Raw genomic sequence first — 56408 nt, forward strand, 5'->3', positions numbered from 1 at the left:
CTGCGCGCCGACGGCGCCTTCGCGGGCTTCGCGGATGTCGCCGTCGCCGACGGCGTCGCGACCTTCACGCACACCGAGATCTCCCACGGCTTCCAAGGCAAGGGGCTGGCGGGCGTGCTGGCTCACGGCGCGCTGACGGACGCGACCGCGCGGGGGCTCGCGGTGCGCGCGCAGTGCCCCTACATCCGCGCGTACCTCAAGAAGCACACCGTCGAGGGCGTGCGCGTGGTGCCCAACCGGGCATGACGGTGCCGGCTGGGCCAGTGACGCGCGTCCTCGCACCACGCGAGGTGCCGCTGGGCGGCCTGCGCGCGATGAGCGTGCAGCGCTCGCTCCCCCAGCGGGGGATGCCGAGCATCGGGGCATGGTGCTTCGTGGACCGTTTCGGCCCCGAGGACTCGCTCATGCGGGTCGACCCGCATCCTCACATCGGCCTCCAGACCGTCACGTGGCCGCTGCTCGGAGAGATCCGCCACCGGGACGGGCTCGGCTCCGACGTGGTCCTGCGCCCAGGCCAGCTCAACCTGATGACAAGCGGCGCGGGGATCGCCCACTCCGAGTACGCCACCGGCGCCGTCCCGTCTCCGGCCGACGGCGTCCAGCTCTGGGTCGCGCTCCCCGACCATGCGCGCCACCGGGCTCCCGCGTTCGAGACCCACACCGAGCTGCCCCGGGTCGCGCTCCCCTCGACGGCCGGGGGCGCCGTGGCGACGGTGATGCTGGGCGAGCTGGCCGGTGCGCTCTCCCCTGCCACGGTGCACACCCCGATCGTCGGAGCCCAGATCGATCTCGCCGCGGGCACCTCCACCGAGCTCCCGTTGAACCCGAGCTGGGAGCACGGCATCCTGCTGCTGTCCGGCGACGTGAGCCTCTCGGCGGACGGGTCTCCCCTCCCCGGCCCCCCGACGAGCGGCATCCTGTTCCTGGGCGAGGGGATCTCAGCGGTGACGGCCGCGTCCGAGGCAGGCGCGACCATGATGCTGATCGGCGGGGAGCCTTTCGGCGAGGACCTCGTGATGTGGTGGAACTTCGTGGGCCGCTCGCACGAGGAGATCGTCGCCGCCCATCACGACTGGACAGCGCGGACCGGGCGCTTCGCCGAGGTCCCGGGGCACACGTCGCGCATCCCCGCACCCGGCCTCCCGACGGCTCGGCTCACGGCGCGACGCCGGGCGATCTGACGGCGGCCCACGGCTGGCCGGCGGCGAGCGCTCCTGCCCGCTCGAGCCAGTGCTCGGGTGCGGCCATCGCTGCCTCGGCGGACCCCGCGAGCGCCGTCAGCGACACCGACCAGCACCCCGGGTCCGCGGCCACCTCGCCGGCGATCACCGCGACGCGTGGGAACGCGTCGAGCGCGTGCCCGGCCACCTTGCCCGTCCTGGACTGCGCGTCGAAGCGGCCCTCGCCGGTGATCACGAGGTCGGCGGCCACGCCCGCCTGCGCGAGCCCGGTGATCCGGGCCACCGCCGCCGCGCCCGGCGTGAGCGTCGCCCCCCAGTGGAGCAGCGCGTACCCCACGCCGCCGGCGGCACCCGCGCCGGGGGCCGTCGGGTCCGACCCCAGGCGCGCGGCCACCGCCTCGAGGCGGCTCTCGAGCGCCTCGACCTGCGCGGGTGACGCGCCCTTCTGAGGCCCGAAGACCGCCGCCGCGCCGCTCGGCCCGAGCAGCGGTGCCGTCACGTCGGTGAGCACCACCGCGCCCCCGACCGGCGGGCGACGCGACCCGAGCGCCTCGAGCACCGGCATCCCGCCGTCCGTGGAGGCCGACCCGCCGATCGCGACCACCAGCCTCTCGCATCCCGCGTCGATCGCCGCGGCGATCACCTCGCCGAGCCCCCGTGAGGTCGCCGCCAGGGCGTCGAGCGCGGGCATGAGGTGCAGTCCTGCCACGACGGCGAGCTCGCACAGTGCCGTGCCGTCGCCCAGGTCGAGCCAGACTCCCGGGACGGGTGATCCCGCCGGCCCCGTCACCGTGCCGCCGGGCACCGCGCGCAGCTCAGCGCCCGGCACCGCGCGCCTCACGCAGGCGAGGGTCCCCTCCCCGCCGTCCGCCTGCGGGATCTCGGCCACCGCATCGTCCGGTCGCACGGACCGCCAGCCCCGGGCGATGGCCGCCGCCGCGCGCTCGGACGGGCACGTGCCCTTGAACGAGTCGGGCGCGATCACCACGGTGGCCATGGGATCACCCTGGCACTACGCGCGCGGACCCACCAGGGTCGCGCGCACCCGGATCGCGGTGGTGCTGAGCGGGACCTTGCCCGGCGCGTCCCACGCGGTCGAGCCACCCTCGCCCACCCAGGCGTTCAGGTTCGCGCCGAGCGTCCCGGCCAGGACGCCCTCGACGGACCCGTCGGCCGCGGCCGCTCCCCACACGACGGGGAACGACGCGGTGCCGCCGCCGTGAAGGTGCGCCTGCACGGTCGGCGGAAGGACCGCGACGGCCCCGAGGTCGGGCGTCACCGCCGCGCGCGCGTCGGCGCGCCGTAGCGCCTCGTGCTGCGCCCGGGTCAGCCCGATGACTCCGCCGTGCTTGGTGGCGGGCGGGAGGTCGAATCCGGGGCTGTCCAGGATCCTCCAGGGGCGTTCCGCGTCGAGGTCGGCGGCCACCAGCGGTCGGTAGCCGCCGTCGGGGATCACATCGACGTAGAGGTACCACCGGTCCCGGCCATGCGCGCGGAACATCAGCGGCCCCTCGACGCCGTGGCCGCGCGCGTGCTCCTCGCCGAGCCGGTCCTGCACGGGCTCCCACACCGCGTCGGCCTCCCACCAGCGCGCCGCCTCGGTGCGCTCCATGACGATGCCCCGCGCGGTCGCGCCGTTGTCCTTGGTGACGCGGTACGTGCGGCCCGCGTGCTCGATCATCGAGCAGTCGATCGCGTGGTCGCCGGTGTCGAGGAGGATGCCGCCGTACCGCCACGTCTCCTGGGTGAAGTCCGTGGTAGTGCCCCAGACGATGCGGTGGTGACCGCCGGCGACGCCGGCGGAGAAGTAGACGACGAAGCCGCCCTCGCCCGGGCCGAGCAGGTCCGGCACCCAGGTGCTCTCCGGCGCCCACATCATGTCGAGCGCGGGCACCCCGGGGGCGGGTGCGCCGTCCGCGCCCCGGCACACGTCGAGCTGGCGCAGGGGGCTCCAGACGATCAGGTCGCGCGACTCCCACACGTTCATCAGCGTCGAGGAGCCGTGCGTCCAGGCGTCCCAGCCCAGGTCGTCGCCGCCGAACACCCGCAGGTCGGTGGCGATGATGAAGTACCGGCCGGTGGCCGGGTCGAACGTCAGGTGGGGGTCGCGGACCCCGGTGGTACCCAGGTGGGAGGCGAGCACCGGCTCCCCGCCGTTGAGGCGGTCCCAGGCCTCCGCATCGTCGCCCCGCGACAGCGACAGGTGGACCTTCTCGCGGTAACCCTCGGCGTCCTCGACGAAGTGCACCATGAGGTAGCCGTAGGGCTCCTCGCCGCTCATCGCACGCGCACCGTCACGCTGACGTCGCGGAGCTCCGGGAGCAGCTCCTCCTCGGTCTCCATGTCGAGCACCGGCATGCCGTCGGCGGCCCAGTGCACCCTCCGCACGAAGGTGTCGCGACCCGTCAGGCCCTTGTGGTCCGTGCGGGCGTGGAACACGTAGAGCAGGTTGCCGTGCTCGTCCTCCGACCACATGCCGTGACCGGTGCCGAGCTGCATCTCGCCGTTGTAGGGCCCCGACTTCTGGATCGGGTGGCCCAGCCGGCGCCACGCGGCGGGGTCGGTGAGGTCGACGCCGGCCCCGGCGGGCGCGGTCGCGAGGCCCGTGGTGTAGCTGTCGCCCACCGACGAGCCGGAGTAGAGCAGGTGGAGGGTGTCACCGCGGCGATGGATGTTCGGGCCCTCCGCGATGAGGTTGTCCCACGCGAACTCCGGCGCCAGGATCCGCACGGGGTCGGAGGTCAGCCGCGTCGGATCCGCGGGGTCGAACGTCGCGATGAACACCGAACCGAGCATCTGCCAGGAATAATAGTGCGTGCCAGAGTCCTCGAGGTAGGTCATGTCGAGGGAGATGCCCTGGAGGTGGTTGAGCGCGGATCCGTCCGCGCGGACCACCTGGCGCGCCGCGGTCCAGTGGGCGGGCACCGTCGGGTCGAGGTGCCGGCCGTCGGCGGCCTTGCGCAGCTGGACGATGCTCGCGCGCCCCGTCCACATGTCCGTCGGGTCGCCGTAGCTCGGCATGAAGAGGATCGACAGGGTGCCGTCGATCAGGTGGATCTCGGGCGCCCAGAAGCATCCGGTCATCGCCTCCCCGCGGGCGTCGAGCGAGCCGTGGACCAGCAGGTCGACCTCGGCGACGCGGCCCGCCTCGAGCGCCTCGTCGGAGAGGTCCTCGATGCGCGCGGCCATCCGGATCGGCATCCCGACGGGCTCGCCCGAGTTCGCGACCGGGTCCATGTGGAGATCCTTGGTCGCGATCATGAGGAAGCGCCGCTCGCCGTCCACCTCGACGGGGACGATGCTCGGGTCGGCCCGCTCGTCGGCGAACGGCGTCGGATACACGGGCTGGATCACGGCGCCGGGCACCTCGTGGTCGCCAGCGGCCGCGGTGTCGATCGCGGCGAGCGCGTCGAGGTCCCAGGCGATCGCGAGCGAGCCGGTGGAGCCGTCGTCGTAGGTCAGGTGGAGGCGCGCGGGGAGCATCGCCGGTGCGAGCGTCGCGCCGGCCGGGACCTCGATCGCGGCCAGGGGCTCGGCGCCCGTGTTGCGGATGGGGCCGAGGCGGATCTCGAGCGCCCGCGCCACGTCAGCGGGCACGCGCAGGGTGCTCGCACGGTCGGCGGCTCCGGGGATGCCCGCGGCGTCGATCAGGCCGGGGATCGCGGCCTCGCCGGGCACGGGCGCGCCGACCGTCGACGCGTCGCCCAGGTCTCCGACCGTGCAGTGGAACGGGCTCCCCGCCTCGTCCACCCAGGTGAGGACGTACGCGCCGGCCGCGGCGTCGTAGGCGGCAGCGGGGCGGTGCACGCCCGCCGCCGTCGGCAGCTCGAGCAGCCCGACCTCGCGGAACTCGAGCAGGTCGGGCGAGACCGCCACCAGCACGCTCGACCTCTCCGTGCCGTCCGGCCCGCCGCCGCGCGCGACCCGGGTGGCGACGACCGCGTAGCCGCCGTCCGGCGTCGCGAGCAGGCACGGGTCGACGAGCGAGCGGATGATCTCATCGGAGGTACCGAGCGCGGGCGGCGTCTCCGAGGTGCGGGCGAAGAACACCCCGTAGTTGTCGAACAGCGGCTCCCAGCCCGCCTCGCGCTCGATCGCGAGGTGCAGGCTGAGCGCGATGTCCGCGTTGTTCGCCTCCGCCTCCGAGGTGGGCGCTCGGTGGTAGGCCGCGAGCCTCACGGACGTGTCGGATGCGGGTGCGTCGGGAGTGGCGCCCTCATCGGCGCCGGGCGGATTTCCGGTCACAAGGCCAGGAGTCTAGCCCCGGAAGACCCGAATTTACAACGATTACCAAAGCGCCGGCAGCCGCGAGGGGTCGACGCCGCGTGCGCGCGCGATCACCCTCCCCCGCTGCGACCGCGGGAAGCGGGCGATGATCTCCCGCAGCTCCTCCGCGCCCACGTCGGCACCGAACGTCTCCGTGCCGGGCTCGACCATCGCGCCGGCGGCGAGCGGGCCGATCGGCACGGGATCGAACCCGAGGGCGTCCACCAGCGCGCCCACGCGGGCGACGTCGTCCGGGTGGTCCCCCGCGATCGCGAGGGCGCGGCGGGCGGGATCCCCGGCGGGCCGCCCCAGGTTCTCGAGCTCCCATGCGCTCGCATGGCCGAACGCCTTCACCACCCGGGACTCCGCCAGCCACCGCTGCACGGACTCGGACGTCGAGGTGCGCGGGTCCTCGAGGTCGGGACGCGCCCCGTCGAGCTCCCACCAGTAGTTGGTCGCATCCACCACGAGCGCTCCCGCGAGGGCGTGCGGCGGCACCGTCTCCAGCCTCCCGAGCGGGAGCGCGAGGATCACGATGTCAGCCGTCGCCACCCGCGCCAACGCATCGGCGTCGCCCGACCCGGTCGAGTCGACCTCCAGGCCCGCGCGCACGCACAGGCCCGCGATCACGCCGCCGAAGCGGCCCCTGCCGAGGATGCCGACGCGTGGTGCCATGCGCGCATCGTGCCATGCACGCGCGGTCAGAGCTTGCGCACCTCGATCACGGCGTGCAACCCCTCGGGGGTCAGGCACGCCATCGCGTCGCGCACGTCGATCCCCGCCGACTCGAGCATGGCGGCCGCCTTCTCGAGCGAGCGAGGGTGCGAGCCCGCGAAGCCGATCCCGTACTCGAGCATGAGCGGCAGCGGACGGTCGGGAAGGGAGACCGAGAACATGAGGACACCCCCCGGGCGCACCGCGGCGTAGCCCCGACGCAGCAGCTCGACCGCTCGCCCGTCGGCGAGCAGGTCCGTCACGGCGACCAGGTCGACCAGATCCTGCGACTCCGGCCCGACCACGCCGTCCAGGCCCTCGCGGGACGCGATGCGCCAGTTGAGCAGGCGATGGCAGGACGGGTCCACGCCGGCGGCCGCCAGCGCGCGCCGCGCCAGCTCCCGCGCGTCGCCGCACCCGTCGAAGAAGCCGGCGGTGACGGACGCGCCCGACTCGCCGGCGTCGGCCACCGCGCCCACCATCGGCAGCGCGGCCCCGCAGCCGACTGAGGTCCACGCCTGCGGGCGGTTGACGTCGAGCAGGGTGCGCGCCGCGAGCCACTGCTGGATCCGGGCGCGTGCCCGCGCGCCGCGCGCGTCGATCGCGTGCAGGAAGAATCCCCGCTCGAAGTCGTCGAGCTCCTGGCCGGCGAACAGCGAACCGTCATCGCCCAACGCGAGCAGGCGCCGCTGATGGGGCAGGAACACGTTCGCGAGGGCCCCGCCGGAGACCAGCCTGCGCGCCCAGTGCGCGAGCGCCGGCGAGTGGTAGATCCGTGCAGCGACGCCGTTGAGCGATCCGATCACGATCCCGCCGCTGCGGATCTCGGGGCGCGCGGGCCGGCGCATCGCGCGCAGATCCGCCTCCCACTGCTCGAACATGGCGGCGTAGGCGGCGCCGCCGGCCGGATCATCGTCCGACTCGTCGGCGACGCTCATCCGCAGCACACGCAGCCCGCTGGGCTCGATCGACGCGCTCCCGACGTGCACCGCGAGCGCGCTCATGCGCTCGTCCTGCCCGATCCTGTCCCGGAGAGCCCCCTCAGGCATCCGTGCCACGATCCACCTCCGCATTCTCCCGGCCCGTAGGCCGCCCCCATTTGAGACGCGAGATCCGGAGGCTCCTCAGCGTGTCGCTCCCCCGGCGTGTCGAGAACGATGCTATGCATGGTCACCCGCCCAGGACAACCCCCTACTTTCGGGGGGCGCCAGGGACCAAGGTCCCCGATGTCGGCCGCCCCTGCGACAATCGACCGGTGGATGCCACCCCTGCCCCGGTCGAGACCGCCGCCCAGCCCGACGCCCCGCACGACCTGAGGCGACGCCACGCGGTCGTCATCTGGACCCTGATCATCGCGGCCTTCGTGGTGATCCTGAACGAGACGGTGATGGGCGTCGCCATCCCTCATCTGAAGGACGACCTCGGGATCTCCGCCGTCGACGCCCAATGGCTCACCACGGCCTTCCTGCTGACCATGGCGGTGGTGATCCCGATCACCGGCTTCCTCCTGCAGCGGTTCCACACCCGGCCGGTGTACCTCACGGCGATGGCGCTCTTCACCCTCGGGACGCTGGTCGCCGCCCTCGCGCCGGGCTTCGAGGTCCTGCTCGCGGCGCGCGTGATCCAGGCGAGCGGCACCGCGATCATGATGCCGCTGCTCATCACCACGGTGATGCAGCTCGAGCCGCCCGCGACGCGCGGCCGGCGCATGGGATCGATCACGGTGGTGATCGCCGTCGCCCCGGCGATCGGCCCCACCATCTCCGGGTTGATCCTCAACGCGTTCAGCTGGCGCTTCATGTTCGTGTTCGTGCTGCCGATCGCGGTGGCGGTCCTCGCGATCGGCTGGCGCCTGATGGAGAACGTCACGGAGCCGCGCAAGGCCCCGCTCGACCTCCTCTCGGTGGCGCTGTCCGCGGTCGGCTTCGGCGGGCTCGTGTACGGCCTCAGCACGGTCGGCGAGGGCGGAGGCGGCGTGGCTCCCGAGACCGTGGTCGCGCTCGCGGTCGGCGGGCTCGGGGTGGGCGCCTTCATCTGGCGGCAGCTGGTGCTGCAGCGGGTGGACGACGCGCTCCTGGACCTGCGCACGTTCCGCACGCCGACGTTCTCGGTCGCGGTGGTGATGTTCATCGTGAGCATGATGGCGCTGTTCGGGATGATCATCCTGCTGCCGCTCTTCATGCAGGACGTGCTGGGCCTCAGCGTGCTCCAGAGCGGCCTGATGCTGCTGCCAGGAGGCCTCGTGATGGGGCTCATGGGTCCGATCGTGGGCCGCGCGTACGACCGCATCGGGGCACGCCCGCTGGTGCTGCCCGGCGCGATCGTCACCGCCGGCGTGCTCTGGGTGCTGGCCGCGATCCTCTCCCCGACCACACCGTGGTGGCAGCTGGTCGCGGCGCACTCCGCGATGTCGGTGGGGCTGGCGCTCCTGTTCACGCCGCTGTTCTCGGCCAGCCTGGGGTCGCTTCCGGCGCGCCTGTACTCGCACGGGTCCGCGACGGTCTCGGCGCTGCAGCAGGTGGCGGGCGCGGCGGGCACGGCCCTCTTCGTGTCCACGATGGCGTCGATCGGTGCCGCGCGCGTCGCCGAGGGGGTCGACCCTGCCGCGGCGCAGTCGGCCGGCATGCGAGGCGCCTTCACCATCGCCGCGATCCTCGCGACGGTGTCGATCGGCGCGGCCCTCGCGGTGCGCACCCCGGACGACGCCGCCTCCGCGCCGGTCGGTCACTGACGCCGCGGCGCGGGTCCGGTGTCGCAGGCACACCGCCGGGCACGCGCCCGACGCCACCCCCTCCCGCCGTCGCTTTGACCCGCCGATTTACATCGTTGTAGAGTAATCCCCGGCGCGCCACCTCGCGCCCTGTCCGACGACGAACAGGAGAGCACCGTGACCCGCCGCGCCGCCGCTGCGATCGCCCTCATCGCCCTGGCCGGCGCCACCCTCGCGGGATGCGCCGGGCCCGCGGATCCGCCCCCCGCCCCCGAGCTCGCCGACGTCACCGTCCACGATCCCTCCGTGGTCACGTCGGACGACCGGGTCTGGATCTTCGGCTCCCACGGCGCGTCCGCGCACTCCTCCGACCTCATCGCGTGGACCCAGCACACCGTCGACCTGCATGCGGACCCCGACAACGCGCTGTTCGGGGACGTCTACGCCGAGCTCGCGGAGACCTTCGAGTGGGCCCAGACGGACACCCTCTGGGCGGCCGACGTGATCGAGCTCCCGGACGGCCGCTACGCGATGTACTACAACGCCTGCAAGGGCGACTCCCCCCGCTCCGCGCTCGGGCTCGCGATCGCCGACACGGTCGACGGCCCCTACGTCGACCAGGGGATCCTGCTGAGGTCCGGGATGTGGGACCAGGAGTCCGAGAACCCCGGCGAGATGTACGACGCGACCGTCCATCCCAACGCGGTCGACCCCGACGCGTTCTACGACGCCGACGGCGCCATGTGGATGGTCTACGGCTCGTACTCCGGCGGCATCTTCATCCTCGAGATGAACCCCGCCACCGGCCTGCCGCTCGAGGGCCAGGGCTACGGCACCCACCTGCTCGGCGGCAACCACGCCCGCATCGAGGGCCCGACCGTCCAGTACGCGCCCGAGACCGGGTACTACTACCTCTACGTGTCCTTCGGCGGCCTCGACGCGTCCGGCGGCTACGAGGTGCGCGTGTTCCGCTCGGAGCATCCCGGCGGCCCGTACGTCGACGCGCAGGGCAACCCCGCCGCGGACGTCGCCGGCGCGCCGGGCACCGTGTTCGACGATGCGTCGATCGAGCCGTACGGGGTCAAGATCCTGGGCGGGTACGAGTGGGCGGACGCCCCGGCGGTCGGCGTCGAGGCCGGATACGTGTCGCCGGGCCACAACTCCTGGTACCGCGCCCCCGAGACGGGCGCGACCTCGCTGGTCTTCCACTCGCGGTTCCCCGGCACGGGCGAGATGCATCAGGTCCGGGTCCACCGGACGTACCTGACCGTCGACGGCTGGCCGGTGGTGTCCCCGGGCCGCTACGCCGGCGAGGCGTCGGAGACCGCGTCACCCGACGACCTCGCGGGGACATGGCAGGCGATCACCTTCGACCGCGTGATCTCACCGCTGACGCCGATGTCCGCCCCCCTGGCGCTCGAGCCCGACGGCAACGTGAGCGGCGTCCTCGACGGCACGTGGACCCTCGAGGACGGCGGGCACGTGACCATCGAGACCTCGGAGGCGACATTCACGGGCGTCGCGATGCGCGCGTGGAACCCCACGGCCGACGCGTGGACGTGGGGCATCTCGGTCCTCACGGCGGACGGCACCCCCGTCTGGGCGCGCAAGGACGTCGACCCTTCGTAGGCTGGGGCGCGTGACCCCAGCGACCTCCCGCGGCACGGCCGCCGGCGCATCGTCCCGCCGCGCGGTCTTCCTCGACATCGACGGAACCTACGCGCACCACGGCGTGGTGCCCCCCGAGCATGCGCGCGCCGTGCGCGACGCCCGCGCGGCAGGCCACCTCGTGTTCCTCAGCACCGGGCGGCCGGTGTCGATGATCCCCGCGTCGATCCGTGCCGCCGGCTTCGACGGGATGGTCGCGAGCGCGGGCGCGCATGTCCTGGTCGGCGACCGCGTCCTCGCCGACGTCCGCTTCCCCGAGCCGCTCGCGACCCGGGCACGCGAGGTGCTCGACCGGCACGGCGCGACGTACGTGCTCGAGGCCGGCGAGCGCAACCACACGCGGCCCGGCGTGATCGAGGCGCTCCGCGAGCGCTGGGAGGCTCGCCTGCGCGCCGCGGGGATCGACCCGTCGACCGCCGTCGGCCTGCGGGACGTCCTCGCGTCGATGGAGCCGCGCGAGTCGCTCGCGGGCGTCGCGTTCTCCAAGATCACCTGCTTCGGCGGTCGGACACCCATCACCGAGGTGGTCGAGGAGATCGGTCCGGAGGTCGCCGCCCTCCCGAGCTCCGTGCCCGACATGGGTGACGGGGCGGGCGAGATCTACCTCGCCTCCCTGCACAAGGCCGTCGGCGTCGACGCCGTGCGCCGGCACCTGGGCCTCGACCGCGCCGCGATCGTCGCGGTCGGGGACGGCCCGAACGACGTGGAGATGCTCGAGTACGCGGCGCTCGGCATCGCGATCGAGGACGGCCACCCGCGCGCGATCGCCGCGGCGGACCGCACCACGCCGTCGCCGACGCGCGGGGGCATCGCCACCCTGTTCGAGGAGCTGGGTCTCGCCTGACCTCGCCTATGCGCGGTCGAACGCGCAGACGTCGCCCGGCGCCAGAGCCGCGCCGACGCGGGCGCGCATCTCGGCGCTCATGATCGGCAGCCGGTCCTCGTGGTACCAGCGCGCCTCCGTGTTCTCCCCGTCGGCCGGGAACGGCTCCCCGCTGACGTAGCGGAAGCGGAACGTGTGGTCGAGGTACTGCGACCGGTCGCCGTTGGGATAGCTGATCGGCGGCTCTGCGTGGATGCGCACCAACGCCTCGGGCTCGGCCACCACGTCGGCCTCCTCGAGCACCTCGCGCGCGGCCGCCACGGCGGGCTGCTCCCCCGGGTCGATGATGCCCGTCACCGGCGTCCACGCCCCGTTGTCGGCCCGCCGCACCATGAGCACGTCCCGCCCACCCGCGGCCGAGGGCCGCAGCACCACCGCGGTGACCCCCGACAGCCACAGGAGCTCGTGACCCACCGCGGCGCGCAGGGACAGGATGAAGTCGGGCGTCGGCATGCGGCCAGCCTAGAGGGACGACGCGCGCGGCACCTCGACCCAGCCGGGATGCTTCGGCTCGCGGCCGTCACCCGAGGACCGCCCGGTGAGGCGCCTTGCCAACCAGGGCAGCACGTACGTCGCGACGTAGCGCGCCTCGCCCAGGACGCCGGGCGCCGAGGGATCGGGCGCATCGTCGCGAGGCAGATCCGTCGGCACCCCCATCGCGGTGAGCACGCGGGCCGCGACGCGTGAGTGGCCCAGGGGGTTGAGGTGGAGCCGGTCCGGCGACCAGTAGGCCGCGCGCCGCATCTCCGCGTCCCCGTAGTTGTGCACGAAGGTCACGTGGTCGTGCCGCTCGCCCAGGTCGTGCAGGGCCGCCATCATCGCGTCGGCCCGGTCGGCGAACACCCGGCCGCGCGGCAGCCTCGCGGTCGGGTCCGGCCCGCTCAGCATGATCAGGGAGACGCCGGCGTCGGCCGTGGCGGCCACCACGCGCAGGCAGAGGTCGACCACGTGCCCGGTGTCCCAACCGGCGCGCATCATGTCGTTGCCGCCGCCGTTGAAGGTCATGACCGTGGGAGCCGGCTCGAGGGCGAGCGCGGCCGGGAGCTGCTGGTCGACGATCTGGTCGATGAGCCGGCCGCGGATCGCGAGATTCGCGTAGTGCACCGGCTCGTCGCGCCCGGCGGCGAGGCCCGCGGCGACCAGATCGGCCCAGCCGCGCAGGCCACCCCCGGGGGCGGGGTCCCCGACGCCCTCCGTGAAGCTGTCACCGAGTGCGACATATCTCATGCGGTCGACCCTAGCGCGGTGCGCCGCACCCCGCGCGCGGTCCCGGCCGCCCCTCACCCGACCGGGACCCGCGCGCCCCGCGTCAGACCCCGGCGGCGTCGGCGGGCGCGGCCTGCCGGAGCCGCGAGGCGGCGTGCCGTCCAGCGATGTGCCCGAACACGAGCGCAGGGCCGAGCGTCGAGCCCGCGCCGGGGTACGTCCGCCCCACGACGGCCGCGGAGCAGTTCCCGGCGGCGTAGAGGCCGCCGACCACCTCGCCCGCCGTGTCGAGCACACGGGCGTGCTCGTCCGTGAGCAGGCCGCCCTTGGTGCCCAGGTCGCCGAGGATGATCTTGATCGCGACGAACGGCCCGCGGGCGATCTCGCCCAGGTTGGGGTTCGGGCCGTGGGACGGGTCGCCGTAGTAGTTGTCGTAGGCGTCCCGGCCGCGGCCGAAGTCGCGGTCGACCCCCTCGCGCGCGAAGGCGTTGAAGCGCTGGATCGTGGCCCTGAAGGCGTCCTTCGGGACCTCCATGCGCTCCGCGAGCTCCTCGAGGGTGTCGGCCTCGACGGCCCCGCCCTCGGCGAACAGGTCCTTCCTCCCGACCAGGAACGCGTTGTTGAGATAACGCCGGCGGTGGCGGACGTCGAGGATCATCCACGAGTGGTTGGTCCGCTCGAGCCCGCGCTCGATCATGGCGTGGCCGAAGTCGACGTAGCTGGTGGACTCGTTGACGTAGCGCTCGCCGTCCTGATCGACCACGATCGTGAACGGCATCGAGCGCTCCGAGACGATGAAGGTCGCCCCGTGCTCGCCCGCGGGCACCACCGACGGACCCCACCACGCATCGTCCATGAGCGCGACGTCCGCGCCGTGCCGCATGCCGATCTCGATCGCGGTCCCCTTGTTCGCGGGGTTGCCGGAGGAGTGCTCCTGGTCGAGTCCCTGGTACTCCTGGCGCCACGCGGCGTTGTGGTCGAACCCTCCCGCGCCCAGATGAACACCGGCCCGGGTGCGGATGCGGCGCTCGCCGTCCGGTCCGCCCACCACGGCGCCGACCACCTGCCCGTCCTCGACCACCAGGTCCGTCAGCGGCGTGTCGAGCCGCACCTCGGTGCCCTGCTCGAACCTCGCGATCCACATGAGTCGGGCGGCGAGCGACATGCCGAGCCCCGACAGCCGCTTGCCCGTCACCAGGCCGCCGAGGGTGCGCAGCACGAGGCGCGCGCCGCCCACCATGCCCGAGAACGTCGACCAGGCGCGCGCGAGCAGGTAGGTGTCGCCGGCGAACAGCGGGATGGGCGGCAGCGCGTTGCGGGCGTGGTCCCACCAGTCGCCGAGCCGTCGCGTGTCGAACGGGGCCGGCTCGACCGTCCGGCCGCCCGCGATCCCGCCCGGCAGGTCCGGGTAGTAGTCGGGGTACTTCTTCGCCGTCTGCCACACCATGCCGTGGCCTTCGAGCCAGGCGTGGACCACCGGGGCGGTGCGGACGAACGCCTGACGCCGCGGGAGGGACGATGCGGGGCCGACCTCCTCCGGCGTCCCCACGCAGGCGTCGAGGTAGGTCAGGACCTTGTCCTCGGAGTCGTCGACGCCGATCTCCTTCATCCCGGGGTGGTTCGGCAGCCAGCAGCCGCCGCCGCTCATCGCGGTGGACCCTCCCCATTCGCTCGAGCCCTCGACCACGAGGACCTCCAGGCCCTCGTCCTTCGCCGCGATCGCCGCCGACATCGCCGCCGCACCGGTGCCGACCACGAGCAGGTCGACCTCCTCATCCCACCTCGTCATGCCCACTCCCCTGGAGACTCGATCCGGACAACCCTGTCCGGAGGTGACTCGCATCCTACCGGACATCACTGTCCGGATCGATGTCCCGGCGCGGTCGCCCCCCAGGCGGCTCCGCAGCCGGCGTCAGGACTCCTGAGCGGCCGCCCGCACCAGGGCGGCGAGCGCCTCGGGTCCGACGCCGAGCTCGCGGGCGCGGGCGGCGAGCGCCTGCGCGTCGGCGCGGAGGTCGGCGAGCGAGGCCGCGGCGGCACCGATGACGGCGCCGCGGCCTCGGCGCATCTCCACCAGGCCCTCGTCGCGGAGCATCTGGTACGCCTTGAGGACCGTGTGGAGGTTCACGTCGAGCGACTCCGCGACCTCCCGCGCGGACGGCAGCCGATCCCCCTCGACCAGTGCGCCGGTGGCGGCATCCGCGCGGATGGACGCCGCGATCTGGTCGTACAGCGGCGCGCCCGCGGCCGGGTCAATCCTGAGCAGCACGAGCGTCCTCCGCGACGGCGGCGAGCACCGCGGCGGCACCCTCGGCATCGTCCAGCGTCACCACGAAGCGACGCCCGTTCACCCGCGTGACCTCCAGCGCGGTGCCCGATCGCAGCACCACGGCCGTCGCCCCCGGCACGGACCGGATCCCGAAGCCGCCGTACTGGCTCAGCCCCTTGACCTCGGTGACGGCGACGCCGGCGACGTCGGACGCCGGGACCCCCATCCGCACCAGCCCGGCGGCGGAGCGCACGGTGAGACCTGAGGCGTCGACGCGCACGCGGAACACCGTCAGCGTCGCGACCAGCGTGCCGATGAGCACCGCGGTGCCCGCCAGGATCCACGCGGCGACTGGATCCGAGGTCAGGCCGATGACGAGCGCGAGCACGCCCAGCAGGACCGTCGCACCGAGCAGGGCGCCCAGCGGGAGGGGCGCCATCTCCGCGCGGCCGAACCACATGGTCCGCTCGCCCGGCCGGCGCTCGAGCGGCGCGACGGGCGTGGCCTCCGCGGGCGCGGCGGCGTGGCGGGGCTGGAGCAGCCAGCCCGCCCCGCCGACCGCGAGACCGATCGGAACCGCCACCGCCACGACCGGGAGCACGGATCCGGCGTCCGCGGCGTCCTCGAGGCCGCGCTGCAGCACGAGCGACCCGGTGAGGATGACCGCGAGGAAGGCGCTCAGCCCGACCGCCATCGCGATCAGGAGGCGCAGCACGAAGCCGCGCTCGCCCGCGCGGATCGGCGGCACCGCGATCGCCGACATGAGCAGCGGGAGGCCGCCGGCGAGCAGCGCCGTCATCAGCGGCACGGTCCATGCCGGCGCGAAGCCGTCGACCCCGGACGGCCCCCAATGGGTCGCGACCGGGTCGGGCAGGTCCCCGAGCATGAGCAGCTGGACGACGACCGCGGTCGCGGCGACGGCGACCGGCGCGATCACTCCGACCGCGATCGCGCGGGACACGGCCGTGTCATGGGGGACGGACATGAAAACCTCCGAAGTTGTTATAGAAGAACTATAACACTAGGGAGTCGCTGGCGCGACGCCACCGTTCGCGAGCACGGCACCACCCCCACGATGCTCCGCACGGTTCCGCGCGCGACACTCCGGCTCGGCGCGTCGCCCCGCGCCCTCACCTCGGCGTGTCGGAGCCCGATCCGTGCGGAGCATCGGCGGGACGGCCCGTGAACTCGTCCATCGACCGGTTCACCCCGAACGCGTCGACCACCGCGTCGAAGGCGCGCACGGGCAGCGCGCGCACCACGGGGAGCACCCGCACCAGCGGAGGCATCACGATCTGCTCGCGACCCCGTTCGATGCCGTCGATCACGCGCTCGGCGACGCGCTCCGGACGCAGGATCGGCAGCAGCGCCGGCACGCGCGTCCGGACCCCGGCGAACATGCCCGTGTCGATGTAGTACGGGCACACCACCAACGTCCTCACCTGCGACCCCTGGGCGCGGAGCTCCGCCCGCAGCGACTCGGTGAACCCGACGGCCGCCCACTTCGACCCCGCGTAGTCCGTCTGCCGCGCGACACCGACCAGCCCCGCGGCGGACGCGACGGTCACCACGGTGCCGCGATTCCGGGCGAGCATGCCCGGCAGGAAGGCGCGCGCGATCCAGTAGGGGGCGAGCGCGTTGACGCGGAACGTGCGCTCGATCCCCTCCTCGCTCGCCTCGAGCAGAGGGGCGCCGGTCACGACACCCGCGTTGCTGATGACCACGTCGACGTCGCCGGCGGCGCGCGCGGAGGCGGCCACCTCGTCATGCCGGGACACGTCCACCGCGGCGGACGATGCGCGACCGCCTCGCGCGTCGATCTCGCCCGCCACCCGGGCACCGGCGGCCTCGTCGAGGTCCCAGACGATCACCTCGGCACCGCGGCGGGCGCCCTCGAGCGCCATCAGGCGGCCGATCCCGGACCCGCCGCCCGTGATCAGCATCCGGGCGCCGGCGAGCGGCAGGCCGCCGGCCCTCACGGACGCACCTTCGTCAGCGCGGCGAGCGCCCGTGTCATGACCTCGGCGTAGCGGCGATCCGACCAGCCCGGTGGAGGCGCGACCGGCAGCCCGCGCTGAGTCGCGACCGCCTGCGACTCGGTATGCTTGTGCAGCCCGTGGATCCCGTGGCGGCGGCCCAGCCCGGAGTCCTTGATCCCGCCCATCGGCGCGTCCGTGGACCCCCACACGGCGGCGTACCCCTCGTTGACGTTGACGGTGCCCGCCTCGAGCAGCGGCGCCACCCGGGCGCCGTGCCTCCGCGACCACACCGCCGCGTTGAGGCCGTAGCCCCCGGCGTTGGCGGACGCGATCAGCTCGGCCTCCGACGCGCCGCGGGAGATCGACACCACGGGCCCGAACGTCTCCTCCTGCGCGACCCTCATCTCCGCGGTGACGTCCGTCAGGACCGTCGGCTCGACGAACGCCGGGCCCAGGTCCGGCCGCGCCCGGCCGCCCGCGAGGACCGTCGCGCCCCGGGCCACCGCATCGTCCACGTGCGCCATGACCGCCGCGACGCGCGCGGGCGACGCGAGTGAGCCCATGCCGGGACCCCACCCGAGGCCGCCCGCGATCGTCATCTCGGTCACGCGTGCGACGAACGCCTCGACGAACGCGTCGTGCACCGCGTCGGCCACGTGGATGCGCTCGATCGAGACGCACAGCTGGCCGGAGTTGGAGAAGCAGGCGCGCACCGCGCCCGCCGCGGCCCGGGCGACGTCGGCATCCTCGAGCACCACCATCGAGTTCTTGCCGCCGAGCTCCATCGAGCAGCCGATGAGCCGCTCCCCGCAGCGCGCCGCGAGCTTGCGACCGGTCGCGGTGGATCCGGTGAACTGGAGCTGGTCGACCGCGTCGACCAGGGTCGGCCCGATGTCGCGTCCGGCGCCGGGGACCACCTGCATCAGGCCGTCGGGCAGTCCCGCGTCACGCAGCAGCTCGAGCCCGGCGAGCGCCGTCAGCGGCGTCAGCGAGTCGGGCTTGAGCACCACGGCGTTGCCGGCCAGCAGCGCCGGGAGCGCGTCGGACACCACGAGCGTGAGCGGGTAGTTCCAGGGCGTGATGATCCCCACCACCCCCACCGGGAGGCGATGCTCGATCGCGGAGGTGAGCACCGGCATGAGGCCGCGCCGCCGCCTCGACCGGAGCGCGCGCGGGGCCGTGCGCGCGTAGTAGGCGGCGTTGAGGATGACGTCGCCGACCTCCTCGAACGCGCTCAGCCGGTTCTTGCCGGTCTCGAGCTGGATCAGATCCATGAGGGAGTCTCGACGGTCGCGTGCGAGCACCGCGACCCGCCGGGCGATGGCGGCACGTTCGCGCAGCGGGGTCGCGTCCCACGCGCGTCGGGCGCCGCGCGCCCGCTCCACGGAGGCGAGGACGTCCTCACGCGTGGCCGTCGGCAGCTCGCCGAGCAGCGTGCCGTCCCACGGGCAGGTCGAGGCGAGGGGTTCACCCCCGCCGGTCGCGAGCGCGGCGAGGGACGATGCGCGGGCCGGGTCGAGCGCCGCGGCCGGCAGGGAGGACGTCGTCGTCATGCCACGCACTCTAGGTGACACCCGGTGCACGGTCGCGCTCACGCCACGCGGCACCGCCCGACCACGCGGCTCAGGACGGGCCGTACGCCCGCGCCGCCATCTCCGTCACCACGGCCAGGTCGAGGTCCTCGAGCCGCCTGAAGGTCACGACCGCCGAGCCGACCTTCACCCGGCCGAGGCGCTCCGCGTAGCGGTGTGCGAGGTAGGCGCCGTCGGCGACCGCGTTCACGTACAGGCTGACGTGGTTCTTCTGCTCGGCGAGGCCGATGAGGAACCAGTCGACGTCGGCGCCCCGGGGCCGCGGCTGCCGGATGTCCCCGTAGCCGACGATCGCCTGATCCGTGCCGCCCCAGAAGACTCCCCGCCACAGCGTGCGCGGCGCGCCGGGCATGCCCGCACGCAGCGCGGCGTCGACCGCCTGCAGGGTGCCTGCGCGAGGGCTCGCCGCGAGGAAGGCGTCCACGTCGTCCGCGGTGCGCCGGACCGAGCCGTCACCGGCCATGTCGCGCCTCCCTCGCTCCCCGGCATCGTCGCACGGCAGGCCCGGCCTCGGGGGGAAACACGAAGGGCCGCCCCTGAGGGCGGCCCTTCGATCAGTGCTGTCTCAACACTTCGTGGAGCTGAGGGGACTCGAACCCCTGACCCCCTGCATGCCATGCAGGTGCGCTACCAGCTGCGCCACAGCCCCGTGATCCTCGCGGATCCCGTGCTCCTGAGAGCAAGAGAGATAGTAGCCCAGATTCGGGCGCAGGTGTTAATCGGCGGCCGCGGCCGAGAGCCCGTAGCGTGCGAGCGACCAGCCGCCGTGGGCGGTCGCGAGGACGTTCCAATGGGCGTGGGGCAGCTTGCCCAGCGTGGTCGCATGCGCGTCCAGCCCGAGCAGCGCGAGCGAGCCCAGCATGATGGCGCTGCCGTGGCTCACGACCACCACCAGTCGTGCACCGTCGCAGGCCTCGGCAAGCGCCTCGGAGACGCGCGCGGAGACCTCGGCGGCCACGTCCCAGCCCGCGATCTGCGGGTCCTCGCCGCGCAGGCGGCGCTCGTAGTCGCGCGGCCAGCGGAGCTTGACCTCGTCCCAGGTGAGACCCTCCCACTCGCCGTAGGACCGCTGGCGGAGGCGACGGTCGACCGTGACGGGGACGGGCACGAGCGCACCGACGGCGGCCGCGGTGTCGCGCGCGCGCGACAGCGGCGAGGTGACGATCCGGTCGGGCACGCCGTACCCGTCGACGATCGCGCGGGCGGCGGCCGCCGCCTGGTTCCGGCCGTGCTCGCCGAGCGGCACGTCGAGGGACCCCTGCAGGCGCCCCTCCGCGTTGTACTCGGTCTGCCCGTGCCGGAGCAGCACCAGGACGGTCACGCGGTCACCGCCGGCGCCCCGACGTTGTGACGCTCGAGCGACCAGCCACCCGCCGGCGAGGCCACGAGGCGTGACCACGCGGCGTTCTCGAGGTTCCCCAGCGTGCGTCCGTGCAGCGGCAACCCGAGGAGCGCGAGCAGCAGCATGCGGCCCGACGAGCCGTGCGCCACCAGCACCAGGTCGCCGTCCACGCGGGCCGTCCACTCGTGCGCGGCCGCGGTCATCCGCGCGGCGACCGTGGCGTGGTTCTCGTACCCCTCGAAGTCCGGCTCGAGACCGGCGCTCCACGCCGCGTGGTCGTCCGGGAAGCGCTCCTTGCGCTCCGTCGCCAGGAGCCCCTCCCAGGGCCCGTAGCGGCGCTCCCCCAGCCGCGCGTCCTGATGCAGCGACGCATCGGTGTCGCCGATGATGATGCGCGCGGTCTCGACGGCCCGGCCGAGAGTCGAGGACACGAACGTGGGGCGAGGCCCCAGCGCGGGCCACAGGGACGATGCCGCGGCTCGCGCCTGCGCGCGGCCCGTCCCGTTGAGCGGGATGTCGGAGGAGCCCTGCAGCCGTCCCGCCAGGTTCCAGTCCGTCTGGCCGTGACGGACGACGAAGATCCGGGTCACTCGCCCGTCTCGACGGGGATCACGGGACAGTCCTTCCACAGCCGCTCGAGCTCGTAGTAGGACCGCTCCTCCTCGTGCATGACGTGCACGATCACGTCGTTGAAATCGAGCAGAGCCCAGCGTCCCTCGCGGACGCCCTCCCGCCGCACCGCGTCTGCGCCGTGCTTGGCGAGCTCCTCCTCGATGGCCTCGGCCACGGCGGCCACGAGCCGCTCGTTGGACGCCGAGGCGATGAGGAAGGCGTCCGCGAGCGGCAGATGCGAGGACACGTCGAGCGCCACGATCCCCTCCGCCTTCTTGGCGTCGGCCGCGCGCGCGGCGGCCTGCACCAGCTCGAGGGTGCGCTCGGTCGCCGCCATCAGGCGTTCCCCGTCAGGTTCCACACGAGCACGCCGAGCAGGAACGCCGCCGCGGCGATCACCGCGAGGTGCTGCCAGCCGAAGCCGTGGCCGCCCTCCTCGTGCTCCTCCGGCAGCGCACGCCGCGGCACCTCGATGCCGCCGGTGAGCGCCGGGATGTCGGTGCCGGTGGGCTCGTCGCCGACCTGCCCGACCGGGGCGGTGCCGGCCGACGACGTGGTCGACGCGTAGCCGTGCATGATCTTGGTGAAGTCGGGGATCGGGATGTCCTGCGACGGGGCGTAGTCGGCAACCTCACGAGGCTGCGCGACGGCGAGCGGGTGGTTCGCCCACAGGGACGGCGCCGCCGCTGCTGCCGTCTGAACCTCGCCGCTAGAGGGCATCCCCGCGGGCCGGAGCGCCGGGGGCGCCATCGGAGCGGGCGCCTGCGCCTCGGGCTGAGCCTTCGGCTCCGGCTCCGTCTCGGCCTCCGGCCCCGGCTGCGACTGCGGCTGCATCTCGGGCGCGGCGATCGGCGGCATCGGCTGCGTCGGCTGCTCGGAGATCGGGACGCCCCCACGCTGCGGCAGGGCGGTCGTCGGGTCGATCTCGTCGGCGCGCGCGGGCATCTCGGGCGCGTAGGGCACGCCGGCGTCGTCGGGCTCGGTGGCGCCCTCGGGAGGCAGCACGGGAGCGAAGAACGATGCGGTGGTGGGCTCGGGCTCGGGCTCGGGCTCGGGCTCAGGCTCGGAGGCCACGACCTCAGACTCGGGCTGCGGTTCCGGCTCCGGCGCCGCCACCGCCTCCGGCTCGGGCTCGGGCGCCGCCACGGCCTCAGGCTCAGGCTGCGGCTCGGGCTGTCGCGCCTGCTGGGCGCGGGTGATGCCCGCCATGGCGGCCGCGGTGAGTCGGCGGATCTCCTCGGCGGGGTCCTCGCCGGCGGGCGCGGCCGGCGCTGGCGTGCCGGACGGCGGGGTGATGCTCTCCCCGCGCTCGAGCCGCTCCTGCAGACGCCTCGCCTGGAGCGAGCCCGGCGGGAACAGGTGCCGGTACTGCTCGGGGATGGCGTCGGTCGCCGGGGCCTGCTCGGCGGGGGCCTCGGCGATCTCCGGCTCGGGCTCGAGCACCTGCGTCGGCGCCTCGGTGATGTCGACAGGCTCGGGCTCGGGCTCGGGCTCGGGCTCGACGCTCTCCGCCAGAACCTCGGGCTCCGGCTCCGCCACGACCTCAGGCTCCGGCTCCGGCTCGGGCTCGGGCTCGGGCTCGGGCTCGACGCTCTCCGCCACAACCTCAGGCTCAGGCTCGGGCTCCGGCTCAGGCTCGGGCTCGGGCTCGGGCTCGGGCTCGACGCTCTCCGCCATAACCTCGGGCTCCGGCTCAGGCTCGGGCTGCGGCTCCGCCACGACCTCAGGCTCCGGCTCCTCCGCGACCTCAGGCTCCGGCTCGGGCTCGGGCCTGAACATCGACCGGGCGCGGTCGACCATCTGCTCGGGCTCGGCGGGCTCCGCAGCCGGCTGCTCCGCCCGCTCCTCGGCGCGACGGCGCTCCACCATCTCCTGCGCGGCGAGCAGGTCGGGCGTCATCGTCGGGAGCTGACCGGTCGCGATCAGCTCCTCCTCGGCGGTCCACGTCTCGAGGGGGCTGTCCTGCCGCTCGATCTCGCGACGCTGGCGACGCGTCAGCGGGGTGCCGTCGGGGTTGGTGAAGGTCGACGGGTCGGCGCGCGGGATCGGCGTCGTCGGCTCGTCGGGAGCGGCCGCCCTGGCCTCGGCCTCACGACGCGCGCGGCGCGACAGGGGCCGGCCCTGGTCAGTCATCTATTCCTCCGTCGTAGAGCCCGTTCGCAGCGATGTAGTCGGCCACCCCGTGCGGGACCAGGTAGCGGATCGTCCTGCCCGCCCGGACCCGCCGACGCACATCGGTCGAGGATATCGCCAGGGCGGGCGCCTCGACCAGGATATGTGGCCTATCCGACTGATCCAACGCATGACCCGGGCGCGTCACTCCCACAAAGGTCGCGGACTCGAGCAGTTTGTCCGCATCCTTCCATTCGTCGAGCCGCGCGAGGGCGTCGGCGCCCGTGATGAAGAACAGCTCGGCGTCGGGATGGAGGGCGTGGAGGTCGGCGAGGGTGTCCACCGTGTAGGTCACTCCCCCGCGGTCCAGGTCGACCGTCGAGACCCCCAGCCGCGGGTCGCCGGACGCCGCGAGCTCGCACATCGCGAGACGATGCGCGGAGGGCGCCGCGGGCTCGTCCACCTTGAAGGGCTGAGCGGCGGTCGGCACCAGGAGCACGCGGTCGAGGCCCAGCCGGTCGCACACCTCGGACGCTGCCGCCAGGTGCCCCAGGTGCACCGGGTCGAACGTTCCTCCGAGGACTCCGATGCGCTCGCCCGTCACGGCGTCAGTGGCGGGTGCCGACGCTCCGGAAGGCGAAGGTGACGAACAACAGCCCCATCAGCGCGGTGAAGGCCAGCAGGCCGAACGCGGGCGCGGGGATGGGCAGCTCGTTCACCACATGCGACGTGGTCTCGACAGCCTCGGTGATCATGGGGGGACTCCTTCCGTCTGACGCGATTATGGCATCACTCGGCGCGCTCGGACGTCAGGGGCGGATGTGCCCGTCGCCGTAGACCACCCAGGTGGTCGTCGTGAGCTCGCCGAGGCCCATGGGGCCGCGGGCGTGGAGCTTCTGGGTCGAGATGCCGATCTCGGCGCCGAGGCCGAACTCGCCACCGTCGGTGAACCGCGTCGACGCGTTCACCATCACCGCGGCGGAGTCGATGCGTGCCACGAAGGACTGCGCCGCGTCGATGTCGCTCGTGACGATCGCCTCTGTGTGGCCCGTCGAGTAGCGGCCGATGTGCTGGATCGCCTCGTCCATGTCCGTCACGACGCGCACCGCGAGGTCGAGCGAGAGGTACTCGGTCGCCCAGTCGTCCTCGGTGGCCGCGACGGTCGGGACGCCGTCGGGCGCGAACCCGGCCGCCGCCTCGTCCACGTGCAGGGTGACGCCCGCCTCATGCAGCGCCCCGAGCACCGCCGGCAGCAGCGACGGGGCGGCGTCCCGGTGCACCAGCAGCGTCTCCGCAGCGTTGCACACGCCCACGCGGTGGGTCTTGGAGTTGAGCACGATCGGCACCGCGCGCTCGAGGGGCGCGGACGCGTCGAGGTACACGTGGCAGTTGCCCTCGCCGGTCTCGATGGCGGGGACGGTCGACTCCCGGACCACGGCCTGGATGAGGCTCCGGCCCCCGCGCGGCACCAGCACGTCCACGAGCCCGCGGGCGTTCATGAGCACCCGCGCGCCCTCACGGCCGTAGGCGTCGATCGACTGCACGGCGTCCTTCGGCAGGCCGACGCCCTCGAGCGCCTCCTGGAGCACGGCGACGATCACCTCGTTGGAGCTGGCGGCGGCAGAGCCGCCCCGCAGCACCGCGGCGTTGCCCGACTTGAGCGCGAGGCCGGCGGCGTCGACGGTCACGTTCGGCCGCGCCTCGTAGATCATGCCGACCACACCCATGGGAACCGACTTCTGCACCAGGCGCAGGCCGTTGGGCAGGGTCGAGCCGCGACGGATCTCGCCGACCGGGTCGGGCAGGGTGGCGACGTAGCGCAGCGCCTCGGCGATCTTCGCGATGCGGTCGGCGTCCAGGGCAAGCCGGTCGAGCAGTCCGGGCGACATGTCGTTCGCGCGGCCGCGCTCGAGGTCGAGGGCGTTCGCCTCGACGATGCGCGGGGCGTGGGCCACGAGCGCGTCCGCCATGGCGTGGAGCGCGTCGTTCTTGACGGTGGTCGTGGCGGTCGCGAGCGCCCTGGAGGCCAGCTTGGCTCGGCGGCAGGCCTCGAGGACGGCGGACTCGATGTCGGTGGGGGTCGCGGTCTCGGTCATGGCATCCGATTCTAGGTGCCAGGCGGGTGCCTGCCCAGGCTGGGGTGGCACCATCCGGCGCGGTTCAGCGGGCGCGCCGGGGCGCGACCGCCTCCGCGACCGTGGGGGTCGGGACGACCTCCCGGCGTCGACGGATCGCCATGTCGCCCTCGATGACCGCCATGACCGCCCCGACCAGCAGCAGGCACGCGATCCACTCGAGACCGGTGAGCGGCGAGAGCACCATCCATCCGGCGAGGAAGGGCAGCTCCGTCGCGAGGATCACGAACCCGACGGGCCAGAGCAGCAGCCGCACGCCTCGGCCCCACGGGGCCCTGAGCCCGGTCTCGGGATCGCGCCTGAGCTGGAGGCCCGTGGTGAGCGTGCCGAGCGCGACCACCACGAAGGCCATCGTCATCGGCTGCGACGCCTCGTCGGGCGACAGCTCGTCGCTGCCGACGATCAGCGGCACCGACGCGGCCACGAAGAGCGCGCCGCCGTAGATGAGCCAGCGCACCACGTTCGCACGCGAGGCGACTCCCGCCGCGGGATCGCGGGGCGGGCGCTGCATCAGCCCAGGCGCCGAGGGCTCCAGGAGGATCACCACGACCGCGAAGCCCGCGGCGGCGAAGTTGAGCACGAGGACCTGGACGGGTGTCAGCGCGACGCCCTCGTTGAGGTTCACGAGGCTCGCCATCAGGAACAGCAGCACCAGCGCGATGAGCTGGGAGAGCTGGAAGGTGATGTAGGCCGCGATCTTGCCGTAGACGACCCGACCCAGGTGGACCGCGTGGACGAGCGTCGCGAAGTTGTCGTCGGTGAGCACCAGCTTCGCGGCCTGCTTGGTGACCTCGGAGCCGGAGCCCATCGCCACGCCGATGTCCGCCTGCTTGATCGCGGCCGCGTCGTTCACGGCGTCGCCGGTCATGGCGACCACCTCGCCGCGCGCCTGGAGCCGCTGGACCAGCCGGAGCTTGTCCTGCGGGGTCACGCGCCCGAACACGGACAGCCGGTCGAGCCGGGCGTCGACCTCGGCGTCGCTCAGCGCGGCGAACTCCGCCCCGGACATCCCCTCACCCGGCAGGTCGAGCTCACGACCGATCGCGGTCGCCGTCACCACGTGGTCGCCGGTGATCATCCGGACGTCGATCCCGGCGGCGTGCGCCTCATCGACCGCGACCTTCGCCTCGGGCCGCAGCGGGTCGACGATGCCGACGACCCCGACGAACCCGAGCTCGCTCACCGCGGCCATCGGGTCGGCGATCACCGCGTCCTCCTCGGCGACGTCGTACACGCGCAGCGCAAGCGCCAGCGTGCGCAGCCCCTGCGACGACCGGTGCTCGATCTCGTCCGTCACGGCGTCCGCCACCTCGTCGATCGGGACGGTGTCGCGGTTCGCCAGGAACGCCCGGGCCGAGCGAGAGAGCAGCACGTCGGGAGCGCCCTTGACGACGCCGATGAGCCGCCGCTCACCCTGCCACTGCACGTGATGGAACGTCGCCATGAACTTGTAGTCGGAGTCGAACGGCACCTCCGCCTCGCGCGGGAACCGCCGGTGCACCTCGGGCACGTCGACGCCGAGCTTCTCCGCGAGCACGACGAACGCGGCCTCGGTGGGGTCGCCGACGACCACCCCGTCGGCGCTCACCGTCGCGTCGTTCGGCAGGGCGAGCGCGTAGGCGATCGGGGCGCCCAGCGGCACCTCGTCACCCTGCGACCGTCGCACGCGGCCGTCGAAGGAGTACCCGGCGCCGTCGACGGTGAAGGTCTCGCCCCCGACCCACACGCTGCGCGCCATCATCTCGTTCATGGTGAGCGTGCCGGTCTTGTCCGAGCAGATCGCGCTGGTCGCGCCCAGCGTCTCGACGTCGTTGAGCGACGCGACCACGGCCTTCGCCTCCGCGAGCCGCGAGGCGCCCCACGAGAGCATCATCTGCACGTAGGTCGGCAGACCCGTCGGGATGGCGGAGATCGCGACGGCGGTGCCGAGGAACATGAGGTCCGCGAAGGACTGCCCGCGGCCGATGCCGATGAGGACGATCACCGCGACCGCCCCCCACGCCACCAGGCCCATCACGCGGGTCAGGGAGCCGAGCTCGCGCTGGAGCGGCGACGGCACGCGCTCGACGTCGGCGAGCATCGTGGCGATCGCGCCCATCTCCGTCGACATGCCGGTGGCCACGACGAGCGCCGTGGCGGTGCCGCGGGTGACCGAGGTGTTCTGGAAGAGCATCGACGCACGGTCGCCGAGCGCGGTGGCGGGATCCGCGAGCGCGGCGGCGGACTTCTCGATCGGCGCGCTCTCCCCGGTGAGCGCGGCCTCCTGGGTCTCGAGGGCCGAGGCGCGGACGATGCGGGCGTCGGCGGGCACGATGTCCCCGGCCTCGAGCTCGATCACGTCGCCGGGCACCAGCTCCGGTGCGGGAACCGCGGTCACGGCACCGTCGCGACGCACGCGCACCTGAGGCACCTGCATCGTCGCGAGCGCGTCGACGCTGGCCTGGGCCTTGCGCTCCTGGCTCGCGCCCGACAGCACGTTGAACACGACCAGCAGCCCGACCATGATGGCGGTGGAGACCTGCCCGATCGCCGCCGAGATGGCCGTGACCGCCACGAGCATGAGGTTCATGGGGTCGGCCAGCTGGCGCAGCGCCAGCTGCCAGAATGTCGCGGCCTTCGCCGCGGTGAGCTCGTTGCGCCCGTGGGACGCGAGCCTCGAGGCGGCCTCGGAGGCGCTCAACCCGTCGAGGGAGGCGTCGAGACGCGCCGCGGCGTCCGCGGGTTCGAGCGTCCACCACGGCGTCACGGCGCCGGTCGTCGGTCCATCAGCACTCATAGCAGGCCCCTTGCGTCGCTCTCCCCCGCTGTCGAGTCTAGACAGACGCAGGTGGGCGCGCGCGGGCTACAGCACGACGAGGTGATCGATGTGGATGAGCTCGCGCGCGTACGCGTCGCCGAGCACCTCGCCGAGCGCCTCCGTGCTGAGGCCCTTCATGCGGTCGGCCTCCTCCGAGGAGAAGCCCGCGAAGCCGCGCGCGACGAGCGCGCCGTCGGGACCGAGCAGGTCGACCGGCTCCCCCGCCTCGAAGTCGCCGCGGATCTCGACCACGCCGGCGGCGAGCAGCGACGCCTGCCGCCCGCGCAAGGCGCGCACGGCGCCCGAGTCGAGCACGATCCCGCCGCGGGTCTTCGCCGCGTCGGCGAGCCACTGCAGGCGGGTCGTCTCCGCCTTGCCGGTGGGCAGGAACACCGTGCCGACGTCGTCACCCGCGACCGCGCGCGCGGCGTCGGTGGCCGCGGCGAGCACCGCCGTGACGCCGGAGTTGGTGGCGAGCGAGGCCGCCTCGATCTTGGTGATCATCCCGCCGGTGCCCACGGCGGAGCCGCGCCGCGAGATGTCGATCCCCTGGAGATCCTCGGGGCTGCGCACCTCCGCGATGCGACGCGCGCCGGGCGAGTCCGGGGCCGCGGTGTACAGCGCGTCGACGTCCGTGAGCAGGACCAGCGCGTCGGCGCGCACCGCGGTCGCCACCAGCGCGGCGAGCCGGTCGTTGTCGCCGAACCGGATCTCGTCCGTCGCGACCGTGTCGTTCTCGTTGATGATCGGCACCACGCCCAGCCCGAGCAGCGACTCGAGCGCGCGGCGGGCGTTGCCGTAGTGGGCGCGCCGCACCATGTCGTCGGCGGTGAGCAGCACCTGCCCGACCGTGAGTCCGTACCGCGCGAACGCGACCGTGTACGCGTGGATGAGCTTGCCCTGCCCGACGGAGGCCGCGGCCTGCTGCAGCTCGAGGTTGGTGGGCCGGGCCTCGAGGCCGAGCGGGCCGATGCCCGCGGCGATCGAGCCGGACGTCACCAGGAGCACCTCGCGCCCCTGCGTCCGGATGTCGCCGAGCGCGTCGACCAGCGCGCCCAGGCGCACCTCGTCCAGCGTGCCGTCGGACCCGGTCAGCGACGACGACCCGACCTTGACGACGATGCGCCGTGCCTGCGCCACGCTCGCGCGCGCCTCGCTCACCTGACCTCCTGGGGGACGTATGCCTGGGAGAAGGCTACTCGTCGTCCTCGGCCGGATCGGTCCAGTGGCCGGCGTCGCGCTCGGTCCACAGCTCCTCGCGTGCGGCGGCGCGCCCGTCCATCTTCTCCTTGAACTGCTCGCGCTTCTCGGCGCGGGTGGCGCGCTGGGTGCGCTCGTGCTGCTCGATGCGGAGGTCGGAGCCGCGCTGTCCGAGAAGCTCGGCGCCCGCCATCATGGTGGGCTCCCAGTCGAAGACGATGCCACCCTGACGCGGGCCGATCACCACCTCGCAGCCGGGCGTCGCGCCCGCCTTGAAAAGCGCCTCCTCGACCCCCGCCTTGGCGAGGCGGTCGGCCAGGTAGCCCACGGCCTCGTCGTTGGCGAAGTTGGTCTGCTTCACCCAGCGCTCGACCTTGGTGCCGCGCACCTGGTAGTAGTCCTCGGCACCGTCGCGGACGTGCGTCACGGTGAAGCCCGACTCGTCGACGGCCCGGGGGCGCAGCACGATCGGCGCGGCCTCCAGCACAGGCGCCTTCGCGCGCTCCTCGGACACCATCGCGGCGAGCGCGAATCCGAGCTCGCGGAGGCCCTCGTGGCTCACGGCGCTGACCTCGAAGATCGGCATCCCGGTCTCCTCGAGCTCGGGACGCACGATCGCGGCGAGGTCGCGGCCGTCCGGCACGTCGATCTTGTTGAGGATGATGATCTGCGGGCGCTCGGCGAGCGGCACGCCGCTGATCGCCTCGTCGCCGGTGTAGGCGCGCAGCTCCTTCGAGATCACCTCGAGGTCGCGGATGGGGTCGCGATCGCTCTCGAGGGTCGCCGTGTCGAGCACGTGCGCGATCACCGAGCAGCGCTCGATGTGACGCAGGAAGTCGTGGCCGAGACCGCGCCCCTCGGACGCCCCCTCGATCAGCCCGGGCACATCGGCGATGGTGAACTTGGTGCCGCCGGACTCGACCACGCCCAGGTTCGGCACCAGCGTGGTGAACGGATAGTCCGCGATCTTGGGGCGCACGCGGCTCATCGCAGCGATCAGCGAGGACTTGCCCGCGCTCGGGTAGCCCACGAGCGCCACGTCGGCGATCGACTTGAGCTCGAGGACGACCGAGGCCTCGTCACCCGGCTCGCCCAGCAGCGCGAAGCCGGGGGCCTTGCGCTTCTGCGTGGCGAGGGCGGCGTTGCCGAGCCCCCCGCGGCCGCCCGCGGCGATCACGTACTCGGCACCGTCGCCGACCAGGTCGGCCAGGAACTCGCCGTCGCGCGACTTCACGATGGTGCCGTTGGGAACGCCCAGGCGCAGGTCGGCGGCGTTGGCGCCGTGACGCATGTCGCCGGCGCCCTGCTTGCCGTTCTCCGCCGTCCGGTGGGGGGCGTGGTGGTAGTCGAGCAGCGTGGTGACCTGAGGATCGACCACCAGGATGACCGAGCCGCCCCGGCCGCCGTTGCCGCCGTCGGGTCCGCCGAGCGGCTTGAACTTCTCGCGGTGCACGGAGGCGACGCCGTGGCCGCCGTTGCCCGCGGTGACGTGCAGCGTCACGCGGTCCACGAACGTGGCCATGGGTCCTCCTGTGGTCGATCCGGCGGGACGATGCGCATCGTCCCTAGCCTAGAAACACGTCAGGGGCGCCGCCTGTCGGCGCGCCCCTGACGAGAAGTTGCGTGGTCGAGTGCTTACGCCTCGACGATGTCGACGACCTTGCGGCCGCGACGCTGCGCGAACTGCACGGTGCCGGCGACGAGCGCGAAGAGCGTGTCGTCCTTGCCGCGGCCCACGTTGTGGCCCGGGTGGTGGTGGGTGCCGCGCTGGCGGACGATGATCTCGCCGGCGTTGACGGCCTGGCCGCCGAAGCGCTTCACGCCCAGGTACTGGGGGTTCGAGTCGCGGCCGTTGCGCGAGGAGCTCGCGCCCTTCTTGTGTGCCATGAGTGTCTCCTCGCCTTACTTGATGCCGGTGACCTTGAGGCGCGTGAGGTCCTGACGGTGACCCATGCGCTTCCGGTAGCCAGTCTTGTTCTTGTACTTGAGGATGGTGATCTTCGGGCCGCGCTCGTCGCGCACGACCTCGGCGGTCACCTTGACCTTGGCCAGCGACTTCGCGTCGGAGGTCACCTTCTCACCGTCGACGAGCAGCAGCGGAGCCAGCTCGACGGTCGCCCCGGTCTCCGCCTGGAGACGGTCGACCACGACGATGTCGCCGACGGAGACCTTCTCCTGGCGGCCACCGGCCTTCACAATCGCGTACACCATGATCTATTCCTCGTGAAACTCGTTGTTCGATCCCGAGCGGGATCGGATTTCCTGCCGCAGCCGCTCCCGTCGAGGGCGCTGGCAGGGCATTGGCGCGCGGCGCGCCGACGTACAAATGTACCCGCTCTGACGGCGTCCGGTCAAACCAGACGCGCCCGACGGCTACTGCTCCTCGGAGTCCTCGGCCACGGGGGCGTCGGCGGGCTCGTCGGAGCGGTCCGGCAGCACCACCGGCACCTCGAGCTCGACCCGGTCCTCGGCCCCCGGCAGGGGCTCGGAGCCGGGCTCGTCCTCGTGGTGGTGGGCCTTCTCCGCGGCCGCGGCGATGGACGCGAGCGTGGCCTTGACGGCGGCCCGCGCCTCCTCGCGGTCGTCGAGCGCGTGCGTCTCGCCCTGGATGGGCGCGTGCACGTGCGCGTCGTTCTTCGGCTCGGGCTGCTGCTGCGGCTTGGCCTGCTGCTGCTGGCCCTTGCCCTGCTGCCCCCCGCGGGAGCCGCGCGAGCGCCTCGCCTCGGGCTGCTTCTCGGTCGCCTCCGCCACGGGCTCGCCGTGCACCAGGAAGCCGCGGCCCTTGCAGTGCTCGCAGGTCTCGGAGAACGCCTCGACCAGGCCCTGGCCCACGCGCTTGCGCGTCATCTGCACCAGGCCCAGCGAGGTCACCTCGGCGACCTGGTGCTTGGTGCGGTCGCGGCCCAGGCACTCGATGAGGCGGCGCAGCACGCGATCGCGGTTCGCCTCGAGCAGCATGTCGACGAAGTCGATGACGATGATGCCGCCGATGTCGCGCAGCCGCAGCTGGCGCACGATCTCCTCGGCCGCCTCGAGGTTGTTGAGCGTCATCGTCTCCTCGAGCGTGCCGCCCTTGCCGACGAACTTGCCCGTGTTGACGTCGATGACCGTCATCGCCTCGGTGCGGTCGATCACGAGGGACCCGCCGGAGGGCAGCCAGACCTTGCGGTCCATGCCCTTGGCGAGCTGCTCGTCGATCCGGGCCTCGGCGAACACGTCGCGGTCACCGGTGAACCGGTGGAGACGCTGCGCGAGGTCCGGGGCGACCTGGCCGACGTACATCGACAGCGAGTTCCACGTGTCCTCGCCCTGGATGGTCAGCGAGTCGAAGTCCTCGTTGAAGATGTCGCGCACCACGCGGATCGCCATGTCGGGCTCGCCGCGCAGCAGCTTGGGCGCCTTGGCGTTGCCGGTCGACTCGTCGAGGATGGTCTGCCACTGGCGCTTGAGGCGCTCGACGTCCGCGCGCAGCTCCTCCTCCGAGGCGCCCTCCGCGGCGGTGCGGACGATCACGCCGGCGTCCGACGGGATCACCTCGCGCAGCAGCTTCTTGAGGCGGTTGCGCTCCGTGTCGGGGAGCTTGCGGGAGATGCCGGTGACGCCGCCGCCGGGCACGTAGACCAGGAAGCGGCCCGCCAGCGAGATCTGCGACGTGACGCGTGCGCCCTTGTGTCCGATCGGGTCCTTGGTGACCTGCACCATGACCTGGTCGCCGGGCTTGAGCGCGAGCTCGATGCGCTTGGCCTTGCCCTCGAGCCCGGCGGCGTCCCAGTTCACCTCGCCGGCGTAGAGCACGGCGTTGCGGCCGCGGCCGATGTCGACGAACGCGGCCTCCATGCCGGGCAGCACGTTCTGCACGCGGCCCAGGTAGACGTTGCCGGCCATCGACTGCTGGGCCTGGTGCGACACGTAGTGCTCGACCAGCACGTCGTCCTCGAGCACGGCGATCTGGACGCGGGAGTCCTTCTCCCGGACCACCATCGAGCGCTTGACGGACTCGCGGCGCGCGAGGAACTCGGCCTCGGAGATCACCGGGCGGCGGCGCTGACCGTCGCGGGAGTCGCGGCGGCGCTGGCGCTTGGCCTGCAGGCGCGTCGAGCCCTGGAGCTGGTCGTCGGACGATGCGGAGGAGCCACCGGAGGACGAGCGCGATCCGCGGCTGCGGCTGCGGCGACGGCGACGCGAGCCGCCCTCGCCGGACTCGTCGCCGTCGGCGGAGTCGTCGCCCTCGGCGTCGGAGCCCTGGTCGGGCTGGTCGGAGCCCTCGGACTCGTCCTGCTGCTCGGTCTCGCCCGACTCGTCGGCGGGCTTCTTCTTGCCGCGCCCTCGGCCGCCGCGGCGGCGCCGGCGGCGGGGACCGCCCTCGCCCGAGTCGTCGCCATCCGCAGAGCCGTCGCCCTGCTCGCCATCGGCGGAGGCAGCGTCCGTGGCGTCCTGGTCGGCGGCGGGGGCCTCGGCGGCCGGCGCCGCGTCCGCGGCCTGGGTCTTCTTCTTGCCGCTCGAGCGCTTGCGCTTCGGCTTCGCGGGAGCGTCGTCTGCCTCGCCCTGCTCCTTCGCGTCCTTCGCCGGCGCGGACGCCGGGGGCGCGAACGGCGACTCGGTGGGGGCCGCCGCGGAAGCGGGCGGGCCGGCCGGCGCGGAGGCGCGACGCGAGCGCTGGGGCTCGGGCGCCTGGAAGATCGGGGCGGTGACCGACGGTGCGGCGGTCTCGGGTGCGGTGGTGCTGTCCTCGCTCACGCGGGTACCTCGAATCGAGACCGCCCACACGCGGTCCCGACCTCATCGTCGTTCGCGGCTCGTGGCCACGGAAGTCTGCTGGTCACGGCGGGCGGCGGCGATCTCGAGCGCCCATCCCCGATATCGCCGCGGAGGGCGGTAGCCCTGCGGGATCCGGCGGGACTGGCTGCTGCGCAGTCGCTGCGTCTGCCGAGTGGTTTGACCCCCGGTGTGGCTGGAGGTCTGACCTGAGGGACATTGTGTCACATGCCGCCCCGCCGACACGTCAGGCGAGGCACGCCGCGCGCCGCGCGGACCGGTCCGGGCCACGCGCGGGGGCCTGATCAGGCATGACGGTGATACCCCAGGTGGTTTACCCGAACGTGACCCCGTCCGGGACCTACGTCCCGGTGCGTTTTTCGGGCACCCCGGGTAGTTTTCTGGCATACCTTGACACAGGAAGGTCCCCACCTATGGAAGCGCTGGAGCTTGCCCGCTGGCAGTTCGGCATCACGACCGTCTACCACTTCGTCCTCGTCCCGCTGACGATCGGCCTCTCGATCCTGGTCGCGATCATGCAGACGGCATGGGTGCGCACCGGCAAGGAGAAGTGGCTGCGGCTCACCAAGTTCTACGGGAAGCTGCTGCTGATCAACTTCGCGCTCGGCGTCGCGACCGGAATCGTGCAGGAGTTCCAGTTCGGCATGAACTGGTCCGAGTACTCGCGGTTCGTCGGCGACATCTTCGGCGCCCCGCTCGCCATGGAGGCGCTGCTCGCCTTCTTCCTGGAGTCCACCTTCCTGGGCCTATGGATCTTCGGCTGGGACCGCCTGCCCAAGAAGCTCCACCTGCTGACCGTGTGGCTGTTCTCGATCGGCACCGTGCTGTCCGCGTACTTCATCATCGCGGCGAACTCGTGGATGCAGCACCCCGTCGGGGCGGAGTACAACCCCGAGACCGGCCGCGCCGAGATGAACGACATCCTCGCCGTCCTCACCAACAACACCACCCTGGTGGCCTTCCCGCACGTGATCGCGACGGCCTTCCTGGTCGCGGGCACCTTCGTGGGCGGCATCGCGGTGTTCTGGATGGTGAAGACCGCTCGGAAGGACAAGGACTCGGCGGACCTGCCGATGTACCGCACCGCGGCCCGGTTCGGCGCGCTGGTGATGATCATCTCCGGCATCGCCGTGATCGTCACCGGCGACGTGCAGGCCAAGCTCATGTTCGAGCAGCAGCCGATCAAGATGGCGGCCGCCGAGGCGCTGTGCGAGACCGAGCAGCCCGCGCAGTTCTCCCTGCTGACCATCGGCAACCTCGCGGGCGACGACTGCTCCTCGGTGTCGCACATCCTGACCGTCCCGGGCCTCACGTCGTACCTCGCGACGGGCGACTGGAACGCGGAGGTCACCGGTCTCGACGAGCTCCAGGAGACCTACGCCGAGCGCTACGGCGCGACGGACACCGAGGGCAACGAGATCAGCTACCAGCCGAACCTCGCCGTGACCTACTGGTCGTTCCGCCTGATGATCGGCCTCGCGGCGTTCTCCGCGGCGCTCGCCCTCGGCATCCTCTGGTTCACGCGCAAGAAGGCCTCGGGCATGCCGGGCTGGATGAAGACGCTCGCGATCGTCTCGCTGCCGATGCCGTACCTGGCGGCCAGCTTCGGCTGGATCTTCACCGAGATGGGCCGCCAGCCGTTCGTGGTCGCGCCCAACCCGACCGGATCGGACCAGGTGTTCCTCCTGACCCAGTACGGCTACTCGAGCTCGGTGAGCGCCGGCGAGGTCATCACCTCGCTCGTGATCTTCACGGTCGTGTACGCGATCCTCGGGGTCTTCTGGTTCCGACTCATCCAGCGCTACGCCGTCGAGGGCGCGCCGCAGGTCGAGGAGCCCACCGTCCAGTCCGACGACGACGACGCGGCCAAGCCGATGTCGTTCGCGTACTAAGGAGTCCCCGCTCATGGATCTCGCACTCGTCTGGTTCATCCTCATCGCGGTCCTGTGGACCGGCTACCTGGTGCTCGAGGGCTTCGACTTCGGCGTCGGCATGCTCATGCCGATCATCGGCAAGTCCAACAAGGGGCGCCGCGTGGTGCTCAACACCATCGGCCCCGTGTGGGACGGCAACGAGGTGTGGCTGCTCACCGCGGGCGGCGCGACCTTCGCGGCGTTCCCCGAGTGGTACGCCACCATGTTCTCCGGCTTCTACCTGCCGCTGTTCCTGATCCTGCTCGCGCTGATCGTGCGCGCTGTCGCGATCGAGTACCGCGGCAAGATCAACGACGAGACGTGGCGCACGCGCTGGGACTGGGCGATCATCATCACCGCCTGGATCCCCGCGGTCCTGTGGGGCGTGGCGTTCTCGAACATCGTCCGCGGCGTGCCGCTCGATGAGAACCACCAGTTCGTCGGGAACTTCTTCACATTCCTCAACCCGTTCGCGCTGCTCGGCGGCGTGGTCACGCTGCTGCTGTTCCTCTCGCACGGCGCGATCTTCCTGTCGCTCAAGACCGACGGCGAGATCCGTGCGCGGGCCGAGGCCTTCGCCAAGAAGATCTCGCTCGCATCGCTCGCCGCGGCCGCGGTGTGGGCGATCTGGCTGCAGCTCGCCTTCTCCGTGGCGTGGACCTGGGCCGCCGTGGTGGTCGCCGCGCTCGGCCTCGCCGGCGCCTGGTACTCGTCGCTGCAGGGACGCTTCGGCTGGGCGTTCATCGCGAACGCCGTCGCGATCGTCGGCGCCGTGGCGCTGATCTTCGGCTCGCTCTACCCGGACGTGCTGCCCGACATCGACGGGGTCAACTCCCTCACGGTCGACAACGCGTCGTCCACCGACTACACGCTGACCGTGATGACGTGGGTCGCGGCGATCATGACCCCGATCGTCCTCGCCTACCAGGCGTGGACCTACTGGGTGTTCCGCCGCCGCCTGTCGATGGAGCACATCCCGGAGCACTCCGAGCTGACGTTCTCGAAGAGCTGACCGCTTGATGCGTCCCCTCGATCCGCGTCTCATCCGTCGGATCGGCCCGGCCCGCCGTTACATCCTGGTGACGGCGGGCCTGGGCTTTCTGACGGCCCTGCTCATCCTGGTCCAGGCCCTGCTCATCGCGCGGCTGCTGGCCCCGGTCCTCTCCCCCGCCCCGCTGTCCGACGACGGCCTGCGGTGGTGGGGCTGGCTGGTTGCCGAGCCCGCGCGCGAGCTCGCGGTCGGGCTCGCGTGGCTGGGGGCGGTGGTCGCCGCGCGCACCGCGGTCGCCTGGCTGCAGGAGCGCCTCGCGCATCGCGCCGGCGTCCGCGTCATCTCCGAGATGCGCGAGATGGTCGTCGCCCACGTCGCCGGGCTCGGGCCCCGCTGGAACGCGAGCGGGCGCACCGCCGACGTCGTGACGCTCGTGACCCGCGGGCTCGACGACCTCCTGCCCTACTTCGTGCGCTACCTGCCCCAGCTCGCCCTGGCGGTCACGGTGACCCCGGTGATGATCGTCGTCGTGCTCGGCCTCGACTGGCTCTCGGCGGTCATCGTCGTCGCGACGCTGCCGCTGGTCCCGCTGTTCATGGTCCTGGTCGGCCTGCTCACCCGCGAGCGCAGCGCCCGGCACCTCGAGGCGATGCAGCGGCTCGGCACGCGCACCCTCGACCTGATCGAGGGCATCCCCACCCTCAAGGCGCTCGGGCGCGAGCGCGGGCCGGCGGAGCGCGTGCGCCGCCTCGGTGACGCCCAGCGCAAGGCGACCATGGGGTCGCTGCGCATCGCCTTCCTGTCGGGCATGGTGCTCGAGCTGCTCACCACCCTCGCGGTCGCGATCGTCGCCGTGACCATGGGCTTCCGGCTCATCCACGGCGACATCGGCGTCGAGACGGCGCTCGCCGTGCTGGTGCTCGCGCCCGAGGTCTACCTCCCGGTGCGCAACGTCGGCACGCACTTCCACGCCTCCGCGGACGGCCTGGCCGCCGCCGACGCGGCCTTCGCGCTCGTGGACGACGCCGACCCGGCGGGCGCCCGTCGCTCGCTCGGCGCCGCTCCCGCGCTCACCGGGGCCACCGTCCGCGTGAGCTCACTCGACGTGCTCACCCCCGACGGCGCCCGGCTCGCGCCCGCTCGCCTCACCTTCGAGGCCAGGCCCGGCAAGGTGACCGCGCTGCGCGGCCCCAACGGCGAGGGCAAGTCGACGGCCCTGCTCGCGATCACCGGGCTGCTGCGCCCGGACGGCGGCACGGTCGCCGTCGGCGGGGTCGACGTGCTGACGGACGATGCGGCCGTCGAGCTCAACGGGTGGCTGGCGCAGGTCGCGTGGGTCCCGCAGCGGCCGGACCTCGGCGTCGAGGGCCGCACGCTGTCGCTGGGGATGCGTCAGCGGGTGGCGCTCTCCCGTGCGTTCGACTCGGGCCGTCCGCTCGTGCTGCTCGACGAGCCGACCGCGCACCTCGACCGGGGCGCGCGAGCCGAGGTGATCGACCGGATCCGTGCGTTGGCCGACCGCGGCGCCACGGTCGTGGTCGCGACCCACGAGGACGAGGTCCTGGCGGCGGCGGACGCGGTGGTCGACGTCGTCGGCGCCGCGGTCGCCTCGGAGGAGGCGTCATGAGCGCGCCCGCGCCTCGGCCCGTGTCCGACGGGGCGGCGCTGCGTGCGGCGCTGCGCGACACCGGCGTGCGGCCCTGGCCCGTCATCCGTGCGACGCTCGCGGGCACCATGGCGCTCGGCTCGGCGGTCGGACTGGCCGCGGTCGCCGCCTGGCTGATCGCGCGCGCCGCCCAGATGCCCTCGCCCGCGGACGTCGCGCTCGCCGCGACCACGGTGCGCTTCTTCGGCATCTCCCGGGGTCTGTTCCGCTACCTCGAGCGGCTGGCGTCGCACGACACCGCGCTGCGCGGCGTGGTCACGCTGCGCGAGCGCGCGTACGCCCGGCTCGCCGGCGCCTCGGCGGACCGGGTGCTCGGGCTGCGCCGCGGCGACATCGTGGCCCGCATGGGGGCGGACCTCGACGCCGTGGGCGACGCCGTGGTCCGCGCGATCATCCCGCTCGGCGTCGCCGTCACGGTGTCCGCGATCTCGGTCGGGATCGTCACGGCGATCCTGCCGCTCGCCGGCCTGGTGCTCGCCGCCTGCATCCTCCTCGCGGGGATCGTGCCCGCGGTGCTGACGGCACGCTCCGCCCGGATCGCGGCTCGGGTCGGCACCAGCGCGCGCGCCGAGGTCTCGGCCGCGGCGCTGTCCGCGATGGACGGCGCCGTCGAGCACCGCGTGTGGGGCACGAGCGCGGCCGCCGCCGAGGAGCTGCGGACCGCCGATCGCGAGGCCGAGCGCGCCGAGGAGCTGGCCGCCCGTCCGACCGCCTGGGCCGCCGGCGCGCAGGCGCTGTTCTCCGGTCTCGCGCTGGTCGGGCTGGTCGCGCTCGGCGTGCTGGCGGTCCGCTCGGGCGACGTCGACGGCCCGTGGGCCGCCGTGGTCGCCCTGCTGCCGCTCGCCGCCTTCGAGGCGGTGGGCGCCGTCCCGACCGCCGTCATGCAGCTCTACCGGTCGGCGGCCGCCGCCCGACGCCTCGCCGAGCTCGAGACCCCCGCCGACGCCGCGGCGATCCGCCCGGAGGAGGCCTCGCCCGCATCGTCCACCCCGACGCTGGTGCTCGACGGGCTGAGCGCCGCCTGGCCGGGCATGGCTCCCACCCGGCCGGTGAGCGCCACGGTGCCGCCGGGCGGCGTGCTCGCGGTCGTGGGCCGGTCCGGCATCGGCAAGACCACGCTGCTCACGACTCTCGCGGGGGCGCTCCCGCCGGTCGGCGGCGCGGTGCGGCTCGACGGTGACCCGGTCGGGCCCGCGGACACCGGTGCGGTGGTCGCGATGACCGCGGAGGACGCCCACGTGTTCGGGACCACCGTGCTCGAGAACCTCCGCGTCGCCCGCGGCGACGTGTCCACGGACGAGGCGTGGGAGGCGCTCGAGCTCGTCGGCCTCGCCGGATGGGTGCGGGGCCTGCCGGACGGCCTCGACACCGAGCTCGGCAGCGGCGGCCGCACCGTCTCCGGCGGCGAGCGACGTCGCCTGCTGCTCGCCCGGGCGGCGCTCGCCCCGGCACCCGTGCACCTGATCGACGAGCCGGCCGAGCACCTGGACGAGTCCGGCGCGGCCGCGCTGCGCGCCATGGTCGCGAGGATGCGTGCGGAAGGCCGTAGCGTGGTCATCGTGACCCACGACCTCGGTCTGCTCGACGTGGCCGATACGGTGGTGTCCCTCGATGACTGACCTCACCCCGAAGGACGGACCCGTGGCCGACGCCCTGACCGAGGCGATCGTCTCCCTCAACGCCCAGCTGGACCTCGCGCACACGCTCGACATGTTCCTCACGGCCTCGACCGAGCACACGGGCGCGAAGTTCGCCGCGATCAACGTGCTGGACGACGACGGCAAGAGCGTCGAGTTCCACTTCCGCGGCATGCCCGAGGGCGTGTGGGCCAGCATCGGTCGTGCCCCGAACGCGGTGGGCGTGCTCGGGCAGATCCCCGCGGAGGGATCGCTCGTGCTCGAGGACCTGACGATGCACCCCGCCTTCCGCGGCATGCCCAAGGATCACCCGCCCATGGGCTCCTTCCTCGGCACGGCGCTCAAGGTGCGCGGGTCGGTGTTCGGCTACCTCTACCTCGCGAGCAAGGAGGGCGGCTTCACCGAGCGCGACGAGCACGTGGTCGAGGCGCTCGCCGCCGCCGCGTCCGTCGCGATCGACAACGCCCAGCTGTACGAGCAGGCGCTGCATCGCGAGAACTGGCTCAAGGCGTCCCAGAACATCACGACCGCGCTGCTGGCGGACCCCGGCGACGAGGAGGTCTTCGAGACCATCGTCGAGGCCGCGAAGGACCTGTCCAACGCGCAGCACGCGGCGCTGGTGCTGCCGGGCGTCGACGGCTCGTGGACCATGGAGATCACGTCGGGACCGCGCTTCGCGGAGCTGCTGGGGCTCCAGCTCCCGCCCAAGGGCATGGCGGTCAACGCGATCGAGACCGGCAAGGGCGTCATCTCGGCGGAGCCGCCCGGAGCGATCGTGCTCGACGTGGTCCAGTCCTTCGGCCCGACCATGTACGCGCCGCTCCGTGCGGAGCGGCGGACGGTCGGCCTGCTGATGCTGTGGCGCGACCGCGGCGCGGCGGTCTTCTCCCCCGACGACCTGGCGATCGCGCAGCGGTTCGCCAACCAGGCCGCCATGGCGCTGTCCGTCGCCGAGCTCTCCCACGTCAAGAACATGACCTCGATGCTCGAGGAGCGGCAGCGGCTGGCGGACGACCTGCACGACTTCGTGTCGCAGGAGCTGTTCGCGACCGCGATGCAGATCGAGTCGATCGCCGACGAGTGCCCCGACGCCCTGCGCGACCGGCTGCTGCGCACGCTCGACCACGTCAAGCGGGCCCAGCGCGAGGTGCGCGGCGTGATGGGATCGCTCTCCGGCCAGCGCACCTCGGAGCCCATCTCCGAGCGCATCCGCCGCGAGATCGTGCTCGCGCAGGACTCCCTGGGGTTCGCGCCGCGCGTGCAGGTCGACTGGGCGGAGGTGTCGCACGCCATCGCGGGCGACCCGACCCTCTCCGACGACGTGGTGGCGGTGGTGCGCGAGATGCTCTCGAACGTGGCGCGGCACGCGCGCGCGACGGCGGTGACGATGTCGCTGTCCGGCGCGGACGGCAGGCTCGCGGTCCAGGTCACGGACGACGGCATCGGCCCGGGCGGCGCCACGAACCGTCACTCCGGGACCTCGAACCTGGCGAATCGTGCGCTGCGGCGCAACGGCACGTTCACGCTGGCGCCGTCGCGTCCCGGCGCCGAGCGTCCCGGGACCGTCGCCGAGTGGAACGTGGAGGCGCAGGGCTAGGAGCCGGCGCCGTCCGCGTCAGCCGCGGAAGGAGTGCGCGCGCTTGGCGGTCGCCCACGCGACCACCTGGGTGCGGCGCTGGAGGCCCATCTTCGCGAGCACGCTGGTGACGTGGTTCTTCACGGTCTTCTCCGCGATCCCGAGCTTCTCCGCGATCTCGCGGTTCGCCAGCCCGGCGCCCACCAGGTCGAGCACCCGGCGCTCCATCGGGGTGAGGCGGGCGACCACGTCGTCCTCGTGTACCGAGATGTGCTGCCCGTGCTCACGGCCGGACGCGGCGTCGCGGACCGCCTGCAGGATCTCGTTGGGCCCGGCGGTCTTGGCGAGGAAGACGTCGGCGCCGGCGCTGCGGGCCGCCGCGCGGGCCTCGTCGTCGTCGTAGCTGGTCAGCACGACGATGCGCGTATCGGGCAGCTTGCCGCGCACGTGGCCGATCACGTCGAGGCCGGTGCCGTCGGGCAGGCGCAGGTCGGAGAGGATCACCTGCGGGCGCACGGCCTCGGCGCGGCGCACGGCCTGCGCGACGGTGGACGCCTCGGCGACCACGGCGATGCCGTCGGCACGCTCGAGGATGTCGCAGATGCCACGGCGGACGACCTCATGGTCGTCGAGGACCAGCACGGTGATGTCAGACATGACTCCGATGGTAGCGCGGTCCTAGGACCCGGGACCCTTGCGACGCGCGCTCCAGCGGCGCTGACAGCGCGCGCACCAGTGCGTGGAGCGGCCGCCGATGGTCTCGCGGCGCAGCGGCGTCCCGCATCGCGAGCACGGCTCGCCCGCCCTCCCGTAGGCCTCGAGCGAGCGCGAGAAGTACCCGGACTCGCCGTTCACGTTGACGTAGAGCGCGTCGAAGCTGGTGCCACCCTGGGACAGCGCCCGCTCCATGACGGCGCGCGCGGCTGCGACCAGCGCGCGCGCCTGGGCGGGTGTCACCGCCTCCGCGGGCCGCTCCGGATGGACCCGGGCGAGCCACAGCGCCTCGTCCGCGTAGATGTTGCCGATCCCGCTCACGACCGTCTGGTCGAGAAGCACCTGCTTGATGCCGCGCCGTCCGCGGCGCAGCGCCCGGGCGACCGCCGCATCGTCCGACTCCGGGTCGAGGACGTCCCGGCCGATGTGCGCGACGGAGGCGGGCAGCAGAGGCAGCGGGGTGCCCTGGCCGGCGGGCCTCCCGTCGCCGGTGGGCACCAGCGGCTCCACGTGCAGGTATCCGAAGGTGCGCTGGTCGAGGAAGTCGAGGGTGAGAGAGGGGTCGCCGAGGGTCAGCCGCGCGCGGCAGTGGCGATGCGGCGCGGGCGCGTCGGCGTGGACGCGGAACTGCCCGGACATCCCCAGGTGGGCGGACAGCGCGAGGAGCGGGGAGCCGTCGCCCGCGTCCGGGGCGAGCTCGGCCCACAGGAACTTGCCGCGGCGCGCGAGCCGCGACAGCCGCAGCCCGGTGATCTCGGCGGCCATCTCCGCCGCCCCGCCGGGGAGCAGCCGGACGCACGAGTCGCGGTAGATCTCGACGCCGTCGATGCGGGCGCCCGTGACCAGGCCCGCGAGGCCCCGGCGGACGGTCTCGACCTCAGGCAGCTCGGGCATGGCTCGAATCGGTCGCGCGCGGTGTCGGCGCGGAGGGGACGATGCGCGGCACGGCGCGGCTCAGGGGCTCGCAGTGACCGCGGCGTAGGCCTGGGACGCGGCCTCCTGCTCGGCGTGCTTCTTGGCCGTGCCGGTGCCGGTTCCGCACGGTTCGCCGCCGACCAGGACGGTGGCGGTGAAGCGACGCGCATGGTCGGGGCCCTCGCCGACGACGTCGTAGACGGGGCTGCCGAGGCCGCGCTCGGCGCAGGCCTCCTGCAATGAGGTCTTCCAGTCGAGCGCGACGCCCGACTGTGCCGCGGCCTCGAGGCTGGGGCCGACCAAACGCAGCACCACCTCGCGCGAGACCTCGATCCCGTGCGTGAGGTAGATCGCGCCCAGGATCGCCTCGAACGCGTCGCAGAGGATCGAGTCCTTGTCGTGGCCACCGGTCGTGCGCTCGCCCTTGCCCAGCAGGATGCAGGGGCCGAGCTCGATCTGGCGGGCGACCTCGGCCAGGGCGCGCTGGGACACGCACGCGGCGCGCATCTTGGCGAGCTCGCCCTCGGGCAGGTCGGGGTGCGCGTGGTACAGCCGGTCGGTGACCACCACGCCCAGCACGGAGTCGCCCAGGAACTCCAGCCGCTCGTTGGTCGGGAGGCCGCCGGCCTCGTAGGCGAACGACCGGTGCGTGAGCGCAAGAATCAGCAGGTCGGGGTCCACCTGGACTCCCAACCTGCTGATCAGGGCATCAGCGTGCTGCTGCCCCGCGAACGTCATGCGCCCACCTCACGCCTCACGGCGGAGGCGCTCAGGCCTCGTGCTCGGTGCGCAGCGCCTCGGCGTACTGGCGACCGTTGTAGGCGCCGCACGACGGGCACGCGGTGTGCTGAAGCTTCTCAGCCTTGCACTGCGGGCACGTCGAAAGGTTGGCAGCGGTCGTCTTCCACTGCGAGCGACGTGCACGCGTGTTGCTGCGCGACATCTTGCGCTTGGGAACAGCCACGGCTAACTCTCTTTCTCGTCGATCAAGCTCTGGAGTGCGGACCATCGGGGATCCAGCACCTCGTGCGTGTGGTCCGGGTCGTCCGCGAGCCGTGCGCCGCATTGGTCGCACAGCCCCGGGCAGTCCGGGCCGCACAGGGGCGTGAACGGGAGGTTCGTCACCACCGCGTCCCGCACCAGTTCCTCGAGATCGAGGCTCTCGCCATCGAACTCGAAGACGTCCTCCGAGGTCTCGTCCTCGTCGTCACGCCGCACGTCGGGGTACTCGAACAGTCCCTGCAGAGGAGCGGCAACATCCTGCCGCACCTCGTCGAGGCATCGTCCGCACTCCCCCGTCGCCGTCGCGTTGACGGTTCCGGAGACCCAGATGCCCTCCTGCACGGACTCGAAGCTCAGGTCGAGCGTCACGTCCGTGCCGACGGGCACACCGATCACGTCGGTGCCGAGGACCGCAGGGGCCGGGAACGTCTCGGAGACGAGCCGCTGCGCACCAGGACGCCGCACGATGTCACGCGCAGAGAACTGGAACGGCGATGCGGCGGGGCGTGAAGTGTGCACCACACGCGCCTCCAAGTTCGCTTCCGGTCCGCAAGGACCTCGGCCCGCACCCGAACGGCAGGGCCAGCGCACTATCGTACGGGATCCGGGCCGATTCGGCCAACCCGCGCGGCGACGGCGCCGGTGCTCAGGGACGCAGGGCCTCGTCGACCGCCTCGACCACGCCGTCCGGCACGTAGCGGCCGATCGGGCCGCCGTGCCGGGCGACGTCCCTCACCAGGGACGATGCGACGTGGCTGAGGGCGTTGTCGCCCGTGATGAAGACGGTCTCGATGCCGGTGAGGGAGCGGTTCATGAGCGCCATGGGGCGCTCGTAGTCGTAGTCCGTGCCGCCGCGCAGGCCCTTGACGATCACGGTCGCGCCCGCCTGCTTGCAGAAGTCGACCAGCAGACCGTCGACCGGCACCACCTCGACCCCGTCGATCGGTCCGACCGCGCGGCGCGCGAGCGCGACGCGCGTCTCGAGGTCCAGCAGCGGGGTCTTGGTCGAGTTGTGGGCCACGGCGACGATGACGTGGGAGAAGACGGCGCGGGCGCGCGTCGCGATGTCGACGTGCCCCCACGTCACCGGATCGAACGTGCCCGGGAAGACTGCGGTGGTCATGCCTCGACGCTACCTCCTCCGGCGGACACGTCGGGACCGCCGGCACGCGGCACCGCGTAACGCACGGTGGTCTCCCCGTAGGCCTTCGCGGCGACCTCCTCGAGGGCCCACGGCCAGGGGGCGTCGCCCGCCCGCGTGGACCACTCCAGGACCACGATCCCGTCGGCGTCGACCGCCTCGGCGACCCCCTCGAGCACCGCGGCGAGCTCGTCCCGCGCGATGTCGTAGGGGGGATCGAGGAGCACCACGTCCCACGGGCCCGCGGCGCGCCCCAGGAACGGCCTGACCCGCTCCTTCACCACCCGCGCGTCGGGTCCCGCCGCCAGGTCGCGGGCGTTGGCACGCAGCACGCTGACGGCGCGCGCGTCGGACTCGACCAGGGTCGCCTCGGACGCCCCCCGGCTCAGCGCCTCGAACGCGAGCGCCCCGGAGCCGGCGAAGAGGTCGAGCACGCGCGCCCCGCGCAGGTGGTCGCCGTGGTCGAGCCGGCTGAAGACGGCCTCGCGCACCCTGTCGGTGGTGGGCCTGGTGCCGCGCGGCGGCACGGCGAGCCTCCGGCCGCCCCAGCGGCCCGCGATGATCCTGGTCACGCCCTCAAGCGTAGGCGGGCTCGGCCGCGATGCGCCGCAGCACCTCCAGGCACGCACGCGCATTGTGGTACGGGCACTTCCACGGCCCCATCTTGAGGTCGCCGTCGTCGTCCGCCAGGGGCCGGTTCTGCGCATCGAGGCGGGCGAACCACTCGCCGTTCTCGCGGTCCACCACGTGAGTCTCGATGAAGTCCCAGGCACGGATCGCGGCCTTGCGGTCCTCCGGCCGCCCGCCGACCGCATAGGCGTTCAGCCAGCCGACCACGCCCTCCGCCTGCGGCCACCAGTGGCGGTCCGTGTCGGTCGGCCCGTCGACGGTGCCCGCGTACATGACGGCGCCGTCGCGGTCGACGCCGCGCTCGCGCACCGCCGCGGCAAGCCCGAGCGCGGCCTCGCGGGCCCCCCACTCGAGGTCCGGGTCCTCGATCCCGTGCTCGGTGAGCGCGGTCCACGCGTCCCACAGGAGCCACGACGCCTCGATGTCGTGCCCGTACGAGACGCCCGCGTCGCGACGCTCCCAGGACTCGTCGAAGTACAGGCCGCAGTGCGGGAAGGGCTCCTCGACCAGGATCGCCTCGAGCGTGGTCCGCAGCAGCGTCTCGAGCGACTCGCGCACCGCGGCGTCACCGCTGGCGCGGAGCAGCTCCGTGAGCGCCTCGAGCACGTGCAGGTTGGTGTTCATCGACTTGGGGACGTCGGGGTCACGCTCGGACAGCGCGGTCCGCTCGGTGGGCGTCCAGTCGCGCGCCAGCGCCTCGACGTAGCCGCCGTACTCGCGGTCGCGCGCGCTCGAGTCCAGCGCCGCCGCCAGCCACAGGGCACGGTCGAGCGCCGCCGCGTCCCCGGTGGTGCGCGCCCAGCGGGCGAGCCCGTAGACCGCGAAGGCCTGCGCGTACACCTGCTTGCGCGGGTCGACGACCGCGCCGTCCGCGCCCAGCGACCAGAAGACGCCTCCGTGGAGGCTGTCCCACATCGGGCCGGTCAGCGCGTCGTGCGCCTTCTGCCCGGTGGCCAGCAGGCGCTCGCGCTGCTCGGGCAGCGCCTCGGCCGCGGCGGCGAAGGTCCACAGGATGCGGGCGGCGAGCACGGCGTGACGCGGCAGCTCGTCGACGTACTCGAGGCGGCCGGTCACGCCCCCTCGCAGGGCGCCCTCGGCAGAGAAGGCGTGTGCCTCCCAGAACGGCAGGATGTCGGCGGCGAGCTCGCGCTGGGCCATCTGGCGCAGCGCGCGGAGCTGGAGGTCGTCACGGTCGAGCATGGCGTCCAATGTAACCGCTAACATTCCCGGCGGGGACATCGTTATGTCCCGGCGCGCCCGTGGGATTGATCACATCGTGCAGGGCCTGCATCGGCGTCATCCGCGGTCGAGGAACTTCTCCCGCTCCGGGTCCAGCATCTCCGCGATCGCGGCGGCGAGGGCCGGCTGGGCGGCGAGCTCGGGATCCTCCCGCACCAGGGAGGACGCCACGTCGCGCGCCTCCGAGATGATCGCGGCGTCGCGGACGGCGCGCAGCAGCCGAAGCGAGTTGCGCCCGCCCGACTGCGCCGCGCCGAGCACGTCTCCCTCGCGGCGCAGCTCCAGATCCTTCTCCGCGAGCTCGAACCCGTCGGTGGTCGCGGCCAGCGCGGCCAGCCGCTCGTGGGCGACGGTGCCCGGCTCCGCCGCCGACACGAGCAGGCAGAGGCTCGGCCGGTCGCCGCGGCCCACACGGCCGCGCAGCTGGTGGAGCTGGGAGATGCCGAAGTGCTGGGCGTCGAGGATCACCATCGCCGTCGCCGCCGGCACGTCGACGCCGACCTCGATCACGGTGGTGGCGACCAGGACGGGCGCCGCGCCGTCCGCGAAGGCGCGCATCGCGGAGTCCTTCTGGTCGGGCGACAGCCGTCCGTGCATCACCCCGATCCCGACCCCCGCGAGCGCGGGCACGCCGTGCAGCTCGGCCGCCACCTCGGCGACCGCCGCGAGCGGCGGGCGGGACGGCTCGTCGTCCCCGGCATCGTCCCGGTCCCCCGGGGCGTCCAACGGGACGTCCTCCGGCTCCTCCTCGGTGTCGCCGTCGATCCGGGGGCACACCACGTACGCGCGACCGCCCGCGTCGATCTCCTCGCGCACGCGGCCCCAGATCCGCTCGACCCAGGCGGCGTTGCCGGCCGGGACCACGTGGGTCACGGTCTCTCGACGCCCGGCGGGCCGCTCGCTCAGCACGGATGTCTCGAGGTCGCCGAAGACCGTCATCGCGACCGTGCGCGGGATGGGCGTCGCCGTCATGACCAGCGTGTGGGGCACACGCTCGCCCCGTGCGCGGAGCGCGTCGCGCTGCTCGACGCCGAAGCGGTGCTGCTCGTCGACGACCACCAGGCCCAGGTCCGCGAACTGGACGGTGTCGCCGAGCAGCGCGTGGGTGCCGACGACGATGCCGGCGGCGCCCGAGGCGGCCTCCGCGAGGGCCGCTCGACGCTCCTTCGACCCCTGCGAGCCGGTGAGCAGCGTCACCCGGGTCGCGCGATCCGTCGCGGTGAGCAGCCCGCCGTCGGCGAGCGGGCCGAGCAGGTCGCGCAGCGATCGGGCGTGCTGCGCGGCGAGCACCTCGGTGGGCGCCAGGAGCGCGGCCTGCCCGCCGGCGTCCACCACCTGCAGCATCGCGCGCAGCGCCACCACGGTCTTGCCGGCGCCCACGTCGCCCTGAAGGAGCCGCAGCATCGGCGTCGAGCGCTCGAGGTCCGCCGCGATCTCCTCGCCCACCGACCGCTGGCCCGCGGTGAGGGCGTACGGGAGCCTGGCGTCGAGCGCGTCGACCAGGCCGTCGGCGGCGCGCGGTCGCGGCACCGCGGCGAGCGCGTCATGGTCGGCCCGCCGTCGCGCGAGCGCGGTCTGCAGCACCAGCGCCTCCTCGAAGCGCAGGCGGTCGCGCCCGCGACGGTGGTCGGACTCCGTCTCGGGCGTGTGCACCAGGCGCAGCGCCTCGAGCAGCGTGGGCAGGCCGCGCGTCTCGCGCAGGTCCGCGGGGATCGGGTCGGGGACGTCCTGCTCCGTCAGCGGATCGAGCACGGCGCGCACGGCGCGCGCGATGCGCCAGGTGGGCACGGACGCGGCGGCCGGGTAGAGCGGGATCGGGCGGGACGCCTCGGCGATCGCCTGATCCTCATCCGCGGCGTCGACCCCGACGATCAGATAGTCGGGATGCGTGAGCTGGCGGCGGCCGCGGTAGTCGCCGACCGTCCCGGTGAACAGCCCGCGCCGCCCGGGGCGGAGCTTGTCCTCGTGCATGCGGAGCACGCCCGCCCGCTTGGCGAAGAACGTCAGCTGCAGCGAGTCGCGGCCGTCCGTCACGATCGCCTCCAGCATGGCGCCGCCCCGCGAGCGCATCTGCCGCACCGTCGCGGACCTGACCTGCGCCATCACGGTGACATGCTCGCCCAGCGCGAGGTCGCCCAGCGCTGTCAGCTCGCCGGGAGCGCCGTAGCGGCGCGGGTAGTGGCGGAGCAGGTCCCCCGAGGTGATGAGCCCCAGCTTCTCGAGCGAGCCGGCCGTGCGGGCGCCGAGCACCTTCGCGAGCGGTTCCGCGAGCAGGCCGGTCATCCCGGCGCCGCCTCCACCCCGATGAGGACGGGCGGCCACACCTGACCCCCGGCGTGGACGACGACCTCGGCCTCCGGGGCCCGCGCCTCGAGCGACAGCCGCGCGTGGTCGGCGACGCCCATCTCCACACCCCTGCCGAGGATGAGCGTCACGACGTCGGTGTCCCGGTCGACGATCCGGTCGAGATCATCGTCCAGGGCGTCGCCCGTGCTGTCCGCCACCGTGGTGGCGGCGACCGCCGCGCGCATGAGCGCGGCGACGTCCTCGCCGGGCGTGGCGAGGGCCGAGGCCGCGACGGCCGCGATCACGTGGGCCTCGTGCGACGCGTCGATCACCACCAGGCGCGGCCGTCCCTTCCTCGCCGCGAGGGCGCGCGCCGCGCCGAGCAGCTGCGCGTCTCCCGCGACCACGATCGCCTCGGCGCCCGAGGCGTCGCGCACCGCGCGGGCGAGGTCGCGCCTGCCGAGCGCTCCAGGGTCCGGGACCACGAGCACCACGGCGCCCGCGTCGGCGAGCGGCTCCGCGAGCCCGGGGCACACGGTGAGCGCGACCACCCCGGTGGCGGCGCGGTCGTTCCCGATGCTCATCGCGATCGAGCGGACCACGATCTGGTGGGCGTGGGTCTCGGCGGCGATGTCGACGGCGCGGTGCGGGTGGTCGGTGTGGACGTGGGCGTGGACCAGGCCGTGGCCCGCCGTCACGGTGACGGAGTCGCCGACCTGCTCCAGGCGCGCGATCAGCTGGGCGCGGAGGTCCTCGGCACGCTCGGCGACGAACATCACCTCGTAGGAGCCGCCGTGCTCCTGGCCATGGTCGAGGTGCCCCGGCTGAGCGGTACGCCGCCGACGGCCGGGCAGCTCCCACTTCACCTCGGGGAAGTCCTTCAGCGCGTCGGGCCCGGCGATGGTCTCCGCGAGCATCTCGAGCTGGAGCACGAGCGCCGCCGCACCGGCGTCGACCACCCCGGCCTCGCGCGCGCTCGGCAGCTTCTCGGGGGTCCGGGCCAGCTCGGCACGCGCCCCCTCGACGGCGGCGACGATCACCGCCTCGCGGGTGCCGCGCTCGGCGGCGACGTCGGTGGCCGACCGCGCCGCGGCGCGCGCCACCGTGAGGATCGTGCCCTCGACCGGGGTGCTGACCGCGGCGTAGGCGGCCTCGGCGGCGCGGGCGAGCGCCTGCGCGATGCCGTGCGAGTCGACCTCCTCCAGCCCGCCGCGGTCGTCGAGCACCCGGAGCAGCGCGCCCAGGTACTGGCTGACGATCACCCCGGAGTTGCCCCGCGCACCCATGAGCACGCCTCGCGCGAAGGCCGCGGCCACATCGCGGTGGGAGGCGTCCGCGGGCAGGCGCGCGATGGCGCGGCTGCCCTCCTGAAGCGTGAGGTAGACGTTGGTGCCGGTGTCCGAGTCGGCGACCGGGAACACGTTGATCGCGTCGAGCTCGCCGCGCGACGAATGCACGGCCTCGAGACCCGAGCGCAGCCAGCGGCGCAGGGCGTGCGCTTCGCTCACTGAACACCTCCGGTCGCGGGCCGGCGCAGCGGTGGCCGCCCGCGTACTATCGTGGCACGGCCCGCCGACACGGCGGGCACCCGGCGACGCCGCGAGGCCCCTCGCGCGCGCATTTGCCGGACCCGGGATGCGTCGGTTACCCTAGTGCGGTTGCCCGAGCACCCGGGCCCCACAGATTTGCAGGCACCTATCGGCCTGCGCCGACTCTAGGAGAACTATCGTGGCTGCAAATTGCGACGTCTGCGGCAAGGGACCGTCCTTCGGTCACTCCATCTCGCACTCGCACCGCCGCACCAAGCGTCGCTGGAACCCGAACATCCAGCGCGTGCGTGCCGTGGTCGCCGGCACCCCCAAGCGTGTCAACGTGTGCACCTCGTGCCTCAAGGCCGGCAAGGTCACCCGCGCCATCTGACGCGGACCTGCCCGTCCCCGACGGACGCTCCCTCAACGGGGGCGTCCGTTTTCTTTTTCACGCGGCCCCGGCTCAGGCGCCGAAGTGGTCCCATCCCAGCCGGTCCGGATCCTCGCCGTCGACCCGGATCCCGGCGAACGCGTCCGTCGTCTCGCCCACCACGGTCCACCCGCCGGGCACCATCGAGGCGCGCGGGAAGACCGCGAGCATCGCGTGGTCCTCGCCGCCGGTGAGCGCCCACGGGCGCGGGTCGACCTGGAGCTCGATGGCGACGAGCCGCGCGCCCTCGTGCAGCGGGACGTCGGCGCCGAGGATCTCGATGCCCACCTCGGACGCGCGCGCGATACGTGCCGCGTCGCGGAGCAGGCCGTCGGAGATGTCCATCAGCGCGGTGGCGCCGTGCAGGGCCGCCTCGAGGCCCGCGCCGATCCGCGGCCGCGGCCGGCGGAACAGCCCGATGCTCTCGGCGTCGATCTCCCGGCCCTCGGCGAGCTGGACGTAGCCGGCGGCCGCCGCGCCGAGCGGCGCCGAGACCGCGACCAGCTGCCCGGGCAGCGCGTCGGCGCGCGTGATCGGCTCGGTCCCGTGGGTCTCGCCGAGCACCGTGACGGAGACGATCACGTCGCGCGCGCCGGACAGGTCGCCGCCCACCACGCCCACCCCGTGCGGCTCGCACGCCTCGCGCAGCCCGTCGGCGAAGCGCAGCACCCAGTCCGCGTCGAGCGATGCGGGCGCCGCGAGCGTGACCTGCAGCGCGGTGGGGACCGCACCCATGGCGTCGATGTCGGCGAGGTTCTGCATGGCCGCCCGCCACCCCACGTCCTCGGGGCTGGACCAGTCCATCCGGAAGTGGACGTCCTGCACCAGGATGTCCGAGGAGACCACCAGGTCGCCGTCGACGGCGACCACCGCCGCATCGTCGCCCGGCCCGAGGATCTCGGAGTCCGTCACGGGCAGCCGCGGGGCGAACGCCGCGATGAGCGCGTCCTCCCCCATCTCGCCGATCGTCGTCATGGGGCCAGCGTAGGCCGGGCGGGACCGGGTCCGGACACCTACGCTGGCGGCATGGAGATGCCCCGCCCGACCGACGCCCAGAAGGACGCCTTCCGCTCGCTGGTGCCCGACGCGCCCGGCGTCGAGGTGCGACCGATGTTCGGCCAGCTCGCCGCGTTCGTGGGCGGGAACATGTTCATGTGCCTGTTCGGCGACCGCGTCGCGTTCAAGCTCGACGCGCCGGCCCTGGAGGCCGCGCTGTCCCGCCCCGAGGCCGCGCCCTTCGCGCCCGGCGGACGGACGATGCGCGAGTACGTCTCCCTGCCGCTCGCGGCCGAGTCCGGCGAGGAGACCGACCGGGCGCTCGCCTACGTCGCGACGCTGCCGCCGAAGCCGCCCCGCCGCTGACCGGGACGCGGCCGGCGCGGGTCCCGGCGCGGCGCCCGGTATCCTCTGCGGTGCGCCCATCGCCGCGCGCTCATCCCGTCAGCATCCGAGGAGCGCCTTCATGACCGAGCCCACCACCGCCCCCGCCGGGACGCCGCACACCGTCCTCGAGGACGTGGTCGGCGTCCTCACGGGCTGCACGCTCCTCGGCGTCGGCCTGGTGCTGCTCAAGGCCGGCGGCCTGGTCACCGGCGGCACCGCGGGTCTGTCGCTGCTGCTGAGCTACGCGATGCACGTGCCGCTGCCGGTCCTGCTCATCCTGGTCAACCTGCCGTTCATCGCGCTGGCCGCATGGAAGTCGGGCTGGACGTTCGCGCTGCGGTCCGCCGCGACCGTCGGGCTCGTGTCGATCACCTCGGCGGTCGCCCAGCAGTTCCTGCACATCGAGAACGTCGACACGGTGTTCGCCGCGATCGCCGCCAACGTGATCTGCGGCGTGGGCATCCTCATCATCTTCCGCCACAAGTCCTCCGTCGGCGGCTTCTCCGTGATCGCGGTCATGCTGCAGGAGCGCACGCGGATCCGCGCCGGTCACGTGCTGATGGTGCTGGACACCTCGGTGATCCTGCTGTCCTTCACCGTGCGCGAGCCGTGGGTCGTGGCGATCTCCGCTCTGGGCGCCATCGCGCTGAGCGTCATCATCACCATGAACCACAAGCCCGGGCGGTACACGGGCTACTGAGCCCGCTCACGCCTCCGCGGCGTGCAGCCACGCACCCCGGCGCGTGATCCGCCAGTACGCGATCCCCAGGAAGACCCCGCGCGCGGCGTTGAACAGCAGGAACGCGCGCCACAGGTCGTGGTTGCGGCCGTCGGGGATCCAGGCGAGCCCCGCGAGCAGCACCGGCACGAACACGACGATCACCGAGGCCGCCATGGTCCACGCCATCGCGCGCGTGCGTCCCGATCCCAGGAACACGCCGTCGAAAAGGTAGGCGCCCGCGGAGACCAGCGGCAGCCACACCACCCAGCCGATGTAGTCGTCGACCGCCTGCGTCACCTCGGGCAGGGAGGTCAGCACCGACACGAACGGGCCGGAGGCGACCAGGTACAGCAGCGAGAACGCCGCGCCGATGCCGACGGCCGGCAGGGCGGAGGCGGCGACCGCCCGGTGGAAGGCGGGCACGTCGCGCGCGCCGATCTCGCGCGACACCATCGCCTCGGCGGCGTGCGCGTAGCCGTCCTGGCCGTAGCTGGCGAGCAGCATCAGCTGCATCAGGATCGCGTTCGCCGCGAGGATCTCGGGGCCCAGCCGGGCGCCGTACGCGGTGACGAACATGAGCACCGCGTAGATCAGCGCCGTGCGGATCACCAGGTCGGTGTTCATCGCCATGAGGCGGCGCCATCCCGAGCGCAGCCCGCGGCCGCGCCAGCGCCGCGCCCCCGCGCGCAGCGAGGACGGTGCCGCCCGCCACCACAGCACGAGCGCCAGCGCGAGGCCCAGCCACTCGGCGATCACGGTCGCCCAGGCCGCGCCCGCGGAGTTCCACCCGAGCCCGCCGACGAACGCGACGTCGAGGCCCAGGTTCACCACGTTGACGGTGGCGACGATCGCGAGCGGGCGGCGGGTGTCGCCCGAGCCCACGAACCATCCGCTGATCACCAGCGTGAGGAGCGCTGCGGGCACCGAGGTCATGCGGATCCACGCGTACTGGATCGCGAGCTCGCGCACGTCGCCGGCGGGCGCCAGCACCGACATCAGGGCCGGGATGGCGATCCACTGGAGCACCAGGGCCCCCGCGCCCAGGGCGACCGCGAGCAGCGCTGCGCGCTGCGCGTGCGTCAGCGCCGCATCGTCCCGTCCCGCGCCGCGCGCGCGTCCGACCAGCGACGTGGTGCCGGTCCGCAGGAACCCGACGAGCCACATCAGCGCGCTCAGGACCGTCGAGCCGAGCGCCACGGCGCCGATGTGCGTCGCGGTCGAGAAATGGCCCAGCATCGCGGTGTCGACGAGGCCCACCAGCGGCACCGTGACGTTGCCGACGATCGCGGGCCAGGCCAGGGAGAAGGCCCGGCGATGCGGGAGCGGCGCGGGTGTCACACGGCGACGTTACCCGGTCCGGCGGACGCCCCGGACGCCCCTAGGCTGAGAGGCATGATCCCCCGTCCGGCAGCCGCCGCAGCCGTGCTCGCCGCGGCCGCCGCACCCCTGCTGACGGGCTGCGCGTCGCCGCTGGTGGTCGACCCCGCGCCGTACGCCGCCGACGTCGACTGCGCGCGCGTGATGCTGGCCATGCCGGAGGACCTGGGAGGGCTGCCGGGGCAGCCCACGAGCTCGCAGGCGACCGCCGCGTGGGGCGAGGAGTACCCGCTCGTCATGCGCTGCGGCGTCGAGCCGCCTGGGCCCACCACCGACGAGTGCCTCAGCATCGAGACGTCGGCCGCGACCGTCGACTGGCTGGTGATCGACGAGGGCGGCACGTGGCGCACCGTGACCTTCGGACGCTCCCCCGCCGTCGAGCTGGTGGTGCCGAAGGAGCGGGCGCAGGACGCGCTCGGGGACGTGCTCGCGGAGGTCTCCCCGGCGGCGGCGCTCGCACCCGCCAACGGCCTCAAGTGCCGCTGACCCGGTCCCATCCGGTCCCGCCAAGCCCTTTCCCGGACACTCCGCACGGATCTGGGCGCGACACGCCGGTCAGGAGCGACGATGCGCGTCCCCCGGACGGCGTGTCGGCCCCGGTTCCGTGCGGGCTGTCCGGGGGCGGGAGGTCGGGCCGAGGCGCGGTTTGAAGCTCAGCGCAGCAGGCCCGCCGGGCGCGCCATCGCGGTCGCGAGGAGCGTCTCGACGAGCGCCGGGTACGCGATCCCGGCCGCCGCGGCCATCCGCGGGTACATCGAGGTGGTGGTGAAGCCGGGCATCGTGTTGATCTCGTTGACCACCACGCCGCCGTCGGGCGCCACGAACACGTCGACCCTCGCGAGACCCTCGGCCCCCACGGCGACGAAGGCGCGGCGCGCGAAGTCGGCGACCACGTTCGCCACGTCCGGCTCGAGGAACGTCGGGCACAGCAGCTGCACCGCGTCCTCGTCGAGGTACTTCGCCTCGAAGTCGTAGAACTCGTGGTCACCGCCCGTCACGATCTCACCGGCGGGCGAGGCGAGCAGCCCGTCGGGCGTCGCCAGCACCGCCGTCTCGATCTCGCGGCCCACCTGGGCGGCCTCGATCAGCACCTTCGGGTCGTGCCGCACGGCCTCCGCCAGGGCCGCATCGAGCGCCTCCCACGACGACACCTTCGAGATCCCCATCGACGAGCCGGCGCGCGCGGGCTTGACGAACACCGGCAGCCCGAGCGCCTCGATCGCCTCCCGCTGCTCGTCGGCGCCGAGCGCGGGGGTGACCACCACATCGTCCGCCACGGGCAGGCCGGCGGCCCGGAAGGCGATCTTCATGAACTGCTTGTCCATGCCGAGCGCGGAGGCGAGCACGCCGGAGCCGACGTAGCGGACGTCGGCGAGCTCGAGCGCGCCCTGGATGGTGCCGTCCTCGCCCCAGGGGCCGTGGAGCAGGGGGAACACCACATCGATCGCTCCGAGCGAACTCACCGACCCCGAGTCGGCGACCTCGCGCCACTCGCTCACCCCGGCCTCGAAGGGCGGCACCACGACCGCGTCGCTCGGCGCGACCGACGGCATCTCGCCGTCGACGATCCGCCAGTCCTCGGGCCGGTCGGACACCCGGGTCCACCGTCCGTCGCGCGTGATCCCGATCGCGACCACGTCCCACCGGTCGCGGTCGATCGCGCCCAGCACGCCGCCGCCGGTGACACAGGACACGCCATGCTCCGACGAGCGGCCTCCGAACAGCACCGCCACCCGGGGTCGACCCATCAGCCGACCTCGGCCTTGCGGGGACGCGACAGGAGCGTCTCCACCACGGTCGACGGCGGCACCTCGCC

54 protein-coding genes and 1 tRNA gene (2 of these 55 only partly in view) are annotated in these 56408 nt (G+C 73.4%); 14 read left to right on the forward strand and 41 right to left on the reverse strand.

Features of this window, described 5'->3' with window-relative positions:
• Both QQX13_RS03075 and QQX13_RS03080 read left to right on the forward strand, forming a co-directional pair.
• On the forward strand, positions 1-246 hold the 3' portion of the coding sequence (locus QQX13_RS03075; protein ID WP_301120161.1) for a GNAT family N-acetyltransferase. It extends 42 nt beyond the left edge of the window; 246 of the gene's 288 nt are visible here — the last part of the coding sequence; its start codon lies off the left edge, out of view; it ends in the stop codon at positions 244-246.
• Between the two features lie 17 nt (positions 247-263).
• Complete coding sequence (locus QQX13_RS03080) at positions 264-1181, forward strand: pirin family protein (protein WP_301120159.1); 918 nt, start codon at positions 264-266, stop codon at positions 1179-1181.
• Here the strand turns inward: QQX13_RS03080 and QQX13_RS03085 are convergent.
• The 5 genes from QQX13_RS03085 to QQX13_RS03105 are packed head-to-tail and all read right to left on the reverse strand — an operon-like array spanning position 1156 to position 7165.
• Entirely contained in the window at positions 1156-2178 is a 1023-nt protein-coding gene (locus tag QQX13_RS03085) for a glycerate kinase family protein (RefSeq protein ID WP_301120157.1), read from the reverse strand. The two genes, QQX13_RS03080 and QQX13_RS03085, sit on opposite strands and share 26 nt — an antisense overlap.
• Before the next feature lie 15 nt (positions 2179-2193).
• The gene (locus QQX13_RS03090) at positions 2194-3462 is read right to left on the reverse strand and encodes a glycoside hydrolase family 43 protein (protein WP_301120155.1); all 1269 of its coding nucleotides are present in this window, start codon (positions 3460-3462) and stop codon (positions 2194-2196) included.
• On the reverse strand, positions 3459-5426 hold the full coding sequence (locus QQX13_RS03095) for a family 43 glycosylhydrolase (RefSeq protein ID WP_301120153.1): 1968 nt from the start codon (positions 5424-5426) through the stop codon (positions 3459-3461). Before QQX13_RS03095 ends, QQX13_RS03090 begins: the two co-directional genes overlap by 4 nt.
• Before the next feature lie 42 nt (positions 5427-5468).
• Positions 5469-6122 (reverse strand): NADPH-dependent F420 reductase, encoded by a 654-nt coding sequence (locus tag QQX13_RS03100; RefSeq protein WP_301120152.1) that lies wholly within the window; start codon positions 6120-6122, stop codon positions 5469-5471.
• A gap of 26 nt (positions 6123-6148) precedes the next feature.
• Positions 6149-7165, reverse strand: coding sequence for a hypothetical protein (locus tag QQX13_RS03105; protein ID WP_301120148.1), 1017 nt, complete (start codon positions 7163-7165; stop codon positions 6149-6151).
• 158 nt (positions 7166-7323) lie between these two features.
• Between QQX13_RS03105 and QQX13_RS03110 the strand changes: the two genes are divergently transcribed.
• From QQX13_RS03110 to QQX13_RS03120, 3 genes are all read left to right on the forward strand, one after another.
• On the forward strand, positions 7324-8892 hold the full coding sequence (locus QQX13_RS03110; protein WP_436968549.1) for an MDR family MFS transporter: 1569 nt from the start codon (positions 7324-7326) through the stop codon (positions 8890-8892).
• A gap of 156 nt (positions 8893-9048) precedes the next feature.
• Entirely contained in the window at positions 9049-10500 is a 1452-nt protein-coding gene (locus QQX13_RS03115) for a glycoside hydrolase family 43 protein (protein WP_301120144.1), read from the forward strand.
• A 10-nt stretch (positions 10501-10510) separates the two neighbouring features.
• On the forward strand, positions 10511-11383 hold the full coding sequence (locus tag QQX13_RS03120; RefSeq protein WP_301120138.1) for an HAD hydrolase family protein: 873 nt from the start codon (positions 10511-10513) through the stop codon (positions 11381-11383).
• Positions 11384-11389: 6 nt separating this feature from the next.
• On the opposite strand, the gene QQX13_RS03125 is transcribed toward QQX13_RS03120, so the two are convergent.
• The 22 genes from QQX13_RS03125 to QQX13_RS03230 all read right to left on the reverse strand — a co-directional run bounded on the left by QQX13_RS03125 (position 11390) and on the right by QQX13_RS03230 (position 33403).
• Positions 11390-11875, reverse strand: coding sequence for an NUDIX hydrolase (locus QQX13_RS03125; protein WP_301120136.1), 486 nt, complete (start codon positions 11873-11875; stop codon positions 11390-11392).
• Between the two features lie 9 nt (positions 11876-11884).
• The gene (locus tag QQX13_RS03130) at positions 11885-12649 is read right to left on the reverse strand and encodes an SGNH/GDSL hydrolase family protein (protein ID WP_301120134.1); all 765 of its coding nucleotides are present in this window, start codon (positions 12647-12649) and stop codon (positions 11885-11887) included.
• A gap of 82 nt (positions 12650-12731) precedes the next feature.
• Positions 12732-14417, reverse strand: a complete 1686-nt coding sequence (locus QQX13_RS03135) for an FAD-binding protein (RefSeq protein WP_301152478.1) — start codon at positions 14415-14417, stop codon at positions 12732-12734.
• Positions 14418-14540: 123 nt separating this feature from the next.
• Positions 14541-14897, reverse strand: a complete 357-nt coding sequence (locus QQX13_RS03140) for a GntR family transcriptional regulator (protein ID WP_301152479.1) — start codon at positions 14895-14897, stop codon at positions 14541-14543.
• Positions 14881-15882, reverse strand: a complete 1002-nt coding sequence (locus QQX13_RS03145) for an SdpI family protein (RefSeq protein WP_301152481.1) — start codon at positions 15880-15882, stop codon at positions 14881-14883. Before QQX13_RS03145 ends, QQX13_RS03140 begins: the two co-directional genes overlap by 17 nt.
• 145 nt (positions 15883-16027) lie before the next feature.
• Entirely contained in the window at positions 16028-16840 is an 813-nt protein-coding gene (locus QQX13_RS03150) for an SDR family oxidoreductase (protein WP_301120541.1), read from the reverse strand.
• A 32-nt stretch (positions 16841-16872) separates the two neighbouring features.
• Positions 16873-18429: a succinic semialdehyde dehydrogenase gene (locus QQX13_RS03155; RefSeq protein ID WP_301120128.1), complete on the reverse strand. Its 1557-nt coding sequence runs from the start codon at positions 18427-18429 to the stop codon at positions 16873-16875.
• Positions 18430-18499: 70 nt separating this feature from the next.
• Positions 18500-18931 carry a hypothetical protein gene (locus QQX13_RS03160; protein ID WP_301120127.1) on the reverse strand — a complete coding sequence of 144 codons (432 nt, stop codon included), beginning with the start codon at positions 18929-18931 and terminating at the stop codon, positions 18500-18502.
• A 113-nt stretch (positions 18932-19044) separates the two neighbouring features.
• Positions 19045-19117 (reverse strand) — tRNA-Ala (locus QQX13_RS03165).
• Between the two features lie 66 nt (positions 19118-19183).
• On the reverse strand, positions 19184-19789 hold the full coding sequence (locus QQX13_RS03170) for a histidine phosphatase family protein (protein ID WP_301120126.1): 606 nt from the start codon (positions 19787-19789) through the stop codon (positions 19184-19186).
• Positions 19786-20400, reverse strand: a complete 615-nt coding sequence (locus QQX13_RS03175; protein ID WP_301120125.1) for a histidine phosphatase family protein — start codon at positions 20398-20400, stop codon at positions 19786-19788. The genes QQX13_RS03170 and QQX13_RS03175 overlap by 4 nt, the downstream gene beginning before the upstream one ends.
• Complete coding sequence (gene rsfS, locus QQX13_RS03180) at positions 20397-20759, reverse strand: ribosome silencing factor (protein ID WP_301120124.1); 363 nt, start codon at positions 20757-20759, stop codon at positions 20397-20399. The genes QQX13_RS03175 and rsfS overlap by 4 nt, the downstream gene beginning before the upstream one ends.
• On the reverse strand, positions 20759-22555 hold the full coding sequence (locus QQX13_RS03185) for a hypothetical protein (protein WP_301152483.1): 1797 nt from the start codon (positions 22553-22555) through the stop codon (positions 20759-20761). Before QQX13_RS03185 ends, rsfS begins: the two co-directional genes overlap by 1 nt.
• Positions 22548-23138: a nicotinate-nucleotide adenylyltransferase gene (nadD, locus tag QQX13_RS03190; RefSeq protein WP_301120122.1), complete on the reverse strand. Its 591-nt coding sequence runs from the start codon at positions 23136-23138 to the stop codon at positions 22548-22550. Before nadD ends, QQX13_RS03185 begins: the two co-directional genes overlap by 8 nt.
• Before the next feature lie 4 nt (positions 23139-23142).
• Entirely contained in the window at positions 23143-23289 is a 147-nt protein-coding gene (locus QQX13_RS03195; RefSeq protein ID WP_301120121.1) for a hypothetical protein, read from the reverse strand.
• Positions 23290-23343: 54 nt separating this feature from the next.
• A complete protein-coding gene (locus QQX13_RS03200; protein WP_301120120.1) occupies positions 23344-24630 on the reverse strand; it encodes a glutamate-5-semialdehyde dehydrogenase in 1287 nt (428 codons plus the stop codon).
• Positions 24631-24694: 64 nt separating this feature from the next.
• Positions 24695-27445: a cation-translocating P-type ATPase gene (locus QQX13_RS03205; protein ID WP_301120119.1), complete on the reverse strand. Its 2751-nt coding sequence runs from the start codon at positions 27443-27445 to the stop codon at positions 24695-24697.
• A 66-nt stretch (positions 27446-27511) separates the two neighbouring features.
• On the reverse strand, positions 27512-28627 hold the full coding sequence (gene proB / locus QQX13_RS03210; protein ID WP_301120118.1) for a glutamate 5-kinase: 1116 nt from the start codon (positions 28625-28627) through the stop codon (positions 27512-27514).
• Between the two features lie 34 nt (positions 28628-28661).
• Entirely contained in the window at positions 28662-30188 is a 1527-nt protein-coding gene (obgE, locus tag QQX13_RS03215) for a GTPase ObgE (RefSeq protein WP_301120117.1), read from the reverse strand.
• Between the two features lie 113 nt (positions 30189-30301).
• Positions 30302-30553 carry a 50S ribosomal protein L27 gene (rpmA, locus tag QQX13_RS03220; RefSeq protein ID WP_301120116.1) on the reverse strand — a complete coding sequence of 84 codons (252 nt, stop codon included), beginning with the start codon at positions 30551-30553 and terminating at the stop codon, positions 30302-30304.
• 15 nt (positions 30554-30568) lie between these two features.
• A complete protein-coding gene (gene rplU / locus QQX13_RS03225) occupies positions 30569-30877 on the reverse strand; it encodes a 50S ribosomal protein L21 (protein WP_301120115.1) in 309 nt (102 codons plus the stop codon).
• A gap of 162 nt (positions 30878-31039) precedes the next feature.
• On the reverse strand, positions 31040-33403 hold the full coding sequence (locus tag QQX13_RS03230) for an Rne/Rng family ribonuclease (protein WP_367305406.1): 2364 nt from the start codon (positions 33401-33403) through the stop codon (positions 31040-31042).
• A gap of 452 nt (positions 33404-33855) precedes the next feature.
• On the opposite strand from QQX13_RS03230, the gene QQX13_RS03235 reads away from it, so the two are divergent.
• The 5 genes from QQX13_RS03235 to QQX13_RS03255 are packed head-to-tail and all read left to right on the forward strand — an operon-like array spanning position 33856 to position 41246.
• Positions 33856-35334 (forward strand): cytochrome ubiquinol oxidase subunit I, encoded by a 1479-nt coding sequence (locus tag QQX13_RS03235; protein WP_301120111.1) that lies wholly within the window; start codon positions 33856-33858, stop codon positions 35332-35334.
• 13 nt (positions 35335-35347) lie between these two features.
• On the forward strand, positions 35348-36367 hold the full coding sequence (cydB, locus tag QQX13_RS03240) for a cytochrome d ubiquinol oxidase subunit II (RefSeq protein ID WP_301120109.1): 1020 nt from the start codon (positions 35348-35350) through the stop codon (positions 36365-36367).
• 7 nt (positions 36368-36374) lie between these two features.
• Positions 36375-37973 (forward strand): ABC transporter ATP-binding protein/permease, encoded by a 1599-nt coding sequence (locus QQX13_RS03245; RefSeq protein ID WP_301120107.1) that lies wholly within the window; start codon positions 36375-36377, stop codon positions 37971-37973.
• Positions 37970-39631, forward strand: coding sequence for a thiol reductant ABC exporter subunit CydC (gene cydC, locus QQX13_RS03250; RefSeq protein ID WP_301120105.1), 1662 nt, complete (start codon positions 37970-37972; stop codon positions 39629-39631). Before QQX13_RS03245 ends, cydC begins: the two co-directional genes overlap by 4 nt.
• Positions 39624-41246: a GAF domain-containing sensor histidine kinase gene (locus QQX13_RS03255; protein ID WP_301152484.1), complete on the forward strand. Its 1623-nt coding sequence runs from the start codon at positions 39624-39626 to the stop codon at positions 41244-41246. Before cydC ends, QQX13_RS03255 begins: the two co-directional genes overlap by 8 nt.
• 18 nt (positions 41247-41264) lie before the next feature.
• Here the strand turns inward: QQX13_RS03255 and QQX13_RS03260 are convergent, their stop codons facing one another.
• From QQX13_RS03260 to QQX13_RS03305, 10 genes are all read right to left on the reverse strand, one after another.
• The gene (locus QQX13_RS03260; protein ID WP_301120101.1) at positions 41265-41882 is read right to left on the reverse strand and encodes a response regulator; all 618 of its coding nucleotides are present in this window, start codon (positions 41880-41882) and stop codon (positions 41265-41267) included.
• Between the two features lie 21 nt (positions 41883-41903).
• A complete protein-coding gene (gene mutM, locus QQX13_RS03265) occupies positions 41904-42833 on the reverse strand; it encodes a bifunctional DNA-formamidopyrimidine glycosylase/DNA-(apurinic or apyrimidinic site) lyase (protein ID WP_301152486.1) in 930 nt (309 codons plus the stop codon).
• 60 nt (positions 42834-42893) lie between these two features.
• The gene (rnc, locus tag QQX13_RS03270; protein WP_301152488.1) at positions 42894-43592 is read right to left on the reverse strand and encodes a ribonuclease III; all 699 of its coding nucleotides are present in this window, start codon (positions 43590-43592) and stop codon (positions 42894-42896) included.
• Positions 43593-43623: 31 nt separating this feature from the next.
• The gene (gene rpmF / locus QQX13_RS03275) at positions 43624-43818 is read right to left on the reverse strand and encodes a 50S ribosomal protein L32 (protein WP_301120095.1); all 195 of its coding nucleotides are present in this window, start codon (positions 43816-43818) and stop codon (positions 43624-43626) included.
• 2 nt (positions 43819-43820) lie between these two features.
• Positions 43821-44375 (reverse strand): YceD family protein, encoded by a 555-nt coding sequence (locus tag QQX13_RS03280; protein WP_301120093.1) that lies wholly within the window; start codon positions 44373-44375, stop codon positions 43821-43823.
• Positions 44376-44502: 127 nt separating this feature from the next.
• Positions 44503-44979, reverse strand: coding sequence for a pantetheine-phosphate adenylyltransferase (gene coaD / locus QQX13_RS03285; protein ID WP_301120091.1), 477 nt, complete (start codon positions 44977-44979; stop codon positions 44503-44505).
• Positions 44976-45569 (reverse strand): 16S rRNA (guanine(966)-N(2))-methyltransferase RsmD, encoded by a 594-nt coding sequence (gene rsmD, locus QQX13_RS03290; protein WP_301152489.1) that lies wholly within the window; start codon positions 45567-45569, stop codon positions 44976-44978. Before rsmD ends, coaD begins: the two co-directional genes overlap by 4 nt.
• A gap of 4 nt (positions 45570-45573) precedes the next feature.
• The gene (locus QQX13_RS03295) at positions 45574-46827 is read right to left on the reverse strand and encodes an AGE family epimerase/isomerase (protein WP_301120087.1); all 1254 of its coding nucleotides are present in this window, start codon (positions 46825-46827) and stop codon (positions 45574-45576) included.
• Positions 46828-46923: 96 nt separating this feature from the next.
• Complete coding sequence (locus QQX13_RS03300; RefSeq protein WP_301152491.1) at positions 46924-49149, reverse strand: ATP-dependent DNA helicase RecG; 2226 nt, start codon at positions 49147-49149, stop codon at positions 46924-46926.
• Positions 49146-50660: a DAK2 domain-containing protein gene (locus tag QQX13_RS03305; protein WP_301152492.1), complete on the reverse strand. Its 1515-nt coding sequence runs from the start codon at positions 50658-50660 to the stop codon at positions 49146-49148. The genes QQX13_RS03300 and QQX13_RS03305 overlap by 4 nt, the downstream gene beginning before the upstream one ends.
• Positions 50661-50880: 220 nt before the next feature.
• On the opposite strand from QQX13_RS03305, the gene rpmB reads away from it, so the two are divergent.
• Positions 50881-51072, forward strand: coding sequence for a 50S ribosomal protein L28 (gene rpmB, locus QQX13_RS03310; RefSeq protein ID WP_301120081.1), 192 nt, complete (start codon positions 50881-50883; stop codon positions 51070-51072).
• Positions 51073-51144: 72 nt separating this feature from the next.
• Here the strand turns inward: rpmB and QQX13_RS03315 are convergent, their stop codons facing one another.
• Positions 51145-52086, reverse strand: a complete 942-nt coding sequence (locus tag QQX13_RS03315) for a thiamine-phosphate kinase (RefSeq protein ID WP_301152493.1) — start codon at positions 52084-52086, stop codon at positions 51145-51147.
• 51 nt (positions 52087-52137) lie between these two features.
• On the opposite strand from QQX13_RS03315, the gene QQX13_RS03320 reads away from it, so the two are divergent.
• Together QQX13_RS03320 and QQX13_RS03325 are read left to right on the forward strand one after the other, a co-directional pair.
• Positions 52138-52473: a TfoX/Sxy family protein gene (locus QQX13_RS03320; RefSeq protein WP_301152494.1), complete on the forward strand. Its 336-nt coding sequence runs from the start codon at positions 52138-52140 to the stop codon at positions 52471-52473.
• 100 nt (positions 52474-52573) lie between these two features.
• Positions 52574-53194, forward strand: a complete 621-nt coding sequence (locus QQX13_RS03325) for a YitT family protein (protein WP_301120075.1) — start codon at positions 52574-52576, stop codon at positions 53192-53194.
• Between the two features lie 6 nt (positions 53195-53200).
• On the opposite strand, the gene QQX13_RS03330 is transcribed toward QQX13_RS03325, so the two are convergent.
• On the reverse strand, positions 53201-54553 hold the full coding sequence (locus QQX13_RS03330) for an MATE family efflux transporter (RefSeq protein ID WP_301120073.1): 1353 nt from the start codon (positions 54551-54553) through the stop codon (positions 53201-53203).
• A 54-nt stretch (positions 54554-54607) separates the two neighbouring features.
• Here QQX13_RS03330 and QQX13_RS03335 point away from each other — a divergent pair, with 54 nt between their 5' ends.
• Complete coding sequence (locus QQX13_RS03335; protein WP_301152495.1) at positions 54608-55078, forward strand: DUF3515 family protein; 471 nt, start codon at positions 54608-54610, stop codon at positions 55076-55078.
• Between the two features lie 167 nt (positions 55079-55245).
• On the opposite strand, the gene QQX13_RS03340 is transcribed toward QQX13_RS03335, so the two are convergent.
• Complete coding sequence (locus tag QQX13_RS03340; RefSeq protein ID WP_301152496.1) at positions 55246-56340, reverse strand: D-alanine--D-alanine ligase family protein; 1095 nt, start codon at positions 56338-56340, stop codon at positions 55246-55248.
• Positions 56340-56408 carry the end of an NAD(P)H-dependent glycerol-3-phosphate dehydrogenase gene (locus QQX13_RS03345; RefSeq protein WP_301152498.1) on the reverse strand. Its footprint extends 933 nt past the window's final position, so the window shows 69 of its 1002 coding nt (coding positions 934-1002); its start codon lies off the right edge, out of view; it ends in the stop codon at positions 56340-56342. Before QQX13_RS03345 ends, QQX13_RS03340 begins: the two co-directional genes overlap by 1 nt.

It is taken from the genome of Demequina lignilytica (genome assembly GCF_030418375.1).
Lineage (GTDB): Bacteria > Actinomycetota > Actinomycetes > Actinomycetales > Demequinaceae > Demequina > Demequina lignilytica.

What these genes read in the sequence shown, in the direction of transcription:
- QQX13_RS03085 (WP_301120157.1), bottom strand. Translation starts at nt 2,178, where the DNA reads ATGGCCACCGTGGTGATCGCGCCCGACTCGTTCAAGGGCACGTGCCCG.
- QQX13_RS03090 (WP_301120155.1), bottom strand. Translation starts at nt 3,462, where the DNA reads ATGAGCGGCGAGGAGCCCTACGGCTACCTCATGGTGCACTTCGTCGAG.
- QQX13_RS03100 (WP_301120152.1), bottom strand. Translation starts at nt 6,122, where the DNA reads ATGGCACCACGCGTCGGCATCCTCGGCAGGGGCCGCTTCGGCGGCGTG.
- QQX13_RS03105 (WP_301120148.1), bottom strand. Translation starts at nt 7,165, where the DNA reads ATGAGCGCGCTCGCGGTGCACGTCGGGAGCGCGTCGATCGAGCCCAGC.
- QQX13_RS03110 (WP_436968549.1), top strand. Translation starts at nt 7,324, where the DNA reads ATGCATGGTCACCCGCCCAGGACAACCCCCTACTTTCGGGGGGCGCCA.
- QQX13_RS03125 (WP_301120136.1), bottom strand. Translation starts at nt 11,875, where the DNA reads ATGCCGACGCCCGACTTCATCCTGTCCCTGCGCGCCGCGGTGGGTCAC.
- QQX13_RS03130 (WP_301120134.1), bottom strand. Translation starts at nt 12,649, where the DNA reads ATGAGATATGTCGCACTCGGTGACAGCTTCACGGAGGGCGTCGGGGAC.
- QQX13_RS03135 (WP_301152478.1), bottom strand. Translation starts at nt 14,417, where the DNA reads ATGACGAGGTGGGATGAGGAGGTCGACCTGCTCGTGGTCGGCACCGGT.
- QQX13_RS03145 (WP_301152481.1), bottom strand. Translation starts at nt 15,882, where the DNA reads ATGTCCGTCCCCCATGACACGGCCGTGTCCCGCGCGATCGCGGTCGGA.
- QQX13_RS03150 (WP_301120541.1), bottom strand. Translation starts at nt 16,840, where the DNA reads ATGCTGATCACGGGCGGCGGGTCCGGGATCGGCCGCCTGATGGCGCTC.
- QQX13_RS03155 (WP_301120128.1), bottom strand. Translation starts at nt 18,429, where the DNA reads ATGACGACGACGTCCTCCCTGCCGGCCGCGGCGCTCGACCCGGCCCGC.
- QQX13_RS03160 (WP_301120127.1), bottom strand. Translation starts at nt 18,931, where the DNA reads ATGGCCGGTGACGGCTCGGTCCGGCGCACCGCGGACGACGTGGACGCC.
- rsfS (WP_301120124.1), bottom strand. Translation starts at nt 20,759, where the DNA reads ATGGCGGCGACCGAGCGCACCCTCGAGCTGGTGCAGGCCGCCGCGCGC.
- QQX13_RS03185 (WP_301152483.1), bottom strand. Translation starts at nt 22,555, where the DNA reads ATGACTGACCAGGGCCGGCCCCTGTCGCGCCGCGCGCGTCGTGAGGCC.
- QQX13_RS03195 (WP_301120121.1), bottom strand. Translation starts at nt 23,289, where the DNA reads ATGATCACCGAGGCTGTCGAGACCACGTCGCATGTGGTGAACGAGCTG.
- QQX13_RS03200 (WP_301120120.1), bottom strand. Translation starts at nt 24,630, where the DNA reads ATGACCGAGACCGCGACCCCCACCGACATCGAGTCCGCCGTCCTCGAG.
- QQX13_RS03205 (WP_301120119.1), bottom strand. Translation starts at nt 27,445, where the DNA reads ATGAGTGCTGATGGACCGACGACCGGCGCCGTGACGCCGTGGTGGACG.
- obgE (WP_301120117.1), bottom strand. Translation starts at nt 30,188, where the DNA reads ATGGCCACGTTCGTGGACCGCGTGACGCTGCACGTCACCGCGGGCAAC.
- rpmA (WP_301120116.1), bottom strand. Translation starts at nt 30,553, where the DNA reads ATGGCACACAAGAAGGGCGCGAGCTCCTCGCGCAACGGCCGCGACTCG.
- rplU (WP_301120115.1), bottom strand. Translation starts at nt 30,877, where the DNA reads ATGGTGTACGCGATTGTGAAGGCCGGTGGCCGCCAGGAGAAGGTCTCC.
- QQX13_RS03235 (WP_301120111.1), top strand. Translation starts at nt 33,856, where the DNA reads ATGGAAGCGCTGGAGCTTGCCCGCTGGCAGTTCGGCATCACGACCGTC.
- cydB (WP_301120109.1), top strand. Translation starts at nt 35,348, where the DNA reads ATGGATCTCGCACTCGTCTGGTTCATCCTCATCGCGGTCCTGTGGACC.
- QQX13_RS03245 (WP_301120107.1), top strand. Translation starts at nt 36,375, where the DNA reads ATGCGTCCCCTCGATCCGCGTCTCATCCGTCGGATCGGCCCGGCCCGC.
- cydC (WP_301120105.1), top strand. Translation starts at nt 37,970, where the DNA reads ATGAGCGCGCCCGCGCCTCGGCCCGTGTCCGACGGGGCGGCGCTGCGT.
- QQX13_RS03255 (WP_301152484.1), top strand. Translation starts at nt 39,624, where the DNA reads ATGACTGACCTCACCCCGAAGGACGGACCCGTGGCCGACGCCCTGACC.
- QQX13_RS03260 (WP_301120101.1), bottom strand. Translation starts at nt 41,882, where the DNA reads ATGTCTGACATCACCGTGCTGGTCCTCGACGACCATGAGGTCGTCCGC.
- mutM (WP_301152486.1), bottom strand. Translation starts at nt 42,833, where the DNA reads ATGCCCGAGCTGCCTGAGGTCGAGACCGTCCGCCGGGGCCTCGCGGGC.
- rnc (WP_301152488.1), bottom strand. Translation starts at nt 43,592, where the DNA reads ATGACGTTCGCGGGGCAGCAGCACGCTGATGCCCTGATCAGCAGGTTG.
- coaD (WP_301120091.1), bottom strand. Translation starts at nt 44,979, where the DNA reads ATGACCACCGCAGTCTTCCCGGGCACGTTCGATCCGGTGACGTGGGGG.
- QQX13_RS03295 (WP_301120087.1), bottom strand. Translation starts at nt 46,827, where the DNA reads ATGCTCGACCGTGACGACCTCCAGCTCCGCGCGCTGCGCCAGATGGCC.
- QQX13_RS03300 (WP_301152491.1), bottom strand. Translation starts at nt 49,149, where the DNA reads ATGACCGGCCTGCTCGCGGAACCGCTCGCGAAGGTGCTCGGCGCCCGC.
- QQX13_RS03315 (WP_301152493.1), bottom strand. Translation starts at nt 52,086, where the DNA reads ATGACGACGATCGGCGAGATGGGGGAGGACGCGCTCATCGCGGCGTTC.
- QQX13_RS03320 (WP_301152494.1), top strand. Translation starts at nt 52,138, where the DNA reads ATGGAGATGCCCCGCCCGACCGACGCCCAGAAGGACGCCTTCCGCTCG.
- QQX13_RS03325 (WP_301120075.1), top strand. Translation starts at nt 52,574, where the DNA reads ATGACCGAGCCCACCACCGCCCCCGCCGGGACGCCGCACACCGTCCTC.
- QQX13_RS03335 (WP_301152495.1), top strand. Translation starts at nt 54,608, where the DNA reads ATGATCCCCCGTCCGGCAGCCGCCGCAGCCGTGCTCGCCGCGGCCGCC.
- QQX13_RS03340 (WP_301152496.1), bottom strand. Translation starts at nt 56,340, where the DNA reads ATGGGTCGACCCCGGGTGGCGGTGCTGTTCGGAGGCCGCTCGTCGGAG.